The 55774-nt window shown below is 71.8% G+C and carries 52 protein-coding genes and 1 riboswitch (2 of these 53 running past the window's edge); of the genes, 30 read left to right on the forward strand and 22 right to left on the reverse strand.

Going from position 1 to position 55774, the window contains the following annotated elements; genetic code table 11:
• Together ACZ56U_RS29720 and ACZ56U_RS29725 are read right to left on the reverse strand one after the other, a co-directional pair.
• On the reverse strand, positions 1–94 hold the 5' end (the start) of the coding sequence (locus tag ACZ56U_RS29720) for a hypothetical protein (protein ID WP_391230457.1). 98 nt of this gene lie to the left of the window's left edge; 94 of the gene's 192 nt are visible here — the first part of the coding sequence; its start codon is at positions 92–94; its stop codon lies off the left edge, out of view.
• A 36-nt stretch (positions 95–130) separates the two neighbouring features.
• Positions 131–595 carry an Asp23/Gls24 family envelope stress response protein gene (locus tag ACZ56U_RS29725; protein WP_469087043.1) on the reverse strand — a complete coding sequence of 155 codons (465 nt, stop codon included), beginning with the start codon at positions 593–595 and terminating at the stop codon, positions 131–133.
• An 87-nt stretch (positions 596–682) separates the two neighbouring features.
• Here ACZ56U_RS29725 and ACZ56U_RS29730 point away from each other — a divergent pair, with 87 nt between their 5' ends.
• Entirely contained in the window at positions 683–1381 is a 699-nt protein-coding gene (locus ACZ56U_RS29730) for a nucleopolyhedrovirus P10 family protein (RefSeq protein ID WP_469087044.1), read from the forward strand.
• A 4-nt stretch (positions 1382–1385) separates the two neighbouring features.
• Here ACZ56U_RS29730 and ACZ56U_RS29735 read toward each other — a convergent pair whose 3' ends face one another.
• From ACZ56U_RS29735 to abc-f, 3 genes are all read right to left on the reverse strand, one after another.
• Positions 1386–2180: an enoyl-CoA hydratase/isomerase family protein gene (locus ACZ56U_RS29735; RefSeq protein WP_391230452.1), complete on the reverse strand. Its 795-nt coding sequence runs from the start codon at positions 2178–2180 to the stop codon at positions 1386–1388.
• A gap of 128 nt (positions 2181–2308) precedes the next feature.
• Positions 2309–2530 carry a helix-turn-helix domain-containing protein gene (locus tag ACZ56U_RS29740; protein WP_004002281.1) on the reverse strand — a complete coding sequence of 74 codons (222 nt, stop codon included), beginning with the start codon at positions 2528–2530 and terminating at the stop codon, positions 2309–2311.
• 335 nt (positions 2531–2865) lie between these two features.
• Positions 2866–4464, reverse strand: coding sequence for a ribosomal protection-like ABC-F family protein (gene abc-f, locus ACZ56U_RS29745; protein ID WP_469087045.1), 1599 nt, complete (start codon positions 4462–4464; stop codon positions 2866–2868).
• 179 nt (positions 4465–4643) lie between these two features.
• On the opposite strand from abc-f, the gene ypfJ reads away from it, so the two are divergent.
• Together ypfJ and ACZ56U_RS29755 are read left to right on the forward strand one after the other, a co-directional pair.
• Complete coding sequence (ypfJ, locus tag ACZ56U_RS29750; RefSeq protein ID WP_469087046.1) at positions 4644–5537, forward strand: KPN_02809 family neutral zinc metallopeptidase; 894 nt, start codon at positions 4644–4646, stop codon at positions 5535–5537.
• A 105-nt stretch (positions 5538–5642) separates the two neighbouring features.
• Positions 5643–6056 carry a VOC family protein gene (locus ACZ56U_RS29755; RefSeq protein WP_469087047.1) on the forward strand — a complete coding sequence of 138 codons (414 nt, stop codon included), beginning with the start codon at positions 5643–5645 and terminating at the stop codon, positions 6054–6056.
• Positions 6057–6063: 7 nt separating this feature from the next.
• On the opposite strand, the gene ACZ56U_RS29760 is transcribed toward ACZ56U_RS29755, so the two are convergent.
• The 3 genes from ACZ56U_RS29760 to ACZ56U_RS29770 form a co-directional block, all read right to left on the reverse strand.
• Positions 6064–7461 carry a hypothetical protein gene (locus tag ACZ56U_RS29760; RefSeq protein WP_469087048.1) on the reverse strand — a complete coding sequence of 466 codons (1398 nt, stop codon included), beginning with the start codon at positions 7459–7461 and terminating at the stop codon, positions 6064–6066.
• A gap of 169 nt (positions 7462–7630) precedes the next feature.
• A complete protein-coding gene (locus ACZ56U_RS29765; RefSeq protein WP_469087049.1) occupies positions 7631–8758 on the reverse strand; it encodes an alpha/beta hydrolase family protein in 1128 nt (375 codons plus the stop codon).
• A gap of 127 nt (positions 8759–8885) precedes the next feature.
• Entirely contained in the window at positions 8886–9617 is a 732-nt protein-coding gene (locus tag ACZ56U_RS29770; protein ID WP_469087050.1) for a class II aldolase/adducin family protein, read from the reverse strand.
• 242 nt (positions 9618–9859) lie between these two features.
• Here ACZ56U_RS29770 and ACZ56U_RS29775 point away from each other — a divergent pair, with 242 nt between their 5' ends.
• The 9 genes from ACZ56U_RS29775 to cobI all read left to right on the forward strand — a co-directional run bounded on the left by ACZ56U_RS29775 (position 9860) and on the right by cobI (position 22528).
• A complete protein-coding gene (locus ACZ56U_RS29775) occupies positions 9860–11101 on the forward strand; it encodes an inorganic phosphate transporter (protein ID WP_469087051.1) in 1242 nt (413 codons plus the stop codon).
• Between the two features lie 37 nt (positions 11102–11138).
• Positions 11139–11360 carry a hypothetical protein gene (locus ACZ56U_RS29780; RefSeq protein WP_469087052.1) on the forward strand — a complete coding sequence of 74 codons (222 nt, stop codon included), beginning with the start codon at positions 11139–11141 and terminating at the stop codon, positions 11358–11360.
• Between the two features lie 132 nt (positions 11361–11492).
• Positions 11493–11633: riboswitch (cobalamin riboswitch) on the forward strand.
• Between the two features lie 101 nt (positions 11634–11734).
• Positions 11735–12676 (forward strand): cobalamin biosynthesis protein, encoded by a 942-nt coding sequence (locus ACZ56U_RS29785; protein WP_469087053.1) that lies wholly within the window; start codon positions 11735–11737, stop codon positions 12674–12676.
• Entirely contained in the window at positions 12673–14208 is a 1536-nt protein-coding gene (locus ACZ56U_RS29790; RefSeq protein WP_469087054.1) for a cobyric acid synthase, read from the forward strand. Before ACZ56U_RS29785 ends, ACZ56U_RS29790 begins: the two co-directional genes overlap by 4 nt.
• Positions 14205–17861, forward strand: coding sequence for a cobaltochelatase subunit CobN (gene cobN, locus ACZ56U_RS29795; RefSeq protein WP_469087055.1), 3657 nt, complete (start codon positions 14205–14207; stop codon positions 17859–17861). Before ACZ56U_RS29790 ends, cobN begins: the two co-directional genes overlap by 4 nt.
• Entirely contained in the window at positions 17858–19855 is a 1998-nt protein-coding gene (locus tag ACZ56U_RS29800; protein WP_469087056.1) for a putative cobaltochelatase, read from the forward strand. Before cobN ends, ACZ56U_RS29800 begins: the two co-directional genes overlap by 4 nt.
• Positions 19855–20454, forward strand: a complete 600-nt coding sequence (cobO, locus tag ACZ56U_RS29805) for a cob(I)yrinic acid a,c-diamide adenosyltransferase (protein WP_469087057.1) — start codon at positions 19855–19857, stop codon at positions 20452–20454. Before ACZ56U_RS29800 ends, cobO begins: the two co-directional genes overlap by 1 nt.
• A complete protein-coding gene (locus ACZ56U_RS29810) occupies positions 20451–21800 on the forward strand; it encodes a cobyrinate a,c-diamide synthase (protein WP_469087058.1) in 1350 nt (449 codons plus the stop codon). The genes cobO and ACZ56U_RS29810 overlap by 4 nt, the downstream gene beginning before the upstream one ends.
• Entirely contained in the window at positions 21797–22528 is a 732-nt protein-coding gene (gene cobI, locus ACZ56U_RS29815; RefSeq protein ID WP_391230424.1) for a precorrin-2 C(20)-methyltransferase, read from the forward strand. Before ACZ56U_RS29810 ends, cobI begins: the two co-directional genes overlap by 4 nt.
• 17 nt (positions 22529–22545) lie before the next feature.
• Here the strand turns inward: cobI and ACZ56U_RS29820 are convergent, their stop codons facing one another.
• On the reverse strand, positions 22546–23274 hold the full coding sequence (locus tag ACZ56U_RS29820) for a ZIP family metal transporter (protein ID WP_469087059.1): 729 nt from the start codon (positions 23272–23274) through the stop codon (positions 22546–22548).
• A gap of 89 nt (positions 23275–23363) precedes the next feature.
• On the opposite strand from ACZ56U_RS29820, the gene cobM reads away from it, so the two are divergent.
• The 6 genes from cobM to cobC are packed head-to-tail and all read left to right on the forward strand — an operon-like array spanning position 23364 to position 29684.
• Complete coding sequence (gene cobM / locus ACZ56U_RS29825) at positions 23364–24182, forward strand: precorrin-4 C(11)-methyltransferase (RefSeq protein WP_469087060.1); 819 nt, start codon at positions 23364–23366, stop codon at positions 24180–24182.
• Positions 24179–25411: a precorrin-6y C5,15-methyltransferase (decarboxylating) subunit CbiE gene (gene cbiE, locus ACZ56U_RS29830; RefSeq protein WP_469087061.1), complete on the forward strand. Its 1233-nt coding sequence runs from the start codon at positions 24179–24181 to the stop codon at positions 25409–25411. Before cobM ends, cbiE begins: the two co-directional genes overlap by 4 nt.
• Positions 25408–27108, forward strand: a complete 1701-nt coding sequence (cobJ, locus tag ACZ56U_RS29835) for a precorrin-3B C(17)-methyltransferase (RefSeq protein WP_469087062.1) — start codon at positions 25408–25410, stop codon at positions 27106–27108. The genes cbiE and cobJ overlap by 4 nt, the downstream gene beginning before the upstream one ends.
• A complete protein-coding gene (locus ACZ56U_RS29840) occupies positions 27105–27692 on the forward strand; it encodes a precorrin-8X methylmutase (protein ID WP_469087063.1) in 588 nt (195 codons plus the stop codon). The genes cobJ and ACZ56U_RS29840 overlap by 4 nt, the downstream gene beginning before the upstream one ends.
• Positions 27689–28618, forward strand: a complete 930-nt coding sequence (locus tag ACZ56U_RS29845; protein WP_469087064.1) for a sirohydrochlorin chelatase — start codon at positions 27689–27691, stop codon at positions 28616–28618. Before ACZ56U_RS29840 ends, ACZ56U_RS29845 begins: the two co-directional genes overlap by 4 nt.
• Positions 28608–29684: an Rv2231c family pyridoxal phosphate-dependent protein CobC gene (cobC, locus tag ACZ56U_RS29850; protein WP_469087065.1), complete on the forward strand. Its 1077-nt coding sequence runs from the start codon at positions 28608–28610 to the stop codon at positions 29682–29684. The genes ACZ56U_RS29845 and cobC overlap by 11 nt, the downstream gene beginning before the upstream one ends.
• An 81-nt stretch (positions 29685–29765) precedes the next feature.
• Here cobC and ACZ56U_RS29855 read toward each other — a convergent pair whose 3' ends face one another.
• The 5 genes from ACZ56U_RS29855 to ACZ56U_RS29875 all read right to left on the reverse strand — a co-directional run bounded on the left by ACZ56U_RS29855 (position 29766) and on the right by ACZ56U_RS29875 (position 34398).
• The gene (locus ACZ56U_RS29855) at positions 29766–30662 is read right to left on the reverse strand and encodes an SCO1860 family LAETG-anchored protein (RefSeq protein WP_469087066.1); all 897 of its coding nucleotides are present in this window, start codon (positions 30660–30662) and stop codon (positions 29766–29768) included.
• A 154-nt stretch (positions 30663–30816) separates the two neighbouring features.
• Entirely contained in the window at positions 30817–31908 is a 1092-nt protein-coding gene (locus ACZ56U_RS29860) for an amidohydrolase family protein (protein WP_469087067.1), read from the reverse strand.
• Positions 31909–31922: 14 nt separating this feature from the next.
• A complete protein-coding gene (locus tag ACZ56U_RS29865; RefSeq protein ID WP_469087068.1) occupies positions 31923–32714 on the reverse strand; it encodes an amino acid ABC transporter ATP-binding protein in 792 nt (263 codons plus the stop codon).
• Entirely contained in the window at positions 32711–33544 is an 834-nt protein-coding gene (locus tag ACZ56U_RS29870; protein ID WP_469087069.1) for an amino acid ABC transporter permease, read from the reverse strand. The genes ACZ56U_RS29865 and ACZ56U_RS29870 overlap by 4 nt, the downstream gene beginning before the upstream one ends.
• A complete protein-coding gene (locus ACZ56U_RS29875; protein WP_469087070.1) occupies positions 33541–34398 on the reverse strand; it encodes a transporter substrate-binding domain-containing protein in 858 nt (285 codons plus the stop codon). Before ACZ56U_RS29875 ends, ACZ56U_RS29870 begins: the two co-directional genes overlap by 4 nt.
• A 190-nt stretch (positions 34399–34588) precedes the next feature.
• Between ACZ56U_RS29875 and ACZ56U_RS29880 the strand changes: the two genes are divergently transcribed.
• From ACZ56U_RS29880 to thpD, 6 genes are all read left to right on the forward strand, one after another.
• The gene (locus ACZ56U_RS29880; RefSeq protein ID WP_469087071.1) at positions 34589–35689 is read left to right on the forward strand and encodes a pyridoxal-phosphate-dependent aminotransferase family protein; all 1101 of its coding nucleotides are present in this window, start codon (positions 34589–34591) and stop codon (positions 35687–35689) included.
• Positions 35690–35870: 181 nt separating this feature from the next.
• Positions 35871–36398 carry a DinB family protein gene (locus tag ACZ56U_RS29885; protein ID WP_469087072.1) on the forward strand — a complete coding sequence of 176 codons (528 nt, stop codon included), beginning with the start codon at positions 35871–35873 and terminating at the stop codon, positions 36396–36398.
• 305 nt (positions 36399–36703) lie between these two features.
• Complete coding sequence (gene ectA / locus ACZ56U_RS29890) at positions 36704–37222, forward strand: diaminobutyrate acetyltransferase (protein WP_469087073.1); 519 nt, start codon at positions 36704–36706, stop codon at positions 37220–37222.
• Positions 37223–37295: 73 nt separating this feature from the next.
• Positions 37296–38567 (forward strand): diaminobutyrate--2-oxoglutarate transaminase, encoded by a 1272-nt coding sequence (gene ectB, locus ACZ56U_RS29895; protein ID WP_469087074.1) that lies wholly within the window; start codon positions 37296–37298, stop codon positions 38565–38567.
• 40 nt (positions 38568–38607) lie between these two features.
• Positions 38608–39006, forward strand: coding sequence for an ectoine synthase (locus ACZ56U_RS29900; protein WP_391230403.1), 399 nt, complete (start codon positions 38608–38610; stop codon positions 39004–39006).
• A gap of 5 nt (positions 39007–39011) precedes the next feature.
• A complete protein-coding gene (gene thpD, locus ACZ56U_RS29905; RefSeq protein WP_469087075.1) occupies positions 39012–39938 on the forward strand; it encodes an ectoine hydroxylase in 927 nt (308 codons plus the stop codon).
• A gap of 175 nt (positions 39939–40113) precedes the next feature.
• Here the strand turns inward: thpD and ACZ56U_RS29910 are convergent, their stop codons facing one another.
• The 5 genes from ACZ56U_RS29910 to ACZ56U_RS29930 form a co-directional block, all read right to left on the reverse strand.
• On the reverse strand, positions 40114–41175 hold the full coding sequence (locus ACZ56U_RS29910) for an aminotransferase class V-fold PLP-dependent enzyme (RefSeq protein WP_469087219.1): 1062 nt from the start codon (positions 41173–41175) through the stop codon (positions 40114–40116).
• A gap of 105 nt (positions 41176–41280) precedes the next feature.
• Positions 41281–42000 (reverse strand): DsbA family oxidoreductase, encoded by a 720-nt coding sequence (locus ACZ56U_RS29915; RefSeq protein WP_469087076.1) that lies wholly within the window; start codon positions 41998–42000, stop codon positions 41281–41283.
• A 74-nt stretch (positions 42001–42074) separates the two neighbouring features.
• Positions 42075–42569, reverse strand: a complete 495-nt coding sequence (locus ACZ56U_RS29920; protein ID WP_469087077.1) for a GNAT family N-acetyltransferase — start codon at positions 42567–42569, stop codon at positions 42075–42077.
• A gap of 89 nt (positions 42570–42658) precedes the next feature.
• Positions 42659–43267, reverse strand: a complete 609-nt coding sequence (locus ACZ56U_RS29925; protein ID WP_469087078.1) for a DUF1349 domain-containing protein — start codon at positions 43265–43267, stop codon at positions 42659–42661.
• A 128-nt stretch (positions 43268–43395) separates the two neighbouring features.
• The gene (locus ACZ56U_RS29930; RefSeq protein ID WP_469087079.1) at positions 43396–44925 is read right to left on the reverse strand and encodes an aldehyde dehydrogenase (NADP(+)); all 1530 of its coding nucleotides are present in this window, start codon (positions 44923–44925) and stop codon (positions 43396–43398) included.
• Between the two features lie 124 nt (positions 44926–45049).
• Between ACZ56U_RS29930 and ACZ56U_RS29935 the strand changes: the two genes are divergently transcribed.
• The 3 genes from ACZ56U_RS29935 (at position 45050) to ACZ56U_RS29945 (ending at position 47829) form a co-directional block, all read left to right on the forward strand.
• On the forward strand, positions 45050–45823 hold the full coding sequence (locus ACZ56U_RS29935; RefSeq protein ID WP_469087080.1) for an IclR family transcriptional regulator: 774 nt from the start codon (positions 45050–45052) through the stop codon (positions 45821–45823).
• Positions 45824–45827: 4 nt separating this feature from the next.
• Positions 45828–46298: a GNAT family N-acetyltransferase gene (locus ACZ56U_RS29940; protein ID WP_469087081.1), complete on the forward strand. Its 471-nt coding sequence runs from the start codon at positions 45828–45830 to the stop codon at positions 46296–46298.
• Between the two features lie 79 nt (positions 46299–46377).
• Entirely contained in the window at positions 46378–47829 is a 1452-nt protein-coding gene (locus ACZ56U_RS29945; protein ID WP_469087082.1) for a peptidoglycan D,D-transpeptidase FtsI family protein, read from the forward strand.
• A gap of 39 nt (positions 47830–47868) precedes the next feature.
• Here ACZ56U_RS29945 and ACZ56U_RS29950 read toward each other — a convergent pair whose 3' ends face one another.
• A complete protein-coding gene (locus tag ACZ56U_RS29950) occupies positions 47869–49326 on the reverse strand; it encodes an NCS2 family permease (protein WP_469087083.1) in 1458 nt (485 codons plus the stop codon).
• A 233-nt stretch (positions 49327–49559) separates the two neighbouring features.
• Between ACZ56U_RS29950 and ACZ56U_RS29955 the strand changes: the two genes are divergently transcribed.
• On the forward strand, positions 49560–50126 hold the full coding sequence (locus ACZ56U_RS29955) for a SigE family RNA polymerase sigma factor (protein WP_469087084.1): 567 nt from the start codon (positions 49560–49562) through the stop codon (positions 50124–50126).
• Positions 50123–50983 (forward strand): hypothetical protein, encoded by an 861-nt coding sequence (locus tag ACZ56U_RS29960; protein ID WP_469087085.1) that lies wholly within the window; start codon positions 50123–50125, stop codon positions 50981–50983. The genes ACZ56U_RS29955 and ACZ56U_RS29960 overlap by 4 nt, the downstream gene beginning before the upstream one ends.
• 480 nt (positions 50984–51463) lie before the next feature.
• On the opposite strand, the gene ACZ56U_RS29965 is transcribed toward ACZ56U_RS29960, so the two are convergent.
• Positions 51464–52618, reverse strand: coding sequence for a right-handed parallel beta-helix repeat-containing protein (locus ACZ56U_RS29965; protein ID WP_469087086.1), 1155 nt, complete (start codon positions 52616–52618; stop codon positions 51464–51466).
• A gap of 223 nt (positions 52619–52841) precedes the next feature.
• On the opposite strand from ACZ56U_RS29965, the gene ACZ56U_RS29970 reads away from it, so the two are divergent.
• On the forward strand, positions 52842–55049 hold the full coding sequence (locus ACZ56U_RS29970; protein ID WP_469087087.1) for a glycoside hydrolase family 43 protein: 2208 nt from the start codon (positions 52842–52844) through the stop codon (positions 55047–55049).
• Positions 55050–55055: 6 nt separating this feature from the next.
• On the opposite strand, the gene ACZ56U_RS29975 is transcribed toward ACZ56U_RS29970, so the two are convergent.
• Positions 55056–55774 carry the 3' portion of an HAD family acid phosphatase gene (locus ACZ56U_RS29975; protein ID WP_469087088.1) on the reverse strand. It continues 82 nt past the right edge of the window, so only the last 719 of its 801 coding nucleotides appear in the window; its start codon lies off the right edge, out of view — the gene reads right to left on this strand; its stop codon occupies positions 55056–55058.

Raw genomic sequence — 55774 nt, forward strand, 5'->3', positions numbered from 1 at the left:
GGGCAGCCACCAGCAGGAAGGCCCCGAACCCGCCGAAGTACCCGGCGAAGCCCAGCGCCATACCGGCGATCAAGCCGACCACGGCCATGCTCATGGTGCGCTCCCCTCAGCCCTCACGGTCCTCACGTCCTCACTGGATCCGGGGCTCCGGCTCCTCTTCCTCTTCGTCGGGCAGCTTCACATCGCTCACGGCGATGTTGACCTCGACGACCTCCAGTCCGGTCATCCGCTCCACCGCCGCGATCACGTTCTCCCGGACGGCGTGGGCGACGTCGGAGATCGACACGCCGTAGTCGACGACGATCTCCAGGTCGAGCGCGGTCTGCACCTCGCCGACCTCGGCCTTCACGCCCCGGGTCACGGACTTCGAACCGCCCGGCACCCGGTCCCGTACGGCTCCGAAGGTGCGGGAGAGGCCGCTGCCCATGGCGTGGACGCCGACGACGTCCCGGGCGGCCAGCCCGGCGATCTTCTCCACGACGCCGTCCGCGATGGTGGTCCGTCCCCGGGTCGCCGGGTCGCCGCCGCCGCGCATGGTGGGCTTGCGTGTCTGCACGCCCGTCTCCGCCTCAGGGGTCTGCGTCATATCGGTCATCGCCGTACGTCCTCCCTTGTGGTCCTCCTTCGACCACCGTAAGCGGGGTTGCGCCCTCGCGCGCCGTCGATGCGGCAGGCTGGGGCAATGACAGCGGACCGGTGGACGCAGGCGGTACGGCATCAGCTGGGTCTCGGCAGGCTGCTGCCGTTGGGGGGCGCGCAGGACGGCGCCTGGATCACGGAGAGGGCGGCCGAGGCGGTACTGCGGCGCGCGGCACGGGAAGTGCGCGGCGTACGGCTGGACGGGCTACGGATCGCCCTCGCCGATCCCGAGGACGTGCGCGAGCCGGTCGTACCGCCGCCGCCCAGCGCGCTGCCGCCGGGCCCGCTGCGCGTGACGGGCGACTTCGCGGCGACGGCGGACGAGCCGCTGCCCGCGGCGGCGGCCCTGCTGCGCGCCACGCTGGCGACCGCGGCGACCGAACGGCTCGGTCTGACGGTGACCGAGGTGGACCTGCGGGCGACGACGCTGCTGGACGAGGTGCCGCAGGCCGCTGAGGTACGGCGGCCCGAGCCGCCGCCGGAGCAGGCGGCCGACGGTCCCGCGGCCGTCGCGGCGCTGTCGGTGCCCGGGGTGACCGGGCTGACGGCGGCGCTCGGGCGGGGGGTGCAGGTCGAGGAGCGGCAGGACGGGACGGCCCTGCCGCGGGGCCACGTCCGGGTGGAGGTGGCGGTGGCCGCGGAGCGCCGGGCGGTGGAGGTCGCCCGGGCGGTCCGTGCGGAATTGGGGAAGGCGCTCCCCGGTCACCCGACCGTGGCGGTGCTGGTCACCCTCGTCGGGTGAGAGGTCACTCGCCGACGCCGGCCAGGTCCCGCAGCCGTCGTGCCTGGGCCGCGCGCTCGGCGGCACGCTGCTCGTCGTAGGTGCGGTCCTGGGCGCCGCGCAGCAGGGCCTTGGTCTCGATGACGGCGTCCCTGGGGGCGGCGAGAAGCGCAGCGGCGAGGTCCCGCACCGCGCCGTCGAGCTGGTCCAGGGGCACGGCGAGGTTGGCGAGGCCGGTGTTCACCGCCTCCTCGGCCGTCACGAAGCGCCCGGTGGCGCAGATCTCCAGCGCCCGGGCGTAGCCGACCAGCGAGACGAGGGGGTGCGTGCCGGTGAGGTCGGGGACCAGTCCGAGGCTGGTCTCGCGCATGGCGAACTGCACGTCGTCGGCGACGACGCGCAGGTCACAGGCGAGTGCGAGCTGGAAGCCCGCCCCGATGGCATGCCCCTGGACGGCGGCGATGGACACGACGTCGCTGCGCCGCCACCAGGTGAAGCCCTCCTGGAACTCCGCGATGGCGGCGTCGAGTTCGGCGTCGCCACTGCGGGCGAGGTCGATGAACGACGGCTCGCCCTCGATCCCCTCCGGCGTGAACATCTGCCGGTCGAGCCCCGCGGAGAAGGACTTGCCCTCACCGCGCAGCACGACGACACGGACGGATCCGGGCACGAGCCGACCGGCCTCGGCGAGCGTGCGCCACAGAGCGGGGCTCTGCGCGTTGCGCTTGGCGGGGTTGGTCAGCGTCACCGTGGCGAGCGCGTCGTCGACGGTGAGCCGTACGCCGTCCTTGTCGAGCAGGGGAACGAGTTCCTGGCCCATGGGGCGCCTCCGATGAGTGCGGTCATCCGCCGTGCCACACGGCACGACTAAGTGACTGCACAGTAACCACCCGACCGGTCAGCAGACCGACCGGGTGGCCACCATCGAAGCCGAGGGGCCGCGCGGGATCAGGACGACGCGGCCTTCTTGCCGCGGGTCGCGCCGCCACGCCCACGGAGCGTGACGCCGGACTCGCTGAGCATCCGGTGGACGAAGCCATACGAGCGGCCGGTCTCTTCGGCCAGCGCCCGAATGCTCGCACCGGAGTCGTACTTCTTCTTCAGGTCTGCCGCGAGCTTGTCGCGCGCGGCGCCGGTTACCCGGCTGCCCTTCTTCAGAGTCTCGGCCACCCGTGCCTCCTCGTGGGAAGTGCGCTCTGGTCTCCTCATGATCACCCCTCCGGGGCTTCCTGGCCACCCATTCGGCAAGGTCCGTAAGACAAGCTTGTGACGACAGGAGCGCGTCCCCACATGCGGAGTCCGTAATTCCGTAGCGGGTTGTTCGTACCGCCGAACGAGTTCCCTTGTGAAATCCCAGGTCAGAGACGTGGAGCGGCCGAGCCTCCGTCGATGGGGGGCTCGGCCGCGAAAAAGATGTAGGACACACCTCGGTACGAGGAGATCTCACACAGATGATGGATCACCGGTAGGCCGAATGATCCCTACGCAGTTGATCAACCGTTCGATCAAGCGAGGGCGACGAGGTCCGCGTAGTCGGAACCCCACAGATCCTCGACCCCGTCGGGCAGCAGGATGATCCGCTCCGGCTGGAGCGCCTCGACGGCACCCTCGTCATGGGTGACCAGCACGACCGCGCCCTTGTAGGTGCGCAGCGCGCCGAGGATCTCCTCACGGCTGGCCGGGTCGAGGTTGTTGGTGGGCTCGTCCAGAAGCAGCACGTTCGCCGAGGAGACGACCAGGGTGGCGAGGGCCAGCCGGGTCTTCTCACCGCCGGAGAGGACCCCGGCGGGCTTGTCGACGTCGTCGCCGGAGAACAGGAACGAGCCGAGCGTCTTGCGCACCTCGACGAGGTCGAGGTCGGGGGCCGCCGAGCGCATGTTCTCCAGGACCGTGCGCTCGGGGTCGAGGGTCTCGTGCTCCTGGGCGTAGTAGCCGAGCTTGAGTCCGTGGCCGGGCACGACCGCGCCGGTGTCCGGCTGCTCGGTCCCGGCGAGCAGGCGCAGCAGGGTCGTCTTGCCCGCGCCGTTGAGGCCCAGGATGACCACGCGGGAGCCCTTGTCGATGGCCAGGTCGACGTCGGTGAAGATCTCCAGCGAGCCGTACGACTTCGACAGGCCCTCCGCCATCAGCGGGGTCTTGCCGCAGGGCGCGGGCTCGGGGAAGCGCAGCTTGGCGACCTTGTCCTGCTGGCGCACCGCCTCGAGGCCGGAGAGGAGCTTGTCGGCACGCTTGGCCATGTTCTGCGCGGCGACCGTCTTGGTGGCCTTGGCGCGCATCTTGTCGGCCTGCGAGTGCAGGGCCGCGGCCTTCTTCTCGGCGTTCTGCCGCTCGCGCTTGCGGCGCTTCTCGTCCGCCTCGCGCTGCTGCTGGTAGAGCTTCCAGCCCATGTTGTAGACGTCGATCTGGGCGCGGTTGGCGTCCAGGTAGAAGACCTTGTTCACGACCGTCTCGACCAGGTCGACGTCGTGGGAGATCACGATGAAGCCGCCGCGGTAGGTCTTGAGGTAGTCGCGCAGCCAGACGATCGAGTCGGCGTCGAGGTGGTTGGTGGGCTCGTCGAGCAGCAGGGTGTCCGCGTCCGAGAACAGGATCCGGGCCAGTTCGATACGGCGGCGCTGACCACCGGAGAGCGTGTGCAGCGGCTGCCCCAGCACCCGGTCGGGCAGGTTCAGCGCGGCGGCGATGGTGGCGGCCTCGGCCTCGGCGGAGTACCCGCCCTTGGTGAGGAACTCCGTCTCCTGACGCTCGTACTGCCGCAGCGCCTTCTCCCGGGTCCCGCCCTGGCCATTGGCGATCCGCTGCTCGTTCTCGCGCATCTTGCGCATCAGGACGTCGAGACCGCGCGCGGAGAGGATGCGGTCGCGGGCGAGGATGTCGAGGTCGCCGGTGCGGGGGTCCTGCGGGAGGTAGCCGACCTCGCCGGAGCGGGTGACCTGGCCCGCGGCGGGGATGCCCTCGCCGGCCAGGACCTTGGTCAGGGTGGTCTTCCCGGCGCCGTTGCGGCCGACCAGGCCGATGCGGTCGCCCTTGGCGACACGGAAGGTGGCGGACTCGATGAGGACTCGGGCGCCGGCGCGCAGCTCGATACCGGTGGCGGAGATCACGGACAGACTCCAGGGCAGATTCGGTTGGCAGGTGGGCGGCTGAGGACGTTCCCGCCGTCTAGTGCGCGAGGAGAATGGCCATGGGCCAAGTCTAACGGGGGCGTGCAAGCACTTTTTCGGTGCGGGTGTTTCCGGCCGTTCGGGGTGCGTGGGCCGCGGCCGTGGACCACGATGTCGGCATGCAGTTCGACGACGACGCCAGACTGGACACCTCCGAGGTCCAGGACGTGCGCGGCAGCCGCATCCCCGGGGGCAGGGCGACCGTCGGCGGCGGCATCGCCGGGCTGATCGCGCTGCTGCTGGGGCTCTTCCTGGGCGTGGGACCGGACCAGCTCGGGCTCACCGACGAGGGCGGCGGTCAGCCCGCCGCCACGGCGTCGAGCCTGGCCGAGGTCCAGCAGTCCTGCCACACCGGGCAGGACGCGAACACCAGGGACGACTGCCGCATGGTGGCCGTCGTCAACAGCGTGCAGGACTTCTGGGACCAGGAGTTCCAGCGGCGCAGCGGGACGTACTCCCGCTCCCTCACGGTCCTCTTCAGCGAACGGGTCGGCACCGCGTGCGGGGCGGCGACCTCGGCGGTCGGGCCGTTCTACTGCCCCGGCGACCGCAAGGTCTATCTGGACCTGGGCTTCTTCGACGAACTGCGCTCGACCTTCGGTGCGAGCGGGGGCACCTTCGCCGAGGCCTATGTGATCGCGCACGAGTACGGGCACCACGTGCAGGACCTCATGGGCACGCTGGGCCGCTCCCAGGACGGGCGCACGGGCGAGAACAGCAACGCGGTGAAGGTGGAGCTCCAGGCGGACTGCTACGCGGGCGTGTGGGCGCACCACGCGACCACGACCAAGGACGAGTCGACCGGGCGGCCGCTGATCACCAGCCTCACCGAGGCCGACATCGCCGACGGTCTGGACGCCGCCGCGGCCGTGGGCGACGACCGGATCCAGGAGCGGTTCCAGGGGAGGGTGACGCCGGAGTCGTGGACGCACGGGTCGGCGGCGCAGCGCCAGCAGTGGTTCCACCAGGGGTTCGAGACCGGCGACATGGCCCGGTGCGACACCTTCCGCTGACGCCCTCTGCCGTGTTCTCGCTGGCCGGAGGCTGTTGTCAGTGGGCGCTGCCAGACTGGGCGACACAACGGATGCGCGGCATTTGATCACGAGGGAGTGGTCGGCATGGCAGGCACGAGCGGCGGACGCCCCAGCATCTACCCGACGCTGTTGTACTCGGACGCCAAGGCGGCCATCAGGCAGCTCACGGAGGCCTTCGGCTTCACCGAGCTGGCGGTGTACGAGGGGGAGGACGGCCTGGTGCAGCACGCCGAGCTGGTCCAGGGCAACGGCGCGATCATGCTGGGGTCCAAGGGGCGCGGCGGCCTCTTCGACGCGGCGATGAAGGACGCCGGCACCACCGGGGTGTACGTCGTCGTGGACGACGTCGACGCACACCACCGGCGCGCGGTGGAGAAGGGCGCGGAGATCCTGATGCCCCCGACGGACCAGGACTACGGCTCGCGGGACTACATCGCCCGGGACATCGAGGGCAACGTCTGGAGCTTCGGCACGTACGCGCCCGAGATCGAGGGCTGAGCGGCTGTCAGCTGCTCCCCGTGTGCACCTGGAAGGCCGCCCTGCGGACCGCCTTGGCGAGCGCGGGGTCGGGGTGGGCGGCGGCGAGCGCGACCAGGACCTGCACCGTGCGGGGGTGGCCGACGGCGCGCACCTCGTCGAGCAGCATGGGGACGGTGGGCTGCACCGCGGACTCCAGGTGCCGCACCAGCAGCGGGGCCTCGCCGTGGTCGGCGACGGCGGCCGCGGTGTCGACCCACAGCCAGGTGGCCTCCTCGCGGGTGAGCACCTCGTGGGCGTCCTCGGGGTCCACGCCGTCGTGCTCGGCGAGCCAGAGCAGGGCGTAGGGCCGCAGCACGGGCTCCTCGGTCACCGCGCGCACATCGGGCTCGGCGGGGGCGCCGACGACGCGCAGCGCCTCGAAGGCGAGACCGCGCAGCAGGGCGTCCTCGCCGCGGGCGGCGGAGAGCAGCTCGGTGACGGCGCTGCCGACCGGGCGGGCGGCGAGCCAGGCTCGGTATTCGTCGCGGGCCGCCTTGGGACGGAGCTGGGCACAGCCGCGCAGCATCTCCTCGGCGACGGCCTCGATGTTGCCGGCGGGGCTCTGCGCGGCGACGCAGATCTGCTCCAGCTTGACCCAGACCGCCCAGTTGCCGAGCGGGGTGAGCGTGGCCTGCGCGTCGCCGTAGGTGAGGGCGCCGACGGAGGCGAGGGCGCGCAGGGCCCAGTCGAGGAGGGGTTCGAGGGGGGTGTCCTCGGCCCGCTCCCGCTCGGGGTCGGGCTGCGGGCCGTAGGGGATCTCGCAGCGTTCGGTGCGCAGTTCGGTGACCCGCTGCCCCAGGAGGTCCAGCAGCTGTGCCACGGGCACGGGGCCGGCGGAGAGCTGGAGGAAGGAGAGCACCTGCGGCATGGCCGAGACGACCTCGGCGACGGTGGCGGCCTCGTGCTCGGCCGGTTCCGGGTGGGCGAGCGACCAGGCGTCGAAGAGGGCCACCCAGCCGCGCAGCACGGCGCTGTCGTCGCGGTGCCAGGCGCGCAGCCGCCAGCCGGGGCGGGCGCTGCCGCCGTGCACCTCGACGAGACCGGCGAGCCGTGCGGTGTCCCAGTCGGCGCGGATCTGATCCGCGGTCAGCCCCAGGTCCGCGGCGGCCCGTTCGGCGCTGCTGTCGGAGAGGGTGGCCTTGCCGTCGGCCTGTCCGGCGTCCCGGCCCGGGCCCAGCGCGGCGTCGGCCCAGTGGGCGACGCGGGCCGCGCCGGCCAGCTGCGAGCGGGCCATTCTGGCCAGCTCGGCCTGGGCCGGGGTGCCCTGCGGGGGGCGGGGTGCGGGGCGGCGCGAGGGCCGCTGGGTCATCGCTCGGGGGGCGGCGGCCAGGGGTCGCGGTCGGACGAGTCGAAGCCTGGAGTCGCGCGGGATACGGGACGTCACGGGTGCAGTCTTCCGGTTGACGGTCCGAAATCCCAAACGGAATGTAACGGCGGGCGATGGAGAGGGCCAAGGCAGGGCGTCCGGCGGGCGCTCGGGGGACACGAACCGGCCAGTGGTACGGCCTTAAACGGAATCCGTGGGCCGGGCTCCCGGGCAGGCCGGGGCGGCGTTACATCAGCGGGGTGAGGAAGCGTCGGAGCACCTCTTCGTAACCGGCGGGGTCGGCGTTCCACATGGCGCCGTGCGGGGCGTGCGGGACGGTGTGGAGGGCGATCCGGTCCGGGCGGGCGGCGGCGAGGCGACGCGAGTGGGTCCAGGGGGCGATGGTGTCGTCGGGGCCGTGCACGATCAGCGTCGGCACCCTGAGGAGGTCCGGGTCGGCCGCCTCGGCGGCGGCGTCGGCATGCAGCCCGGTGCGGCCCTGTGCGGCGCGCACGGCGAGCGGGAGCAGGGCGCCCGGGGTGCGGCGGGCGGTGGCGAGGGCGCGCAGGGTGGTCTCCCAGCTGAGCACCGGGGAGTCGAGGACCAGGCCGGAGACGCGGTCCCGGACCCCGGAGTGGGCGGCGGCGCGCAGGGCCATGGTGGCGCCGGTGGACCAGCCGTGCAGGACGACCTTCCGGGCGCCGTTGCGAACGGCGAAGCGGATCGCCGCGTCCAGGTCGCGCCACTCGGTCTCGCCGAGGTGGTTCAGGCCGTCCGGCGGGCGGGGCGCGCCGAGGTCGCCGCGGTAGCCGAGGGCGAGGACGGGGAAGCGGCTGGCGGCGAGGAACTCCAGGACGTTCAGGGAGAGTTCGCGGGTGGTGCCGAGGCCGTGCACGGAGATGACCCAGGTGGCCCGGATGCCGGGGACGAACCACGCGGGCAGGGCGCCGAGTTCGCCCGGGACGTCGACCTCCTGATAGGTGAGGCCGAGGGCGGAGACGGGGTCGCCGACGTGGACGTTGGGGGTGAACCACACGGTGTCGCCGGGGCGCAGGGTGCCGTGCGTGACCCGCTCCAGCCGGCGTACGACGGTGTCGGCGGTGTGGGCGGCGGTGTCGAGGACGGGGCCGACGACCGCGTGGGCGGCATCCCCGGCGAGGCCGTAGGTGCCGGGGCGCAGGGCGGCCAGGTCCCGGGTGAGGGCGACCTGGCCCGCGGCCGTGGCGTGCACGGTGAGCCGGGGCTCGGTGGGCAACGGCCCGCCCGGGGGCGCCTTGAGGGCGGCGTCGCTGGCGAGTCGGCCGACGGCGACGCTCGCGGCGCCGGCGGCCAGGGCCACGGTGACGGCGGCGGCCGTCGCTTTGACAGTGCGCACGCGTCCAGTGTCCTGGTGGACCCGGTCACAGGCCAGTGGGAGGACGGATCGGGGTGAATCGCCGTGCCGCGCGGTGAGTCGGGGTGACGCGGATCGGTGTGCGACGCGTGGGGGGCCGGGGCCCTCGTCACCCGCGCTGCCCGTACCCCCGCAGCTTCCGGCCGGCCTCCGCCACCTGGTCCTCCGACAGGAGCGTCGGACTGAGGCCCGGTACCGAGGACGCCGTCAGCCACAGACGGCACATCCACTCCAGCTGGGCGGTGCGGTCGAAGGCCTGGTCGAGGGTGGCGCCGTAGGTGATCGTGCCGTGGTTGCGCAGCAGGCAGCCGGTGCGGTCGGCGAGGGCGCGGAGCATGTGCGCGGCCAACTCCTCGGTGCCGTACGTCGCATACGGGGCGACCCGGACGGCGCCGCCGAGCGCGCCGGACATGTAGTGGATCGCCGGGAGCTCCGGGACGAGCGTCGAGACGGCCGTCGCGTGGACGGCGTGGGTGTGGACGACGGCGCCGGCGTCACCGCTGCGGTAGATCGCGAGGTGCATGGGGAGTTCGCTGGTGGGGACGAGCCGGCCGAGGACCTGGCGGCCGTCGAGGTCGACGCCGGTCACGTCGTCGGGCGTCAGCCGGTCGTAGGGCACTCCCGAGGGGGTGACCAGCACGGTGTCCTCGACACGGACCGAGACGTTGCCGGAGGTGCCGACGACGAGCCCGTCGGAGACGGTGCGCCGGGCGGTCGCCACGAGCTCCTCCCAGGCGTGCGCCTCCTCGGCGCGCACGCTCCGCCGCCACGGCTGCGGCGCATCCTGTGCGCCCTGCCCGGCACCTTGCCCGTCCCGCTGCTCGCGTCGCTGCTCGCCCATGCGGCGATCCTGTCAGGTGGGGGCGTACGACGGGACCGGGCCGGGGCACTTCGGGGCGGGGTCCGGGCGGCCTGCTGGACGGCTTCCGGGGGCGTGACTCGGGCGGCGCTCGGGCCGCGCGGGAGGATCGGAGGGGAAACCCTCGATTCCAGTCACCGTGCGGCCCGCCTCAGTTCACCTTCCGTTCATCCTGGTTGCTTACGTTCAACGAGCCAATGACGCTCGAACGATTGCCTGGGTAAATGGAAAACTTTTCGCTGATCCTCGCGATTGTGGTCGTAACCGCACTCGCGTTCGATTTCACGAACGGTTTTCACGACACCGCGAACGCGATGGCCACCACCATCTCGACCGGTGCGCTCAAGCCCAAGGTCGCGGTGGCCATGTCCGCCGTGCTGAACCTTGTGGGCGCCTTTCTCTCCGTGGAGGTCGCCAACACGATCTCCAAGGGTCTCGTCGACGAGAGCGGCATACGTCCCGAGGTCATCTTCGCCGCCCTGGTCGGCGCGATCCTCTGGAACCTGCTGACCTGGCTGGTCGGGCTTCCCTCCAGCTCCTCCCACGCCCTCATGGGCGGTCTGATCGGCGCCACCATCGCCTCGGCCGGCACGGGTGCCGTCCACGGCGACGTGCTCGTCACCAAGGTTCTGATCCCGGCGATCGCGGCCCCCCTGGTCGCGGGCATCGCCGCGCTGCTCGCCACCCGGCTGATGTACTCGCTCGGGAAGAAGTCCGCGGGCAGCAAGTCCTCCGAGAAGGGCTACCGCGCGGGCCAGATCGCCTCGGCCGGCCTGGTCTCCCTCGCCCACGGCACGAACGACGCGCAGAAGACCATGGGCATCATCACGCTCGCCCTGGTCGCCGGCGGCGCCGTCGCCCCCGACTCCGACCCGCCGATGTGGGTCATCCTCTCCGCGGGTCTCGCCATCGCGCTCGGCACCTACCTCGGCGGCTGGCGCATCATCCGCACCATGGGCAAGGGCCTGACCGACCTCCAGCCGCAGCAGGGCTTCGCCGCCCAGACCTCCGCGGCCACGGTCATCCTCGCCTCCTCGCACCTCGGCTTCTCCCTCTCCACCACCCACTCGGTCTCGGGTTCGGTGATGGGCGCGGGTCTCGGCCGCAAGGGCGGCGTGGTGCGCTGGTCGACCGCGACCCGGATGTTCGTGGCGTGGGGCCTGACGCTCCCGGCCGCGGCACTCGTGGGCGCGATCGCCGAGTCCGTCTGCGACCTCGGCAGCTGGGGCACGGCCCTGGTGGCGGTCTTCCTCGTCGGCTCCAGCGCGGCGATCTGGAAGATCTCGCGCCGCGAGGTCGTCGACCACACGAACGTCAACGAGAGCGAGGAGCCGGCCGGCGTCGTCACCACGGCGATCGCCGCGGTCACCCCGCCCCCCACCGGCACGGTGACCGAGGACCTCACGGCCACCATCCCCGCCCCGATCGCCGCGACGGCGGAGCCGGCCCCGCCGGCCGCCGTCTGAGCCCCACGCACCCCACGTCAACGAAGGAATCACCGGCATGAAGATCGACTGGGAAGCGCTGGGCTCCGTCTTCGGCGTCAGCCTCGTGGTCACCGTGGCTCTCGTGGCCCTCTTCACCCTCGGCATCAAGGGCCTGACCCGCCAGGAACAGGCCTCGGCCCAGGGTGGCTCCGCCGCCCTCGCGGTCACCGCCGCGTACGCCTGCTTCGCCGCCTGCGCGGCGGCGGTGGCGTACGGGATCTATCTGATCGTCGCCTGAGGCGACGCGCACGGCCCCCGTGGGGTGCGGGACGGTTCGCCGTCCCGCACCCCACGTTTTCGTGACACCCGCGACCGCCCGTATGTGGGCCTCGGCACACTCCCCCACCCCAGGTCAACGGCAAGTTGACGGCCCTTCGGAGCCCGTGGTGGACTGCCGTGGCCATGTACGACGGCATGGAGAGGAAGCCGGTGCGAGTCCGGCGCGGTCCCGCCACTGTCACCGGGGTAGGTAGCCCCGGGAGCCAGGAACTCTCGTCGTCGGTCTCGTCGAACCAGGGCGTGGACACCCTGAGTGAGGACATATCACCATGCTCGCCTGCCGTCTGAGGTACCGCTCCAGGTCGCTGCCCGACCCCACGGCCGGCTGAGCCGATGCGTGCCGATCGCGTCTTCGCGTACGGCGCCGCCGCCGGACTTCTCGGGGACCTGCTGCTCGGTGATCCACGCCGGGGGCATCCGGTCGCCGCGTTCGGACAGGCCGCGGGCGCCGTGGAGCGGATGCTGTGGCGGGACCACCGGGGCTGGGGGGCGCTGCACACCGCGGTGTGCGCCGGAAGCGTCGTGGCGCTCGGTGCCGTGGCGCAGCACGTCCTACGCCCCTCCCGTACCGCCTCCGTCGCGCTGACCGGCGCCGCCACCTGGGCCGTCGTCGGGGGCACCTCGCTCGCGCGTGAGGCCCGGGTCATCGGGCGGGCCCTGGCCGCCGGGGACGTCGAGGCGGCCCGGGAGCGGCTGCCGCATCTGTGCGGGCGGGATCCGCAGGCCCTCGACGCCGACGGGATCGCCCGGGCCGTCGTGGAGTCCGTCGCCGAGAACACCTCCGACGCCGTCGTCGGGGCGCTGGTGTGGGGAGCCGTCGCCGGGGTGCCGGGACTGCTGGGCTTCCGGGCCGTCAACACGCTGGACGCCATGGTCGGGCACAAGTCCCCCCGCTACCGGCGGTACGGGTGGGCCTCGGCCCGGCTGGACGACGTGGCGGGTTGGCCCGGGGCGCGGCTGACCGCCGTACTCGCGACGGTGGCCGGCGGCGATCCGCGCGGTGCCGTGCGGGCCTGGCGTGCCGACGCGCGCCGGCATCCGAGTCCCAACGCCGGGCCCGTGGAGGCCTCGTTCGCGGGGGCGCTCGGGGTACGGCTGGGCGGGACGTTGTCGTACGCGGGGCGGGTGGAGCACCGGCCCGTGCTGAATGGGGAGGGGCGATCCGTGGAGGTCACGGACATCGAGCGGGCCGTACGGCTGTCGCGCCGGGTCGGGCTGCTGGCGCTCGGCGTGGGTGTCGCCGCGCGGGCCGTCGTGAAGGGGCGCAGGTCATGAGCGGCGGGGGGCTTCTCGTCGCCGGGACCACCTCCGACGCCGGCAAGAGCGTTGTCACCGCCGGGATCTGCCGGTGGCTGGTGCGCCAGGGGGTCAAGGTCGCGCCGTTCAAGGCGCAGAACATGTCCCTCAACTCGTTCGTGACGCGGGAGGGTGCCGAGATCGGGCGGGCGCAGGCCATGCAGGCCCAGGCCTGCCGCGTCGAGCCGACCGCGTCGATGAACCCCGTGCTGCTCAAGCCCGGTGGCGAGCAGAGCAGCCAGGTCGTCCTGCTCGGCAAGCCGGTGGGCGAGATGAGCGCACGCGGGTACCACGGCGGGCGCCAACAGCGGCTGCTCGGCACCGTGCTGGACTGTCTCGCCGAACTGCGGGGCACGTATGACGCGGTGATCTGTGAGGGCGCGGGCAGTCCGGCCGAGATCAACCTCCGGCGCACCGACATCGTGAACATGGGCATCGCCCGCAATGCCGGGCTGCCCGTGCTCGTCGTCGGTGACATCGACCGCGGTGGGGTCTTCGCCTCCTTCTTCGGGACCGTCGCCCTGCTGTCCGAGGCGGACCAGAGGCTCGTCGCCGGGTTCCTCGTGAACAAGTTCCGGGGGGACGTGTCCCTCCTCGAACCCGGGCTCGACATGCTGCACGGCCTCACCGGGCGGCGCACCTACGGCGTGCTGCCCTTCCGGCACGGGCTCGGCATCGACGAGGAGGACGGGCTCCGGGTGTCCCTGCGCGGGACCGTCCGGGAGTCCAACACCGCCCCGCCCGTGGGCGAGGACATCCTGCGCGTCGCCGTCTGCGCGGTCCCGCTCATGTCCAACTTCACCGACGTCGACGCCCTGGCCGCCGAACCGGGTGTCGTGGTGCGGTTCGTGGACCGGGCGGAGGAACTGGCCGACGCCGACCTCGTCGTCATCCCCGGCACCCGGGGAACCGTCCGGGCCCTTGAGTGGCTGCGGGAGCGCGGCCTGGCCGACGCCCTCACCGCACGGGCCGCACAGGGGCGCCCGATCCTCGGCGTCTGCGGCGGGTTCCAGATCCTCGGCGAGCACATCGAGGACGAGGTCGAGTCGCGCGCCGGCGCGGTCGACGGCCTCGGAGTGCTTCCCGTACGGGTGCGGTTCGCCCGCGAGAAGACCCTCACCCGGCCGGAAGGCGAGGCCCTCGGCGAGCACGTCGCCGGGTACGAGATCCATCACGGGGTCGCCGACGTCAGCGGCGGGGAGGCGTTCATCTGTGATGACAAGGGACACAGCCTGGACGGCTGCCGGGTCGGACAGACCTGGGGCACGCACTGGCACGGGTCGCTGGAGTCGGACGGGTTCCGGCGGGCGTTCCTGCGCGAGGTGGCGGCCGCCGCGGGCCGCCGCTTCGTGCCGGCGCCCGACACCTCGTTCGCCGCGCTGCGCGAGGAGCAGCTCGACCGGCTCGGCGACCTGATCGAACAGCACGCGGACACAGACGCGCTGTGGCGGCTCATCGAGTCCGGCGCGCCGCAAGGACTGCCTTTCATTCCACCGGGAGCGCCCGCATGAGCACAGTGTTGTTGTTGTCGACCGCCGACACGGACCTGCTGGCGGCCCGCGCCGCTTCCGGTGCCGACTACCGGATCGGCAACCCGACCCGCGTGGACGTGGCGCAGGAGCTGCCCGCGCTCGTCGAGGGCGCGGACATCGCCGTCGTACGGCTGCTCGGCGGCAAGCGTGCCTGGGAGGACGGGCTGGCCGCGCTGAAGGCCGCCGGGATCCCGACCGTGCTGCTGGGCGGGGAGTCCGTCCCGGACGCGGAGTTGATGGCCGAGTCGTCCGTGCCGGCCGGTGTGGTGGCGGAGGCGCTGAAGTACCTCGTCGAGGGCGGCCCCGACAACCTCACCGAACTCGCCCGGTTCCTCTCCGACACCGTGCTGCTGACCGGTGAGGGGTTCGTCGAGCCGCAGAAGATGCCGGAGTTCGGCGTCCACGGCTCGTACGCCCGCGAGGAGGGCCGCCCGACCGTCGGCGTGCTCTTCTACCGGGCCCATGAACTCAGCGGCAACACCGCCTTCGTGGACACCCTCTGCGAGGCCGTCGAGGCACGCGGCGCCAACGCCCTTCCCGTGTACTGCGGTTCGCTGCGCGGGGCCGACGCCGCGCTGTACGAGATCCTCGGCCAGGCCGACACCCTCGTCGCCACCGTCCTCGCCGCCGGCGGCGCCCACGCCTCGCATGCCTCCGCCGGCGGTGACGAGGAGGCCTGGGACATCGGGGCGCTCGCCGACCTCGACGTGCCGGTGCTGCAAGGGCTCTGCCTCACGTCGTCCCGGGCGGCCTGGGACGCGTCCGACGCCGCCCTGTCCCCCATGGACGCGGCGATGCAGGTCGCGATCCCGGAGTTCGACGGACGCCTCATCACCGTCCCGTTCTCCTTCAAGGAGCAGGGCCCGGACGACGTCCCGGTGTACGTGGCCGACCCCGAGCGGGCCGCGCGCGTCGCCGGGATCGCCGTGCGGCACGCCCGGTTGAAGCACAAGGCGAACAGGGACAAGAAGCTCGCGCTCGTCTTCACCGCCTACCCGACCAAGCACTCACGTGTCGGCAACGCGGTGGGCCTGGACACCCCGGCCTCGGCGGTGCGGGTGCTGGACGCGCTGCGGGACGCCGGCTACTTCGTCGAGGGGCACCCGGACAACGGGGACGAGCTGATCCACCGGCTCATCAACGCCGGTGGCCACGATGTCGAGTGGCTCACCGAGGAGCAACTGGCCGCCGCGCCCGCGCGGGTGCCGCTCGCGGACTACCGGGCGTGGTTCGACAGGCTCGATCCGGAGCTGCGGGACGCCATGCTGGAGGCATGGGGTGAGCCGCCCGGCTCGCTGTACGTCGACGGGGACGACATCGTGCTCGCCTCCCTCCAGTTCGGCAACGTCGTCGTGATGATCCAGCCGCCGCGCGGCTTCGGCGAGAACCCGATCGCGATCTACCACGACCCGGACATGCCGCCGTCGCACCACTACATGGCCGCGTACCGGTGGCTGGAGAACTCTTTTGGCGCCGACGCCGTCGTGCACATGGGCAAGCACGGCACGATGGAGTGGCTGCCCGGCAAGGGGCTCGGGCTCAGCGGCGGCTGCGCGCCGGACGCCGTGCTCGGTGAACTCCCGCTGATCTACCCGTTCATCGTCAACGACCCCGGCGAGGGCACCCAGGCCAAGCGGCGCGGACACGCCACGGTCGTCGACCACCTCGTGCCGCCGATGGCCCGCGCCGACACCTACGGCGACCTGGCCAAGCTGGAGCAGTTGCTCGACGAGTACGCGCTCGTCTCCGACCTGGACCCGGTGAAGGCGCCGGCCGTGCGGGCGCAGATCTGGACGCTGGTGAAGGCGGCCGAACTCCACCACGACCTGCATGTCGAGGACCAGCCGGACGACGACGCCTTCGACGAGTTCGTCATGCACATCGACGGCTATCTGTGCGAGATCAAGGACGTGCAGATCCGGGACGGACTGCACATCCTGGGCGGCGGCCCGGTCGACGAGGCGCGGGTCAACCTGGTGCTCGCCGTGCTGCGGGCCTCGCAGGTGTGGGGCGGACAGGCGAACGCGCTGCCCGGCCTCAGGGCGTCCTTCGCGGCCCATTTCGGGCTGGTGGAGAAGGAGTTGCTGGCCGAGCCGGGCGCGCCGGTGAAGGTGCCGGTGGAGCTGACGGAGCTCGTCGACGGGCCGTCCCGTTCGGCCGCCGACGCGATCGACCTGCTGGAGCAGCTGTGCCGACGGGTCGCGGAGGGCATGGAGGCACGCGACTGGGACGTCACGCTCGTCCCGGCTCTCGTCCGTGACGTGCTCGGCACCGAACTCCCCGAAGCGGTCGCCGTGTTGGAGTTCGCCTGCACCGAGGTCGTACCGCGTCTGGCGAGGACCACCGACGAGATCGACCACATCCTCAAGGCGCTCGACGGCGGTTACGTCCCCGCCGGTCCGTCCGGCTCCCCCACCCGCGGCCTGGTCAACGTGCTCCCGACCGGCCGCAACTTCTACTCCGTCGACCCCAAGGCCATTCCGTCCCGGCTGAGTTGGGAGGTCGGCCAGTCGCTCGCCGACTCGCTGGTCCAGCGCTACCTCCAGGACACCGGCGAGTACCCGAAGTCCGTCGGGCTGACGGTCTGGGGTACCTCCGCGATGCGCACCCAGGGCGACGACATCGCGGAGATCCTCGCGCTGCTGGGCTGCCGCCCGGTGTGGGACGAGGCGTCGAGGCGGGTGACCGGCTTCGAGATCATCGGCCTGGAGGAGCTCGGCCGTCCCCGTGTCGACGTCACCGTCCGTATCTCCGGGTTCTTCCGGGACGCGTTCCCGCACGTGGTCGGGCTGATCGACGACGCCGTGCGCACGGTGGCCGAGCTGGACGAGCCCGCCGACCGGAACTTCGTCAAGGCGCACGCCGACGAGGACACCGCCGAGCACGGTGACCGGCGGCGCGCTACGGCCCGGATCTTCGGCTCCAAGCCGGGCGCGTACGGCGCCGGTCTGCTGCCGCTGATCGACGCGCGGAACTGGCGCTCGGACGCGGACCTCGCCGAGGTGTACGCGGTGTGGGGCGGTTACGCCTACGGGCGCGGGCTCGACGGGCGGGCGGCGCGCGGGGACATGGAGACGGCGTTCAAGCGGATCAACGTGGCGGCGAAGAACGTCGACACGCGGGAGCACGATCTCGTGGACGCCGACGACTACTTCCAGTACCACGGCGGCATGGTCGCCATGGTCCGCCACCTCACGGGCGCCAACCCCGAGGCGTACGTGGGCGATTCGGCCACCCCCGACCAGGTGAAGACCCGCACCCTCGGCGAGGAGACCCACCGGGTCTTCCGGGCCCGGGTGGTCAACCCGCGCTGGATGGCGGCCATGCGGCGGCACGGCTACAAGGGCGCCTTCGAGATGGCGGCGACCGTCGACTACCTCTTCGGCTACGACGCCACGGCGGGCGTGGTCGACGACTGGATGTACGAGAAGCTCAGCGCGGAGTACGTCTTCGACGCGGAGAACCGGGACTTCATGAAGAAGTCCAACCCGTGGGCGCTGCGCGGCATCACCGAGCGCCTGCTGGAGGCGGCGGACCGCGGGCTGTGGGCGGAGCCGGACGCGGACACGCTGGAGCGGCTGCGCGCCACCTACCTGGAGCTCGAAGGCGATCTGGAGGGCGACGAGAAGTGAGTACCCCGTTTCCGTTCACGGCCGTGGTCGGTCAGGACGACCTGCGGCTGGCGCTGCTGCTGAACGCCGTGTCACCGGCGGTCGGCGGTGTGCTGGTGCGCGGCGAGAAGGGCACCGCCAAGTCGACGGCCGTGCGGGCGCTCTCGGCACTGCTGCCGGAGGTGCCGGTCGTCGCCGGGTGCCGTTTCTCCTGTGATCCGGTCACGCCGGACCCCGCGTGCCCGGACGGGCCGCACGAGGCCGGCAACGGCGTCGCGCGCCCCGCCCGCATGGTCGAACTCCCCGTCGGCGCCTCCGAGGACCGGCTCGTCGGCGCCCTCGACATCGAGCGGGCGCTCGCGGAGGGCGTGAAGGCCTTCGAGCCGGGGCTGCTCGCGGACGCGCACCGCGGGATCCTCTACGTCGACGAGGTCAACCTGCTCCATGACCACCTGGTCGACCTGCTGCTCGACGCGGCCGCCATGGGCGCCTCCTACGTGGAGCGGGAGGGCGTCTCCGTGCGGCACGCCTCGAAGTTCCTGCTCGTCGGCACCATGAACCCCGAAGAGGGCGAGCTGCGGCCGCAGTTGCTCGACCGGTTCGGGCTGACCGTCGAGGTCGCGGCCTCGCGGGAGCCGGACCAGCGGGTGGAGGTCGTCCGGCGCCGGCTGGCGTACGACGACGACCCGGCCGGGTTCACGGCGCGTTGGGCCGACGAGGAGGCGGCGGTGCGGCAACGGATCGTCGCCGCGCGGGAGTTGCTGCCGTCGGTGCGGCTCGGTGACGGGGCGCTGCGGCAGATCGCGGCGACCTGCGCCGCGTTCGAGGTGGACGGGATGCGGGCCGACATCGTGATGGCGCGGACGGCCACCGCGCTGGCGGCCTGGGCGGGGCGGACCGAGGTGCTGGCGGAGGACGTGCGGCAGGCCGCGCTGCTCGCGCTGCCGCATCGGCGTCGGCGTAATCCCTTTGACGCGCCGGGACTTGACGAGGACAAGCTCGACGAGACGCTGGAGGAGTTCTCCGGCGACAGCGAGGGCGACGAGGATCCCGATCCGGACGGCCCCGGTGGGGGCGGCGGCGGGCAGCCGTCGCCGGACTCCGGTCCGCAGGGCGGCGACGAGGGTGCGCGCCCCGAGGAGGGCGAGGGCGGCGAGCCGCAGCCCGCCGGTGCCGGTGCGGGCGAGCAGTCCGCCGTACGGGCCGCAGAGCCCTTCCGTACCAAGGTGCTCAGCGTGCCGGGGCTCGGGGAGGGGGCGGCCGGGCGGCGTTCGCGGGCGCGGACCGAGCAGGGGCGGACCACGGGTGCGCGACGGCCGCGGGGGGCGTTGACCAAGCTGCATCTGGCGGCCACCGTGCAGGCCGCCGCCCCGCATCAGCGGGCGCGCGGGCGGTCCGGGCCCGGCCTCGTGGTGCGCCGGGACGATCTGCGGCAGGCGACGCGGGAGGGGCGCGAGGGGAACCTCGTGCTGTTCGTCGTGGACGCCTCCGGGTCGATGGCGGCGCGGCAGCGGATGGGCGCGGTGAAGGGGGCTGTGCTGTCGCTGCTGCTGGACGCCTATCAGCGGCGGGACAAGGTGGGGCTGGTGACGTTCCGGGGGGCGGCCGCCGAGGTGGCGTTGCCTCCGACGTCGTCCGTGGACGCCGCGGCGGCCCGGCTGGAGACGTTGCCCACCGGTGGGCGTACGCCGCTCGCCGCGGGGCTGTTGAGGGCGCACGAGGTGCTTCGGGTCGAGCGGTTGCGGGATCCGGCTCGGCGGGCGCTGGTGGTCGTGGTGACGGACGGGCGGGCCACGGGTGGGCCCGAGCCGGTCGCGCTCGCGGGGCGGGCGGCGCGGCTGTTCGCGGCCGACGGCGTCGCCTGCGTCGTCGTCGACTGCGAGTCGGGGCCCGTGCGGCTCGGGCTCGCCGGGCAGCTCGCCGGTGAACTGGGCGGCACCGCCGTGACATTGGACGAGCTGCGGGCGGACTCCATCGCCGGGCTCGTGAAGGACGTACAGAGGAGGGCCGCGTAATGCCGCAGGGACAGCCGAGTGTGGTGCCGGACGACGGTCTGACGACCCGTCAGCGTCGTAACCGGCCGCTGGTGGTCGTGCACACGGGCATCGGCAAGGGGAAGTCGACGGCCGCCTTCGGGCTGGCGCTGCGGGCCTGGAACCAGGGGTGGCCCATCGGGGTGTTCCAGTTCGTCAAGTCGGCGAAGTGGAAGGTCGGCGAGGAGAACGCGCTGCGGGTGCTGGGGGCGTCCGGGGAGGGCGGGTCCGTCGACTGGCACAAGATGGGCGAGGGCTGGTCCTGGGTGCAGCGCGATCAGCAGATGGACAACGAGGAGAAGGCCCGCGAGGGCTGGGAGCAGGTCAAGCGGGACCTGGCCGCCGAGACGTACCAGCTCTACGTGCTCGACGAGTTCGCCTATCCCCTGCACTGGGGGTGGGTGGACACGGACGAGGTCATCGACGTGCTCAGAAACCGGCCGGGCACGCAGCATGTGGTGATCACGGGGCGCAACGCGCCGGAGAAGCTGGTCGACTTCGCCGATCTCGTGACCGACATGTCCAAGGTCAAGCATCCGATGGACGCCGGGCAGAAGGGCCAGAGGGGCATCGAGTGGTGAGTGCTTCCGTCCCTCGGCTGGTCATCGCCGCGCCGTCCTCCGGCAGCGGCAAGACCACCGTTGCCACGGGGTTGATGGCCGCGTTCGCCGCGCGGGGGCTTGCCGTGTCCCCGCACAAGGTCGGGCCGGACTACATCGATCCCGGGTACCACGCGCTCGCGAGCGGGCGGGTGGGGCGGAACCTCGACGCGTATCTGTGCGGGCCGGAGTTGATCGGGCCGTTGTTCGCGCACGGGGCGCGCGGGTGTGACATCGCCGTCGTCGAGGGGGTGATGGGGATGTTCGACGGGGCCGCCGGGGAGGGTGAACTGGCCTCCACCGCTCATGTGGCGAAGCTGCTTCGGGCGCCGGTGGTGCTGGTCGTGGACGCCTCGTCGCAGTCCCGGTCGGTGGCGGCGCTGGTGCACGGCTTCGCCTCCTGGGACCCCGAGGTGCGGGTCGGGGGCGTGATCCTGAACAAGGTCGCGTCCGACCGGCATGAGGAGTTGCTGCGGGAGGCGTTGGACTCGGCCGGGATGCCGGTGTGGGGTGTGCTGCGGCGGACGGTCCAGGTGGACACGCCGTCGCGGCATCTGGGGTTGGTGCCGGTCGCCGAGCGGCGTGCCGCCGCCGTGGAGGCGGTGGCGGCGATGGCGGCTCAGGTCGAGCGCGGGTGCGACCTGGAAGGGCTGCTGTCGCTGGCCCGGAGCGCGGGGGCGTGGTCGGGCGCGGCCTGGGAGGCCCCCGAGCACAGCACCGACAGGCATGCGGTGGTCGCCGTCGCCGGTGGGCCCGCCTTCACGTTCTCCTATGCCGAGCACGCCGAGCTGCTCACCGCCGCCGGAGCCGAGGTCGTCACGTTCGATCCGCTGCGGGACGAGCAACTGCCGGACGGTACCCGCGGGTTGGTGATCGGCGGTGGTTTCCCCGAGGTGTACGCGGCCGAGCTGTCCGCCAACGAGCCGCTCCGGAGGGCCGTCACCGCCCTCGCGGAGAGCGGTGCTCCCCTCGCCGCCGAGTGCGCCGGGCTGCTCTACCTCTGCCGTGAGCTGGACGGGCGGCCCATGTGCGGGGTGCTCGACGCGTCCGCGCGGATGACCGAGCGGCTCACGCTCGGGTACCGGGACGCCGTGGCCGTCGGTGACAGCGTGCTCGCCGTCGCCGGCACGCGGATGCGGGGGCACGAGTTCCATCGGACCGTCGTCGAGCCGGGCTCGGGGGCGGCCCCCGCCTGGGGTGTGCGCACCCCTCCCCGGCGGGTCGAGGGTTTTGTACAGCGAGGTGTGCACGCGAGTTATCTGCACACGCACTGGGCGTCGCAGCCCGGTGTCGCCCGTAGGTTCGTCGAGAGGTGCCGGACGTCATGAGCAGCAAGCTGATCGGAGTCGGGGTCGGCCCCGGCGATCCCGAGCTGGTGACCGTCAAGGGCGTCAACGCTCTGCGGGCCGCCGATGTCGTCGTGGTCCCCGTCATGGACACTGGGGAGCGGGGGCGGGCCGAGGCGACCGTGCTGCACTACGTGCCCGCCGAGAAGGTCCTGCGGGTCGTGTTCGCGCTCAACGAGCGGACCGACCGGGGGCGTCGGGAGGCCGCCTGGGACGCCGCCGGGGAGCGGGTGGCCCAGCTGCTCGGCGAGCATTCCGCCGTCGCCTTCGCCACCATCGGCGATCCGAACGTGTACTCCACCTTCACCTATCTCGCCCACACCATCGGCGCGCTCGTGCCGGGGACCGTCGTGGAGACCGTGCCCGGCATCACCGCCATGCAGGATCTCGCCGCCCGTTCCGGTGCCGTGCTCACCGAGGGGACCGAGCCGCTGACGCTGGTGCCGGTGACCGCGGGGGCCGCCGCGCTCAAGGAGGCCCTGGCCGGGCCGGGGACCGTGGTGGCGTACAAGTTCGGTCGGCAGGCGCGGGAGGTCGTCGAGGCGCTGCGGGAGACCGGGCGGATCGACGACGCGGTGTGGGGGTCCGCGCTCGGGCTGCCCGAGGAGTCCGTGCGGGCCGCGCGCGAGCTGGACGGCGAGCCGCTGCCCTATCTCTCCACGCTCATCGCGCCCGCCCCGCGCGACGGCGGCCGGGGCGGCAAGCTGTGATCTCCGCGAGAGCGGGCTCAGTCGGCGATGCCGACCACGAGCCAGATGAACGCCGCGCCCGCGACCGTGCACAACAGGGTCGAGCGGGCGGGGTGTTCGTGGTGCGCCTCGGGGAGGATCTCGGCGGCCGCCAGATAGAGGAGCGCGCCGCCGAAGAAGCCCAGATACGCGCCGAGCAGCTGCTCCGGGATCGTGAAGAGCAGGGTGGACGCCGCTCCCAGAACCGGGGCCGCCGCGTCCGCGAACAGCATCGCGAGGGCTCTGCGGCGGGCGTTGCCGTACAGGGTCGTGATCGTGTACGTGTTGAAGCCGTCCGCGAAGTCGTGGGCGATGACCGCCAGGGCCACGGCCGTGCCCATGCCGCCGCCGACCTGGAAGGCCGCGCCGATCGCCACGCCGTCCATCGCGCTGTGGCCGACCATCGCCGCCGCGGCCGTCAGGCCGACCTCGGGGACCCGGCCCTCGTGCTCCTCGGCCCCGTGCGCCGCCTGACGGGCGGCCAGCAGTCGTTCCACCAGATGGGCCAACAGGAAGCCGGCCACGAACAGCAGGAGTGCCGCCGGGACGCCGAAGACCTCCCTGCCCGCGGCCTCCAGTGCCTCCGGCAGCAGGTCCAGGCCGACCACGCCCAGCATCAGGCCGCCTGCCAGGCCCAGCACGAGGTGGCGGCGGTCCGTCACGCGTTGCGCCGTCCAGCCGCCCGCCAACGTCATCAGGAACGCGCCGAGCGCGACGAACACCGCCATGTGCCCTTCGTATCCGATGAGCCCCGGTGCGCGCACATCCAGATCCCTTGTGAATCCCCGTGAAACTTCGTTCGAGAGGACCCCGAACCATGGCCGACGCCCCCACCGGCAAGGTGACCTTCGTCGGTGCCGGCCCCGGCGCCGCCGACCTGCTGACGTTCCGTGCCGCGCGCGCGATCGCCGAGGCGGACGTCGTGATCTGGGCGGCCAGCCTGGTGCAGGAGGAGGTCCTCCAGCACGCGCGTGAGGACGCCGAGATCCTCGACTCGGCGACCATGTCCCTGGAGGACGTCGTCGCCGTCTACGAGCGGGCCGCCGCCGAGGGGCTGCGGGTCGCCCGTATCCACTCCGGTGACCCCGCCCTGTGGGGCGGCACCCAGGAGCAGCTCGACCGGTGTGCGCGGAGGGGTATCGCCACCGAGGTCGTCCCCGGCGTCTCCGCGTTCTCCGCCGTCGCCGCCCTCGCACAGCGCGAGCTGACCATTCCCGAGGTCGCCCAGTCGGTCGTCCTCACCCGGCTCGGCGGCGGCAAGACGCCGATGCCGCCCGGTGAGGAGGTACGGGAGTTCGCCAAGCACGGCACCACCATGGCGATCTTCCTGTCGGCCGCCCGCAGCGGGCAGCTCGTGCGGGAACTGCTGGAGGGCGGCTATCCGACCTCCACCCCGGTCGTCGTCGCCTACCAGGCCACCTGGCCCGAGGAGCTGGTCGTGCGGTGCACGATCGCCACGCTGGAGGAGACCGTCAAGGAGCACAAGCTCTGGAAGCACACGCTCTTCCTGGTCGGCCCGGCGCTCGGCGCCGAGGGCACGCGGTCGCACCTGTACCACCCCGGCCACTTCCACGGGTACCGCAAGGCCGACCCGGAGGCCCGCAAGGCCTTGCGTGAGCGGGGTGCGAGTACATGATCACGGTCTTCGGCACGGGGACGGGGGCACCGGTCCCCGCCGACGTGCTGGCCGGGGCCCGGCTGGTGGTGGGCGGACGGCGCCATCTGGCGTCCGCGGCCGTCCCCGGGGACGTCGAGCAGGTCGTCCTCGGGCCGCTCGCGCCCGCGCTGGACGTCATCGAGCGGCATCTGGACAAGCAGGACCGTGTGGTCGTGCTGGCCTCCGGTGATCCCGGGTTCTTCGGGATCGTCCGGGTGCTGGCCGAGCGGTTCGGCGGGCATCGGCTCGATGTCCGCGCCGGGGTCTCCTCCGTCGCCGCCGCCTTCGCGCGGGCCGGACTGCCGTGGGACGACGCCGTGGTCGTCAGCGCGCACGGGCGGGAGCTGCGGACGGCCGTCAACGTGTGCCGGGCGCGGCCGAAGGTGGCCGTGCTGACCGGGCCCGGCGCCGGGCCCGCGGAGATCGGCGCCGCCCTGAGGGCCGACCGGCGGATCCTCGTCGTGGCCTCGGCGCTCGGGTCGGCGCAGGAGCGCGTCGAGCGGGTCACGCCCGCCGAGGCCGCCGCCCGGGACTGGGGCACGTCGGTGAGCGTGGTGCTGTGCCTGGACGAGGCGCGGGCCCCGGGCGGCGTACGGACGGTCGCCGGGGCGCCCGCCGGACCTGCCCGATGGGCCCTGGACGAGGGCGAGTTCACCCACCGCGACTCGATGATCACCAAGTTCGAGGTGCGGGCGCTGGCCCTGGCCCGGCTCGGTCCCCGGCTCGGTGACCTGGTCTGGGACATCGGCGCGGGCTCCGGTTCGGTGGCCGTGGAGTGCGCGCGGCTCGGTGCCGCCGTCACCGCGGTCGAGAAGACCGGGGACGGCGTCGAGCGGATCCGCGCCAACGCCGCCGCGCACGGCGTCGACGTACGGGCCGTGCACGGGGCGGCGCCGACCGTGCTGTCCGATCTCGACGATCCGGACGCCGTGTTCGTCGGGGGTGGGGGGCGTGAGCTGCCCGCGATCGTCACCGCGTGCGCGCGGCGGGCCCGGCGGACGGTCGTCGTCGCGATGGCCGCGCTCGACCGGGTCCCGGCGGTGCGCGAGGCGCTCACCGGCGCCGGGTTCGGCTGCGACGGGGTGCTGTTGCAGTCCTCGCGGCTCGCGCCGCTGCCGGGGGACGTGACCCGGCTGGCGGCCACCAATCCTGTTTTTCTGTTGTGGGGGGTCCGAATCCCCGTCCCTGAAGAAGGAGTTGCTCTGTGATCGGCCTCATTTCCGCCACCTCGGCGGGGGCGGCTGCGCGGGACCGGCTGGCCGCTGCGTGGCCGGAGCGGACGCGTGTGTACGAGGGTCCCGTCGGGGACGCCGTACGGGCCGCGTTCGCGGAGTGCGAGCAGCTCGTGTGCTTCCTGGCGACCGGTGCCGTGGTGCGGCTGGTCGCGCCGCTGCTCGGCGACAAGACCTCCGACCCGGGCGTGGTGTGCGTCGACGAGGGCGGGCGGTTCGCCGTGTCGCTGGTCGGCGGGCATGGCGGCGGCGCCAACGAACTCGCCCGCGAGGTCGGGGAGGTGCTGGGCGCGGAGCCCGTGGTGACGACGGCCACGGACGCCGTCGGACTGCCGGGGCTGGACACGCTCGGGTTCCCGGTGGAGGGCGATGTCGCCGCCGTGTCGCGAGCGCTGCTCGACGGTGAACGGGTCGCGCTGGAGGCCGAGGTGTCCTGGCCGCTGCCCGCGCTCACCGTCGCGGAGGAGGGCGAGTACACCGTCCGGCTCACCGACCGTCTCGTCGAGGCCGCCGCGCGCGAGGTCGTGCTGCGGCCGCCGTCCCTCGTCGTCGGGGTCGGTGCCTCGAAGGGGGCGCCGGTGGACGAGGTGCTGAGCCTGGTCGAGGGGGTGCTGCGGGACGCCGGGCTGTCGGCCGCGTCGGTCGCCGAACTGGCCACCGTGGACGCCAAGTCCGAAGAGCCCGGCATCGTCGGGGCGGCGGCCCGGCTGGGCGTTCCCCTGGTCACGTACTCCGCCGAGGAGTTGGCGGCCGTCGAGGTGCCGAACCCCTCCGACGCGCCCCTCGCCGCCGTGGGCACGCCCTCGGTCGCCGAGGCCGCCGCGCTCGTCACGGGCGGCGAACTCCTCGTCCCCAAGCGGAAGTCGGAGCGTGCGGACGGCCGGCCCGCCATGGCGACCTGTGCCGTCGTACGGCGTCCCGCGCGCGGCCGGCTCGCGGTCGTCGGGCTCGGTCCCGGCGCCCGGGACCTGCTCACGCCCCGCGCGAAGGCCGAGTTGCGGCGCGCCGCCGTCCTCGTCGGGCTCGACCAGTACGTCGACCAGATCCGGGACCTGCTGCGGCCCGGCACCCGCATCCTGGAGTCGGGGCTCGGGGCCGAGGAGGAGCGGGCCCGGACCGCCGTGGCGGAGGCCCGCAAGGGTCAGGCGGTCGCGCTGATCGGCAGCGGGGACGCGGGCGTGTACGCCATGGCCTCCCCCGCGCTCGCCGAGGCCTCCGACGACATCGACGTGATCGGCGTACCGGGGGTGACCGCCGCCCTCGCGGCCGCCGCGATCCTGGGCGCCCCGCTGGGCCACGACCACGTGTCCATCAGCCTCTCCGACCTGCACACCCCGTGGGAGGTCATCGAGCGGCGGGTGCGCGCGGCGGCCGAGGCGGACATCGTGGTCACCTTCTACAACCCCCGCTCGCGCGGCCGGGACTGGCAGCTGCCGAAGGCCCTCGCGATCCTCGCCGAGCACCGGGAGCCGACCACGCCGGTCGGTGTCGTACGGAACGCGTCCCGGCCGGACGAGTCCAGTCGGCTCACGTCACTGGGCTCCCTGGATCCGGCGACGGTCGACATGATGACAGTGGTGACCGTGGGCAACACGGCGACGCGTGACATCGCGGGGCGCATGGTGACGCCGCGTGGCTACCGCTGGCAGGCCGCAGAGGAGGGTGTCCGGTGATCCGAGAGGTCCATCCGATCGAGGTGGAGTCCTACCGGCGGATGCGCGCCCGCCTGGACACCTCGCACTTCCCGCCGCTGACCCGGGCGGTGGTGGAGCGGGTCGTCCACTCCGCCGCCGACCTGGAGTACGCCGACGATCTCGTCATGGACGAGGGCGAGTTGGCGGCGGCGCACGCCGCCCTTCACGGGGGCGCGCCCGTCGTCGTGGACGTGGAGATGGTCGCGGCCGGCATCACCCGGCGCGAGACCGTCTGCCGTCTGCGCGACGCCAAGGCCGGTCCCGGGCTGACCCGTTCGGCGCACGCGATCCGGCTCGCCTACGAGCAGGTCGGGCCCGGCGCCCTCTGGGTGATCGGCAACGCGCCGACCGCGCTGGAGGAGTTGCTGACCCTGGACGCCGCACCGGCGCTCGTCATCGGCCTGCCCGTCGGGTTCGTCGGCGCCGTCGAGTCCAAGGCCGCGTTGCGTCAGAGCGGGCTGCCCGCCGTGAGCAACGTGTCCGAGAAGGGCGGGTCGGCCGTCGCCTCGGCCGCGCTCAACGCCCTGCTGTACCACCCCGTATCCACCGAGGAGACATCGTGACGACCCCGCCGCCCGCCCTGCTCATCGCCGGCCACGGCACCCGGGACGACGCCGGAGCCGAGGCGTTCCGCGACTTCGTCCGGGAGCTGGGGCGCCGCAACCCGGAGCTGCCCGTGGCGGGCGGCTTCATCGAGCTGTCCCCGCCGCCGCTGGGCGATGCCGTCACCGAACTGGTGGAGCAGGGCGTCCGGCGGTTCGCGGCCGTTCCGCTGATGCTGGTCTCGGCCGGTCACGCCAAGGGTGACATTCCGGCGGCACTGGCCCGCGAGAAGGAGCGGCACCCCGGGATCTCGTACACCTACGGCCGTCCGCTGGGCCCGCACCCGGCGCTGCTGTCGGTGCTGGAGCGCCGCCTGGACGAGGCGCTCGGGGGCGCCTCGCACTCCCCCGGTGACCGGTCCGACGTCACCGTGCTGCTGGTCGGGCGCGGTTCGACCGACCCGGACGCCAACGCCGAGGTGTACAAGGCGGCGCGGCTGCTGTGGGAGGGCCGCGGGTACGCCGGGGTGGAGACGGCGTTCGTGTCGCTGGCCGCGCCGGACGTGCCGAGCGGGCTCGACCGGTGTGTGCGGCTGGGCGCCCGGCGGATCGTGGTGCTCCCCTACTTCCTCTTCACCGGCATCCTCCCGGACCGCGTCCGGCAGCAGACCGAGGACTGGGCGGCCGCGCACCCGGAGGTGGAGGTGCGCTCGGCGGACGTCATCGGCCCGGAGCCGGAGCTGCTCGACCTGGTGATGGAGCGGTACCGGGAGGCGCTGGAGGGTGATCTGCGGATGAACTGCGACTCGTGCGTGTACCGCATCGCACTGCCCGGCTTCGAGGACAAGGTCGGCCTGCCCCAGCAGCCGCACTTCCACCCCGACGACGACGGTCACCATCACCACCACGGGCACCACCACCACGGTTCCCCCTCCCATGCGCACTGACAGAGCCGGTACCGGGGCCCACGACCTGCGCCACCACGGTGACGCCGAGGTCCGGGACGACGGTGCCGCGCTCACCGACCTCGCCGTGAACGTCCGCGCGGACACGCCTCCGGTGTGGTTGCGGGAGCGGATCGCCGCGTCGCTGACCGGGCTGGCGGCCTATCCAGACGGCCGCCGGGCGCGGGCCGCGGTGGCGGCCCGGCACGGTCTCCCGGCGGAGCGCGTCCTGCTCACGGCGGGTGCGGCGGAGGCCTTCGTGCTGCTCGCCCGCGCCCTGAGGGCGCGTCAGCCCCTGGTCGTGCACCCGCAGTTCACCGAACCGGAAGCGGCGCTGCGGGACGCGGGTCACCCGGTCGACCGGTTGCTCCTGCGGGAGGAGGACGGTTTCCGGCTGGACCCGGCGGCGGTCCCGCGGGACGCGGATCTGGTGGTGATCGGCAACCCGACCAACCCCACGTCGGTCCTGCACCCGGCCGAGGACATCGCCCGACTGGCGCGCCCCGGGCGGACGCTGGTGGTGGACGAGGCGTTCATGGACGCGGTGCCGGGCGAGCGGGAGGCCCTGGCCGGGCGCACGGACGTGCCCGGTCTGGTCGTCCTGCGCAGCCTGACCAAGACCTGGGGCCTGGCGGGCCTGCGCATCGGCTATGTCCTGGCCGCCCCGGAGATGATCGCGGACCTGGAGCGGGCCCAGCCCCTGTGGCCGGTGTCGACGCCGGCCCTCGCGGCGGCCCAGGCCTGCGTGGAGCCGCGGGCGCTGGCCGAGGCGGCCCACGCGGCCCACCGCGTCGCCGCGGACCGGGCCCATCTCGTCGCCGGGCTGCGGGAGTTCGGCCCGGACGGGCTCAAGGTCGCCGAACCCGCCGAGGGCCCCTTCGTCCTCGTACGGCATCCGAGGGCCGCTGCGGTGCGGCGGCATCTGCGTGACCTCGGTTTCGCGGTGCGGCGCGGGGACACCTTTCCCGGGCTCGACGAGAAGTGGCTGCGCCTCGCGGTGCGGGACCGGGCGACGGTCAACGCGTTCCTCCAGGCACTGGACCAGGCGATGACGCTGGCGGACTGCTGACCCGCCCGCGACGCGTAGAGGCCCGGCGGCCAACGCCCCTGGGACAGAGGGGCGGTTGACTGCCGGGCCGCGCCCGGTGGGTCAGCTCCTGCCGCGCCGCGTGTACGCGACCGCTCCCCCGCCCGCGACGACGAGCGCCAGCGCGCCGCCCGCGATGTACGGCGTCAGGGAGTTGCCGCCGGTCTCCGCCAGCCCGGCTTCGGCGGGGCCGCCCTGGGGCTTGACGTCACCGGCGGGTTCGGCCGGTTCGCGGGTCGGGACCGGGGCCTCGCAGGTGGCCCTGGCGAGGGTGAGGGTGCCCTCGACCTCGGCGACGTTGAGCTTCAACGGGTTGATGGAGACGCGGAGTTCGAGGGCCGTCGCGGCCGCCGTCCGGGTGCCCGTCTCGGTCCTGGACAGGTCGAGGCGGACCTCTCCGACGCCGGGGACCGCGACCTCGGTCGGGCCGCCGGCGGTGAGCGTGACCTTCTTGCCGAGCACGGTCACCGGGCCCAGCAGCTGGGAGGTGGCGGTCGGGGTCCTGCCTGCCTCGCAGGTGGCCTTGGAGGTGACCGTGCCGAGCTCGACGAGCGACAGCAGGGGCAGGCCGGGGACGTGGAGCCTGGCGTGGGCGAGGGTGGTGGACGCCTCGGCCCTGGTGGCGGTGACGTTCGCCTTGGCGGAGGCCACCTGCGCGTCGAGCACGCTGAAGGGCCGGCCGCCGTCGACGCCCTCCAGCGTCGCGCTCAGCGTGGTCTTCTCGGCGCTCTGCGGCGCCTGCACTTCGTTCAGGGAGACCGCGAGCGGGACGTTCACGGTCTTGTTGAGCAGCGACACGTCGAGCCCGGTGCGCAGGACGACGGCGCTCGCCCGCCCCTGGTCACCGGTCGCGTGCGCGGAGCCCGCGCCGGCCAGGACCGCGGGACCCGCGGCCAGGGCCGTGGCCGCCGCGACGGTCGCGAGACGGCGTGCGGGCATGCGGAAGTTGTTGCCGTTCAAGGTGGGGACCCCTCAGAGGAGACATGCTCGGGACCCGGCAAGAATTACGCACCCCGACCCGGCGGTCAGCGAGCTGACGCGGGTTCACTCCAAAGTGACTTTTCCGTGCGTGTCTTCGAATCCCTGGGCACGCACGTTCTCCACCGTCACTCGGTCACCCCCGCACCCGCCCGTTCAGTACCACCCGGCGGGGCGCCCCCAGTACCCGTACGTCCGCCCGCGGATCCCCCTCGTACACCACGAGGTCGGCCCGGGCGCCCTCCTCCAGGCCCGGCCGGCCGAGCCACGCGCGGGCCTTCCAGGTGGTCGCCGCGAGGGCCTCGACCGGCGGGATGCCCGCCTGGGTCAGCTCCGCGACCTCGGCCGCGACCAGGCCGTGGGGCAGGGTGCCGCCCGCGTCGGTGCCGACGTAGACCGGGATGCCGGCGTCGTAGGCGGAGCGGACGGTGTCGTAGCGGCGTTCGTGGAGGCGGCGCATGTGGGCGGACCAGCGGGGGAACTTGGACTCGCCGCCCTCGGCCAGCTTCGGGAAGGTGGCGATGTTGACCAGGGTCGGGACGATCGCCACGCCGCGGTCGGCGAAGAGGGGGATCAGCTCGTCGGTGAGGCCGGTGGCGTGTTCGACGCAGTCGATGCCGGCCTCGACGAGGTCGCGCAGGGAGGACTCGGCGAAGCAGTGGGCGGTGACCCGCGCGCCCAGCCGGTGGGCCTGCGCGATCGCCGCCTCGGCCGCCTCACGCGGCCAGCTGGGGGCCAGGTCGCCCAGGTCGCGGTCGATCCAGTCGCCGACCAGCTTCACCCAGCCGTCGCCGCGGCGGGCCTCCTGGGCGACATACGCGACCAGGTCGTCCGGTTCGATCTCGTGGGCGTAGCCGCGGAGGTAGCGGCGGGTGCGGGCGATGTGGCGGCCGGCCCGGATGATCTTCGGGAGGTCGTCGCGGGCGTCGGTCCAGCGGGTGTCGGAGGGCGAGCCGGCGTCGCGGATCAGCAGGGTGCCGGCCTCGCGGTCGGTCAGGGCCTGCTTCTCGGCGACGTCCTCGGGGACCGGGCCGTGCGGCCCCAGGCCGACGTGGCAGTGCGCGTCGACGAGGCCGGGCAGGACCCAGCCCTCGACCTTGCGGACGTCCTGGGCGCCGACGGGACGGTCGTAGGAGATCCGGCCGTCGACGACCCACAGTTCGTCGCGGACGTCCTCGGGGCCGACGAGGACCCTGCCCTTCACGTGCAGCACCGGCTGATCGCTCATGGCTGCACCCTAAGTCAGCCCTTGCCGCCCACCTGGTCCGAGGTCTCCTCCTCCACCTGCGCCATCGCCGGGTCCAGCAGCCGGGACAGGAAGTGGCGGGTCCGCTCGTGGCGCGGGCTGCCGATGACGCGGTCCGGGGTGCCGTCCTCGACGATCACCCCGCCGTCCATGAAGACGACCCGGTCGGCGACCTCGCGGGCGAAGGTCATCTCGTGCGTGACGACCATCATCGTCATGCCCTCCTGGGCGAGCATGCGCATGACCGCCAGGACATCCCCGACCAACTCCGGGTCGAGCGCCGACGTCGGCTCGTCGAAGAGCATCACCTCGGGCCCCATCGACAGCGCGCGGGCGATCGCGACGCGCTGCTGCTGGCCGCCGGAGAGCGAGGCCGGGTAGGCGTTCGCCTTCTCGGTCAGGCCCACCCGTTCCAGGTTCTGGGCGGCCACCTTCGCCGCCTCGGCCTTGTCCCGCCTGAGCACCCTGCGCTGGGGCAGCGTGAGGTTCTCGGTCACCGTCAGGTGCGGGAAGAGGTTGAACTGCTGGAAGACCATGCCGATACGGCGGCGTACGGCGTCGATGTCGACATCGGGGTCGGTGAGTTCGGTGCCGCCGACGAGGACCTGGCCCTTGGTGGGTTCCTCCAGCAGGTTCACGCACCGCAGCAGCGTGGACTTGCCCGACCCCGAGGGGCCGATGACACACACGACCTCGCCCTGGCCGATCTCCAGGTCGATGCCCTTGAGGACCTCGTTGTCGCCGAACGCCTTGTGCAGACCGCGCACTTCGATCTCGGGACGGGTCATTTCACGGCCTCCTGGGCCTTCGCCTCCATGCGGCGCACGACGAAGCCGAGCGGGATCGTCACCAGCAGGTAGCACAGCCCCGCGACGAGGATCGGGGTGGAGTTGGCGGTCGTACTGGCCAGGTCGCGGCCGTACTTGGACAGTTCGCGCTCCTCCAGGGTGACGCCGAGGAAGAGCACCAGCGAGGAGTCCTTGAAGAGCAGGACGAGTTCGTTGGTGAGCGGCGGGAGGATGATCCGGAACGCCTGCGGGAGGATGATCGAGACCATCGCCCGGGCCGGGGAGAAGCCCAGCGAACGGGCCGCCTCCAGCTGCCCCTTGGGCACCGCCTGGATGCCCGCGCGGATCGTCTCGGCCATGTACGCGGCCGCCACCAGACCGAGGGCGAGCGCGACCTTGCCGTAGGTGCCGCCGGGGATCTCGGTGCCCGGGAAGGCCAGCGGTACGGCGACCCCGATGAAGATGAAGATCAGCAGGGCCGGCAGACCGCGGAAGATCTCGATGTAGACACCGGCGAACCAGCGGTACGGCCCCACCGGCGACAGCCGCATCAGCGCGATCACCATGCCGAGGACGAGCCCGAACGCGAAGCCGGACAGCGTGTACAGCACGGTGTTCTTCAGTGCCAGCGTGATGACGTCCGGGAACATCTCCCGGGCGATGTCCCACTGGGCGAACTGGTTCTTCAGCCGGTCCCAGTCGGCCGCGGCCGCGAAGGCGATCACGGCCGCGACGAAGACGACGTACTGGGCGCCGCGCGACAGCGTGCGCTTCTGACGCCGGGTCAGGCCCTTCTTGCGAGGCTGGAGTCGTGCGTCCGCGCTCGTCATGAGGCGGACGGGGAGGCGGAGGCCGCGGACTCGTCGTAGGGGCCGATCCACTTCTCGTACAGCGTCTTGTACGTGCCGTCGGCCTTGGCGTCGGCGAGTGCCTTGTTGACCGCGGCGAGCAGCTTGGCGTTGCCCTTCTTCACCGTGAAGCCGTACTCCTCACCGGTGTTGATCTGCTCGGCGACCTGGAAGGCGTCGGCGTTGGCCTTGGTCTTCAGCCAGCCCTGGACGACCGGGTAGTCGATGACGACGGCCTTGACCTGGCCGGAGCGCAGGCCGTTGAGGACGGCGTCGGAGGACTCGAAGGAGACCGGGTCGAAGCCCTGGCTCTTGGCGTAGTCCTCGCCGGTGGTCTGGGCCTGGGCGCCGAGCGCGACCTTCTTGGACTTGACGTCGGCCAGCGAGGTGACGCCGCTGCCCTTGTCGACGAGCAGGGCCTGGGTGGCCTCGAAGTAGGGGTCCGAGAAGTCGACGTTCTTCTTGCGCTCGTCGGTGATGGTCATGCCGGCGGCGGCGAGGTCGCACTCGCCGGAGTTGAGGAAGGCGCCGGTCTTGAAGTTCTCGAACGGGGTGTCGAGGATCTCCTGCTTCACGCCGAGGTCCTTGGCGACGAGGTCGATGAGCGACACGTCGAAGCCCTGGACCTTGCCGTCGATCTCCGACTGGAAGGGCGGGTAGGGCAGGTGGGTGCAGGTGGTGAGCTGCCCCGCCTTGACGAGCTCGACACCGCCGGCTGCGGTCTTGGTGCCGCTGCCGCCGTCGTCGTCCGAGGAGCAGCCGGCCACGAGCACGAGCCCGGCCGTCGCGGTGGTGGCGGCCAGGATGCGGGTCCGACGCCCGAGGATCGTCTGCACGGGGAAGCCTCCAGTGAGGGAACTGTCTGTTCCGGATATCGGGTTCCGATTATAAGGAGAAGTTTGAGACCCTCAAATCAAACCGATGGCTATACAGCCGTCTGACCTAAGAAGTCGGTGGTGGCAGGGGGTGCCCGGGCGGCGGTTACGCTCATGGCCGACGAACCTCGTGAGTGAAAAGAGCACTTCCGTGACGCATCCCTTCCTGGACCTGGCCCCGCTCGGCGCGGCGCACTTCGCGTCGATCGAGGACCGCGTGGCGCGGCTGCTGAGCACCTCGCAGGATGTCGTGATCATGCAGGGCGAGGCGTTGCTGCCGCTGGAGGGGGCGATCCGCGCGACCGCGGGCCCGGGCACGGTGGCGCTGAACGTGATCACCGGGCCCTACGGGCAGACCTTCGGGGACTGGCTGCGGGACTGCGGGGCGACGGTGATCGATCTGGCGGTGCCGTTCCACACGGCCGTGACCGCGGAGCAGATCCGGGAGGCCTTCACCGAGCACCCCTCCATCGACTTCGTGTCGCTGGTGCACGCGGAGGCGGCCACGGGCAACACCAACCCGGTCGCGGAGATCGGCGAGGTGGTACGCGAGCACGGCGCCCTGTTCTACCTGGACGCCGTCGCCTCGGTCGGCGCCGAGCCGGTGCTGCCGGACGCGTGGGGCGTCGACCTGTGCGTGATCGGGGCGCAGAAGGCGATGGGCGGCCCGGCCGGGGTCTCTGCGGTGTCCGTCAGCGAGCGGGCCTGGGCCCGGATGGCGGCGAACCCGCAGGCGCCCCGGCGGTCGTACCTGTCGCTGCTGGACTGGAAGGAGCGGTGGGTCGACGGCGGCCGCAAGGCGCTGCTGCACGCGCCGGCCCAGTTGGAGATGCTGGCGCTGGAGGCCTGCGTCGAGCGGATCGAGTCGGTGGGCCTGGAGACGGTGATGGCCCGGCACGCCTCGGCCGCCGCGGCGACCCGGGCGGGCGCCAGGGCTCTGGGCGGCGGTCTCGAACCGTACGTCCACGAGGCCCGCGACGCGGCCCCGGTCGCCACGACCCTGCGGGCGCCGGCCGGGACGGTGGCCTCGGAACTGGTGGCCCGGGCGCTGTCCTCGGACCCCGCGCTGCCGCTGGCCGCGGGCGGCGGCGCCCTGGCCAAGGAGATGATCCGGGTCAACCACTACGGCGCGGACGCGACGCCGGGGGCGGTCCGGGCGAGCCTCGCGGCACTGGGGGCCGCGCTGGGCGAGCAGGGGCTCGCCGTGGACGTCGAGGCGGCGCTGCGGGCCGCCGAGGAGGGCTGGCGGTAGGGGCTCCGGGGCGGAGATCCGGGGGACGCGGGCCGGGGCCGGGAAACGGGGCTCCGGGGCGGGGTGCCGGGCGATGCGGGCCGGGGCCCGGAGACGCGGATCCGGGGCGGGATACCGGGGGACGCGGGCCGGGAGACACGGCTCCGGCCCCGATGCCGTACGCCCGTGCCATGCTCCCCCCATGACCACCGACTCTCCGCTCACCCTTCCCGACGGCCGGCCCGTCCCCCTCACCACCGGTGAGGAAATGCCCATGCTCCAGAGCTGGTTGGACTTCCACCGCGCCACGCTGGAGCTCAAGTGCGCGGGGCTGGACGACGAGCAGGTGCGGCGGACCGCCGCCGCGCCCTCCGCGCTGACCCTGCTCGGACTGGTGCAGCATCTCGCCGAGGTCGAGCGGAACTGGTTCCAGCGGGTGATCGGCGGGCTCGATGTGCCGCCGGTGTACGAGGAGGTGACCGGGTACGCCCTGCGCGCCGAACGAGCGCTCGACGAGGCCCTCGGGGTCTGGCGCCGCGAGATCGCGCGAGGGCGGGAGATCGTCGCCGGGCGGTCGCTCGACTCCGTCGGACGGGTCATGGAGGGACCGGTACCCGGGATGGAGGTCAGTGTGCGCTGGGTGCTCATTCACATGATTGAGGAGTACGCGCGGCACAACGGCCACGCCGATATCTTGCGGGAACGAATCGACGGGCTGACCGGCGCCTAATTCCCAGGGAATTCCGGAATTTATTCCGAAGGTAGCTTCCCGTATTCTTCTGCCCGCTTTTCCCGACCCTAAACGCAAAGATTCTGCGAACGTCAACCGGGGGAATTCGGGCAGATCTCGTGGGGGGTACATGGTTGTGACGCGTTACACAAGTGACGCGAATTGCGGCTTTTGTAGAGGGCAAAACCTCCCATAGTTCTCACCCTCACGCATCCACTCACGCTCGCGCGATAACACATGCCTCGCCGCCATGTAACCCCCCGCGGCGATGCATTTTTCTATTTCCATCGGTAAATTCAATCCGCATGACTGCCGCACAAGCAGACACGACAGCAGAACTGCAAATCGATCGTCCGTCCGTGGCCGACGGCGCCGCGCTGTGGCGGATTGCGAAGGATTCGAAGGTCCTCGACCTGAACTCGTCGTACAGCTATCTGCTGTGGTGCCGTGACTTCGCCGCCACCTCGGCCGTCGCTCGCGACGAGCACGGGAAGCCGGTCGGCTTCGTCACCGGCTACCTGCGGCCGGACCGTCCGCGCACCCTGCTCGTCTGGCAGGTGGCGGTGGACGAGGCCCAGCGTGGCCGCGGGCTCGCCGGAGCGCTGCTCGACGGCCTCGTCGCACGGGTCTCGGCCGAGCACCGGATCACCGCTGTGGAGACCACCATCACTCCCGGCAACACCGCTTCCGAGCGGCTCTTCGCCGCGTTCGCCGAGCGCCATGACGCCGGCCTGGAGCGTGAGGTGCTGTTCGACGGCGGCCTGTTCCCCGACGGGCCGCACGAACCCGAGGTGCTCTACCGCATCGGCCCTCTCTCCCTCTGACCTTCCTCCCTCCCCCTCGCACGCCCCCTCCCCTCCCCCCTCGCACTCCCCACGCACAGAGGAGCAATTCGTCGTGACCATCACCCAGCCCGACCTCAGCGTCTTCGAGACCCTCGAGTCCGAGGTGCGCAGTTACTGCCGCGGCTGGCCCACCGTCTTCGACCGTGCGCACGGCAGCCGTATGTACGACGAGGACGGCCATGAGTACCTGGACTTCTTCGCGGGCGCCGGCTCCCTCAACTACGGGCACAACAACCCGGTCCTGAAACGCGCGTTGATCGACTACCTGGAGCGGGACGGCGTCACGCACGGGCTCGACATGTCGACCACCGCCAAGCGCGCGTTCCTGGAGAGCTTCCAGAACCTGGTGCTGCGGCCGCGCGACCTGCCGTACAAGGTCATGTTCCCGGGCCCGACCGGCACCAACGCCGTCGAGTCCGCCCTGAAGCTGGCCCGGAAGGTGAAGGGGCGCGAGGCGATCGTGTCCTTCACCAACGCCTTCCACGGCATGTCCCTCGGGTCCCTCGCCGTGACCGGCAACGCCTTCAAGCGGGCCGGGGCGGGCATACCGCTGGTGCACGGCACGCCGATGCCGTTCGACAACTACTTCGACGGCACGGTCGAGGACTTCCTGTGGTTCGAGCGGCTCCTCGAGGACCAGGGGTCCGGGCTCAACAAGCCCGCCGCGGTGATCGTCGAGACCGTGCAGGGCGAGGGCGGCATCAACGTCGCGCGGATCGAGTGGCTGCGGGCGCTGGCCGAGCTGTGCGAGCGGCAGGACATGCTGCTCATCGTCGACGACATCCAGATGGGGTGCGGCCGGACCGGGGCCTTCTTCTCGTTCGAGGAGGCCGGCATCACGCCCGACATCGTCACCGTGTCGAAGTCGATCAGCGGCTACGGACTGCCCATGTCGCTGTGCCTGTTCAAGCCCGAGCTGGACATCTGGGAGCCGGGCGAGCACAACGGCACCTTCCGCGGCAACAACCCGGCGTTCGTCACCGCCACCGCCGCCCTGGAGACGTACTGGGCGGACGGGGCCGCGATGGAGAAGCAGACCCGCACGCGCGGGGAGCAGGTCGAGCAGGGGCTCATCTCCATCACCGAGGAGAACCTCGCCGACATCAAGGAGTACCGCGGTCGCGGACTCGTGTGGGGGCTGGAGTTCCACGAGAAGGCGCGTGCCGGGCGGGTCGCCAAGCGCGCCTTCGAACTCGGGCTGCTCATCGAGACGTCCGGCCCCGAGAGCGAGGTCGTCAAGCTGCTGCCGGCTCTCACCATCACCTCCGACGAGCTGGACGAGGGCCTCAGCGTCCTCGCCCGCGCCGTCCGGGAAACCGTCTGACACCGTCGGACACCGTCTATCTAGGAGGCATCGCACCACCGTGATCGTCCGTTCGTTCAAGGACATCGAAGGCACCGACCGGCATGTGAAGGCGGCATCCGGCACCTGGGAGAGCAAACGGATCGTGCTCGCCAAGGAGCGCGTCGGCTTCTCGCTGCACGAGACGATCCTGTACGCCGGTACGGAGACGTCGATGTGGTACGCCAACCACGTCGAGGCCGTCGTGTGCGTCGAGGGCGAGGCCGAACTCACCGACCACGAGACCGGGCTGAGCCACACGATCACGCCCGGGACCATGTACCTCCTCGACGGGCACGAGCGGCACACGCTGCGGGTGAAGGAGGACTTCCGCTGCCTGTGCGTCTTCAACCCGCCCGTGACCGGACGGGAGGACCACGACGAGAACGGCGTCTATCCGCTGCTGACGGAGGAGGGCTGACCCTCATGAGCACCACCACGACCCACACGACCCACACGGGCGGCGCGGCCCCGGTCACCGACCTGTACCCGAGCCGCGGGGCCGCCGAGATCGCCGTCCCGCGCCAGGACCCCGTCGTCTGGGGCGCGCCCGGCACGCCCGGGCCGGTCTCCGTCGACGAGCTCCACTCCTACGAGCGCGACGGCTTCCTCGCCATCGACGAGCTCATCGGCGAGGACGAGGTGGCGCTCTACCGCGCCGAGTTGGAGCGGCTCGTGGCCGATCCGGCGATCCGCGCGGACGAGCGGTCCATCGTCGAGCCGCAGTCCAAGGAGATCCGCTCGGTCTTCGAGGTGCACAGGATCAGCGAGGTGTTCGCGAACCTGGTGCGCGACGAGCGGGTCGTGGGCCGGGCCCGGCAGATCCTCGGCTCGGACGTCTACGTCCACCAGTCGCGAATCAACGTCAAGCCCGGTTTTGGGGCCAGCGGCTTCTACTGGCACTCCGACTTCGAGACCTGGCACGCCGAGGACGGCCTGCCGAACATGCGCACGGTGTCCGTCTCGATCGCGCTGACCGAGAACTACGACACCAACGGCGGGCTCATGATCATGCCCGGCTCGCACAAGACCTTCCTCGGGTGCGCGGGCGCCACCCCGAAGGACAACTACAAGAAGTCGTTGCAGATGCAGGACGCGGGCACGCCCTCGGACGAGGCGCTGACGGCGATGGCCTCGGAGTACGGCATCAAGCTGTTCACCGGCAAGGCCGGTTCGGCGACCTGGTTCGACTGCAACGCCATGCACGGCTCCGGTGACAACATCACGCCGTTCCCGCGCAGCAACGTCTTCATCGTGTTCAACAGCGTGGAGAACGCGGCGGTGGAGCCCTTCGCGGCCCCCATCCGCCGACCGGAGTTCATCGGCGCGAGGGACTTCACCCCGGTGAGGTGACCTCCGCTCCTGTGAGGTGCCCCCACATCTCGCGGCCACAGGCGACGCGGCCCGCTCCAGTACGTTCCGTACGGCGGCCGCGTCGCCTGTGGTTGCGCGGGGCACCTCGCACCGGCTCGGCATCGGTGCCGAGGGCCGGGCCGAAGGCTCGGCGACGACGGTCCCGAGTCGTGGTTCAGGTCGCCAGGGCGTCCAGGAGCCGGTCGACGTCGGCGGGGGTGTTGTAGAGGTGGAACGAGGCCCGCAAGTGGCCCGCGCGGTCCGAGACCTCGATGCCGGCCGCGCTCAACTCCGGCTGTCTCGCGCCGAGTCCGGGCACGGAGACGATCGCGGAGCCCGGCGCCGGGACGGGTTCGTGGCCGAGGGTGGCGAGGCCCGCGCGGAAGCGGTCGGCGAGGGCCAGGTCGTGGGTGTGGACGGCCTGGACGCCGAGTTCCTCGATGAGGGACAGGGAGGCGCGCAGACCGGCGTAGCTGAAGAGCGAATAGCCCAGGTCGAACCGGCGTGCGGAGTGGGCGAGTTCGGCGATCGGGCCGTAACAGCTGGCCCAGGGGTCCTCGCCCGCGACCCAGCCGGCCAGCAGCGGGGTCAGCCCGCCGAAGTCCGCCGCCTCCTCCGGGACCACCAGGAAGGCGGCGCCGTGCGGGCCCAGCAGCCACTTGAAGCCGGTACAGACGGTGTAGTCGTAGGACCCGGCGTCGATCGGCAGCCAGCCGCCGGCCTGGGAGAAGTCGACGTAGGTGCGGGCGCCGTGCGCGCGCGCCGCCTCCCGCACCGCGGACAGGTCGGCGACGCGGCCGTCGGCGGACTGGGCGGCGCTGACCGCGACCAGCGCGGTCCCCGGGCGGACGGAGTCCGCCAGCCGGTCCAGGGCGACCGTGCGGACCTTGAGGTCGCCACGGGCGTGGAAGGGGTGCACGACGGAGGTGAAGTCGCCCTCGGCGGTGAGGACTTCGGCGCCCGCGGGCAGCGCGGCGGCGATCAGCCCGCTGTGGACCGAGACGGAGGGGCCGGCCGCGACCCGGCTCGCCGGCACCCCGGCCAGCCGGGCGAAGGCGGCGCGGGCCGCCTCCACGTCCTCGAACAGCGGGTCCAGCGGCAGCCCCTCGGCCCGCAGGCGTGCCGCCGCGGACAGGGCGGCGACGGCACGGGCGGGCAGCAGACCGCTGGTCGCGGTGTTCAGATAGGTGTTCCTCGGGGTGAACTCGGCCCGGACGAGGCTCTCGAAGGTCTCCATGGTCTCCATGGATCCCACTGTGGAGCCGCTCGGAGCATTAGTCCATTGCCGAGTTTTACGTGACTTCCCCAAGTAATCCTTATAGCCCGGTCCCGACCTGCGCGGTCAGTGCTGCTGGGGCACCGCGCACCCGTCGGGGCCGCAGGCCTCGGCGCCGCCGTCCTCGATGAGCCGCAGCGGCGGGCGCTCGCCCCAGGCCTGGGTCAGCGCCTGGGCGAAGACCTCGGCGGGCTGGGCGCCGGAGACGCCGTACTTGCGGTCGAGGACGAAGAACGGCACGCCGTTCGCGCCGAGTTCGGCGGCCTCCCGCTCGTCGGCGCGGACGTCGTCGGCGTAGGCGGTGGGGTCGGCGAGGACCGCGCGGGCGTCGTCCGCGTCCAGGCCGGCGGCGACGGCGAGTTCCACGAGCCGCTCGTCGCCCTCGGAGAAGACGGACCGTTCCTCGGCGAAGTTGGCCCGGTAGAGGATCTGGATGAGCTCGTCCTGACGGCCCCGCGCCTTGGCGAGGTGGAGCAGGCGGTGCATATCGAAGGTGTTGCCGTGGTCGCGGTCCCGGGTGCGGTACTCCAGCCCCTCCGCGGCCGCCTGCGTGCCGAGGTTCTCCTCGCCGGCCTGGGCCTGCGCCTCGCTCATGCCGTACTTCTTGGTCAGCATCTTGATCACCGGCTGGACGTCGCCCTTGGCACGGCCCGGGTCCAGCTCGAAGGAGCGGTGCACGACCTCGACCTGCTCGCGGTGCGGGAAGGCCTCGAGCGCCTTCTCGAAGCGGGCCTTGCCCACGTAGCACCAGGGGCAGGCGATGTCGCTCCAGATCTCGACGCGCATGTCTCGGCTCTCTCCAGGTCGAACGGGTACGGAGACTCCCTCCGATTAATGGGTGAACATTCAAGGACCAGGGTTCATTCCCCGGTCGGCGCGAAGGTCATCCGCAGGTGCCGGGCCCCGGGTCCCGTCGGCTGCGCGGCCCAGCCGAGCCGGGCGTAGAACGCCTGCGCCCGCAGGTTGTCGGTCCGCACCTCCAGGACGGCCGCCCGCTTGCCGTCGGCCCGCCACTGCTCGACGCAGGCCGCGTGCAGGGACGTGCCGACGCCGGAACGCCAGCGCTCGGGGTCGACGTGGAACTGGTACAGCTTCACCGTGTCCGCCGGGGCCCCCTCCGGGGTCCGGAAGGAGGCGAGGCCGACGATCCGCCCGTCCGCCACGGCGCACAGGACGTGCCCGTCGCGCCGGGCGACGGCGGTCCGCCAGGCGGCGAGCCAGTCGGTGCCGTCCTCGGGGACGCCGCCGGGGGGGTACGTCGCCCGGGCGCGGGCGTGCAGCGCGGCGAGGGCCTCCGCCTCGGCGGGTACGGCGGTCCTGACCATCCGGGCCGCCACGACTCTGTCAGCGATCACGCAACGGAGGACGTGACCTCGGCGGCCCCGGTTCCCGGTCGACCGCGACCCGGTATCCGGGATCCGGGCGCGCGGGAGGGGGACGGTGGTCAGCTGCCGTCTCTCAGGTCCTTCGGCCACTCGGGGCGGAACTCTATGTGGTCGTACGTCACGACGCAGCCCTCCCCCATCGGTGACTGCGTCATGAAGCCCACCAGCGCGGCGTCGCTCTCCTTCTCGTCGCCGAGCGTGAACAGCCGGACGAATATCCAGTGTTCGCCGTCCCGCGAGGCGTGGAAGGCGAAGGCCCGCCCGGTCCGGCTCACCCGGAGCCAGACCGACTTGCCGTCCACCGTGCAGGAGTTGGCGTCGTCGGAGTGCCCCCGGGTGACCACCGTGCAGATGGTGGCCACGTCCGGGGAGTACTCCAGACACAGCTTGGCCCAGGCCCGCTGCCCGACGTGGACGTACAACACCCCCGCGTCGAAGGAGGCGTTGAACCCCACGGTGACGCGGGCGACGAGCTGGAAGTCCCCTTCGGGAGCGCCGAGCAGGCGGGGCGCGTCGGAAGCGGGGTCGAGCCCTTCCGCGGTGGGCGGCACGAACCGGTCCTGCCGCGGCCCGGCCCATCCGGCGAGCACACCGTCCTCGTAGGACCAGTGGCCGTCGGGCCCGTACGTGCGCAGCGGGAAGGGCAGTTCGGGAAGCTCGATGTCCATCAGCCAACTGTCTCAGGGTGGGTCGAGAAGCTCAGGGGCGCGGGGCCGCATCGATCTGCGGGTCCGCCGCGCGGGCGCGACAAGCCACGATGGGCCCGCAGCCGCAGAACTCCCGCACCCCTACGGCGCTATCGCTCCAACCGCCCGTTGAACCGCCGCGGCAGCCCCAGCGGGTTCTCGTCCCGCAGCTCCTCCGGCAGCAGCGCCGCGGGCGTCGTCTGGTACACCACCGGACGCATCCACCGCTCGATGGCCGTACCGCCCACGGACGTCGACGTGGACGTCGTGGCCGGGTAGGGCCCCCCGTGGTGCTGGGCCGAGGCCACGGCGACCCCGGTCGGCCAGCCGTTGACCAGGACACGCCCCGCCAGCGGCGTCAGCTCCGCGAGGATCTCCGTGCCGCGCCCCTTGCCCTCGGTCTCCTCCGTGGACAGGTGCACCGTCGCGGTGAGGTTGCCCGGCAGCCGGGAGAGCACCGCGCGGGCCTGCGCGTCGTCGTCGTAGCGCGCCACGACCGTCACCGGGCCGAAGCACTCCTCGAGGAGCAGGTCGTGCTCGCCCTCCGCGGCCAGCTTCTGCGCCGGCACGGTCAAAAATCCCGCGCTCACCGTGTGCTCGCCGCCCGAGCCCGGCGTGACCGGGGTCTCCACGTCGGCCAGCTTGGCACGCTCGGCCACCCCGGCGATGAAGTTGTCCCGCATGCGGTGGTCGAGCAGGACGCCCGCGTCGGTGTCGCTGACGGCGTCCGTCAGGGACTTCACCAGTCCGTCGCCCGCCTCGCCGGAGGGCACCAGCACCAGGCCCGGCTTCACGCAGAACTGGCCGACGCCCAGCGTCATGGAGCCCGCGAGCCCCGTACCGATGGCCTCGGCGCGCTCGGCGGCGGCGGCCTCGGTGACGACGACGGGGTTCAGGGAGCCCAGCTCGCCGTGGAAGGGGATCGGGACCGGGCGGGCGGCGGCCGCGTCGAAGAGGGCGCGGCCACCGCGGATGGAGCCGGTGAAGCCGGCCGCGGCGACCAGCGGGTGCTTGATCAGCTCGATGCCCGCCTCGAAGCCGTGGACGAGGCCGATGACGCCCTCGGGGATGCCGTGCTCGGCGGCGGCCCGCCGCAGGACGGCCGCGACCAGCTCGGACAGACCCGGGTGGTCGGGGTGCGCCTTGACGACGACGGGGCAGCCGGCGCCCAGCGCGCTCGCGGTGTCGCCGCCGGCGACGGAGAAGGCGAAGGGGAAGTTCGAGGCCGAGTAGACGGCGACGACACCGAGCGGCACCTTGTAGCGGCGCAGGTCCGGGATCGGCGGGGTCGCGGTGTCGTCGGGGTGGTTGATCACGACGTCGAGGAAGGCGCCCTCGTCGACGATGTCCGCGAAGGCCCGCAGCTGGTAGCAGGTGCGGGCGAGTTCCCCGGTGAGCCGGACCGGGCCAAGCGCGGTCTCCGCGTCGGCGGCCTCGACGAGCTGGTCCTTGGCCGCCGTCAGCTTGTCGGCGGCGGTCCGCAGGAACGCGGCGCGGACCGTGCGGTCGGCGAGCGAGCCGCGGGCCTCGTGGGCCGCCCGGACGGTGGCGTCCACCTCCTGGGCTGTAGCCTCCACCGCAACCTGCTCACGCGGCTTCCCGGTTCGGGGGTCGACACTCCAGACTGGTGCTGCTGCCACCGCGGGTCCCTCCACACAGTTTTTCTTGGTCATTCACCAGGGCTGTTCGATATACTGAACGCTGTCTCTGATGATGAATATGCTGTTGGAGACTATTTCCCGTCCAACGAAGGGGTCAAGGGCGATGTCGGCAGGCGAGACGGGCGGCGGGGCGCAGGTCAAGTCCGCGGTACGGACGGTTGAACTGCTCGAGTACTTCGCCGGACGCCCCGGCATGCACTCCCTCGCGGCGGTCCAGGAGGCCGTCGGCTATCCCAAGTCCAGCCTCTACATGTTGCTGCGCACCCTGGTGGAGCTGGGCTGGGTGGAGACGGACGCCACGGGCACGCGCTACGGCATCGGGGTGCGGGCGCTGCTGGTGGGCACCTCGTACATCGACGGCGACGAGGTGGTCGCGGCCGCCCGGCCGACGCTGGACCGGCTCTCGGACGACACCACCGAGACCATCCACCTCGCGCGCCTGGACGGCACCAACGTCGTCTACCTCGCCACCCGGCAGTCCCAGCACTACCTGCGCCCCTTCACCCGGGTCGGCCGCCGGCTCCCGGCCCACTCCACCTCCCTCGGCAAGGCGCTGCTGAGCACCTACAGCGACGAGCAGGTCCGCAAGATGCTCCCGGAGACGCTGCCCGCGCTGACCGAGAACACCATCACCGACCGGGAGAAGCTCATCGAGGAGCTGCACCTGGTGCGGGAGCAGGGCTTCGCCGTGGACCGCGAGGAGAACACGCTGGGCCTGCGCTGCTTCGGCGTGGCGGTCCCCTACCGCACCCCCGCGCGGGACGCGATCAGCTGCTCGGTGCCGGTGGCGCGGCTCACGCCCGCGCACGAGCAGATGGTGAAGGACGCGCTGTTCGACGCGCGGGACCGGCTGACACTGGCGACCCGTAGGCTCTGAGCCCATGAACGTCGTACTCCGCGAGGTCCACGACAGCGATCTGCCGGTGTTCTTCCGGCAGACGAACGACCCGGAGGCCGCGCGCATGGCGGCCTTCACCGCCCGGGATCCGGCCGACTGGGACGCCTTCGAGGCCCACTGGACGCGGATCCGGGCCTCCGACGCCCTGACCCGGACCGTGCTGGCCGACGGTGACGTGGTCGGCACCGCCGCGGTGTACGGGGACCCGGGCGAGCGCGAGGTGACGTACTGGATCGACCGCGCGTACTGGGGGCGCGGCATCGCCACGGCCGCCCTGCGCGAGCTGCTGGACCTGGCGCCGGAGCGTCCGCTGCACGCCCGGGCGGCGGCGGACAACGCCGGTTCGCGGCGGGTGCTGGAGAAGTGCGGGTTCCGGGTGACGGCCCACGCGCGCGGGTACGCGGGCGCCCGCGGCGAGGAGATCGACGAGATCGTGCTGACGCTGGAGGGCTGACGCCGCTCCATGAACGTCCCATGAGAAAGCCGGGGCGCGGGGAACGATCGCCTCCGTCCCGCTCGTCTACCTCGGTGGGATGAACAAGACGATCAGGCGCGCCTCGGTCTTCACGCTGCTCCTGGTGTTCGCTCTGCTGCTGCGGGCGACCTGGGTGCAGTTCTACGACGGCCAGGCGCTCGCGGACGACAGCGACAACCGGCGGAACGCGATCGAGACGTACTCGTCGCCGCTGGGGAACATCATCGTGGCCGGTGAGTCGATCACCGGTTCCGCGCAGACGAAGGGCAGCGACCTCAGGTACAAGCGCACCTACAAGCACGGCGAGCTGTACGCCGCGGTGACGGGTTACGCCTCGCAGGCGTACGCGCCGACCCAGCTCGAGGGCGTCTACGCCGACCTGCTCAACGGCACCGACAGCAGGCTGAAGTCGGTGCTGGACACGGTCACCAACGAGCGGGCCGAGCCGGGCAACGTGGTGACGACGATCGACCCCGCCGTCCAGAAGGCCGCCTATGAGGCGCTCGGCGACAAGCTGGGCGCGGCCGTCGCGATCGACCCGAGGACCGGCAAGATCCTGGCGGTCGCCTCGACGCCGTCGTACGACCCGTCCTCGCTGACCGACGCCAACACGGCAGGTGCGGCGTGGCAGAAGCTCACCAAGGACTCCGACAAGCCGCTGGTCAACCGGGCGCTGCGGCAGCCGGTGGCGCCTGGTTCGACGTTCAAGCTGGTCGTGGCGGCGGCCGCGCTGGAGGACGGGCTGTACGCGTCGGTGGACGAGAACACCGACAGCCCGGACCCCTACACGCTGCCGGGCACGGTCACCAAGCTGGAGAACGAGAACAGGTCGGCGCCGTGCGAGAACGCCTCGATCCGCACCGCGCTCCGGTACTCCTGCAACAACGTGTTCGCGAAGATGGCGTTCAACCTCGGCCAGGACAAGCTGCGGGCGATGGCGGAGAAGTTCGGCTTCAACGACGAGTCGCAGGACGTGCCCGTGCGGGCGTACACCAGCGTCTACCCCTCGGACATGGACGACTCGTCGACGGCCCAGACCGGTATCGGGCAGTTCGACGTCACCGCGACCCCGCTCCAGATGGCCATGGTGTCGGCGGCCATCGCCAACGGCGGCAAGCTGGTCTCCCCGCACATGGTGGCTCAGATCACCGACAGCGGTGGCGATGTGCTGGAGAACTACGACGACGAGACGTCCACGACCGAGGTCGTCAGCTCCGAGACCGCCGAGCAGCTCCAGTCGGCGATGCAGACGGTCGTCCAGGACGGCACCGGTACCAACGCGCGGATCGACGGGGCGACCGTCGGCGGCAAGACGGGTACCGCCCAGCGCGGCGAGAACAACAGCAAGTCGCCGTACGCCTGGTTCACCTCCTACGGCAAGGCCGACGGCAAGGAGGTCGCCGTCGCGGTCCTGGTGGAGCAGTCGGACGCGGCCCGCTCCGAGGTCAGCGGCAACGGGCTGGCGGCGCCGGTGGCGAAGGCGATGATGGAAGCGGCCCTGAAGAAGTGAGCGTCGGGGGTGGCTCCGGCCCGGGAGCCACCCCTCACCTCACTTCGCGCCGAGGAGCTGCTCGATCGGGTCGATCGCGAAGTACACCAGGAACAGCACCGAGGTCCCCCACAGCAGCCAGTGGATCTCCTTCGCCTTCCCGAGCACCGTCTTGATGACGACGTACGCGACGAACCCGGCCCCGATCCCGTTGGTGATCGAGTACGTGAACGGCATGACGGCGATGGTGAGGAACGCCGGGATGGCGATCTCGTACCTGTCCCAGTCGATGTGCTTGACCTGGGTCATCATGAGGAAGCCGACGGCGACCAGCGCGGGCGCGGCCGCCTGGAGCGGGACGATGGTGAGCAGCGGGGTCAGGAACAGGGCGAGGCCGAAGAGCCCGCCGGTGACCAGGTTCGAGAAGCCGGTGCGCGAGCCCTCGCCGACGCCCGCCGCCGACTCGATGTACGAGGTGGCCGAGGACGCCGACGCCGCGCCGCCCGCGACCGCTGCGGCACCGTCGATGAGCAGCACCCGGCCGAGGTTCGGGACCTTGCCCTCCTCGTCGAGCAGTCCGGCCTCGGCGCTGATGCCGACGACCGTGCCCATGGTGTCGAAGAAGTCGGACAGGATCAGCGTGAAGATCAGCAGGACGACGGTGATGACACCGACGTCGGACGCGCTGAACGCGCCGAAGAGGCTGAACTGGCCGAGCAGTCCGAAGTCCGGGGCGTCGACGACCTTGTCGGGCCAGGCGGGCGTGGTCAGGCCCCAGCTCTTGATGTCGGCCGCCGAGTTGATGATCATCGCGAGGACCGTCATGGTCACGATGCTGATCAGGATCGCGCCCTTGACCTTGCGGGCGAGCAGTCCGATGGTCAGCAGCACGCCGAGACAGAAGACGAGAATCGGCCACCCGGAGAGGGTGCCGGTCCCGCCGAGTTGTACCGGTACGGTGGTGTTCGCGGCGTCCGGGATGCGGCTGACGAAGCCGGCGTCGACGAAGCCGATGAAGGCGATGAACAGGCCGATGCCGACGCTGATCGCCTGCTTGAGCGGCTGCGGGATGGCGTGCATGACGGCCTCGCGCAGCCCGGTCACCACCAGCACGCAGATCAGCAGTCCTTCGAGGACCACCAGACCCATCGCGTCGTCCCAGCTCATCAGCGGGGCGATCTGGAAGGCGACCACCGCGTTCAGGCCGAGTCCGGCGGCGAGCGCGAGTGGGAGGTTGCCGCCGACACCCATGATGATCGTCATCACCGCGGCCACCAGGGCGGTGGCGGTGGTGAGTTGGACCGGGTCGAGGGTGTCGCCGAACTTGTCCTTGGCGCTGCCCAGGATGATGGGGTTCAGGACAAGGATGTAGGCCATCGTGAAGAACGTGGCGAGGCCGCCGCGTATCTCCCGGGCGAAGGTGGAGCCTCGTTCGGAGATTCCGAAGAACCGGTCGACGCTGTTCGTGGCGGGTGGCGCGGTGCCTGGCCGGTCTTCCGTCTTCTCGGTCGCGGGCATGGTGACGCTCCTCGGGGCCTGATGGATCAGTGTGCGGATGCTGGCTGGATTGTTCCCCTGTTGAACGCGTTTCAGGTTTTCTCCGTGTTACGGAATCGGGGTCGGGGGATCAGACTGTGTTCGAAGCCCCGTACGAACCACACGGATGATCACTGCTACGCTTCCGGATCTCATCCGGCCGCCTCCGGATGATCACATGTCATTCACATGACAGGCACAGGGAGGTTTCGCCCGTGGGCACGGTCGTCGACGACGCAGCCTCCGTGGAATTCCATGCCTTCTTCGAGCGGCACTACGCCGAACTGTCCCGGCTCGCGTATCTGTTGACCGGTGAGTCGGACGCCGCCGACGATCTCGCGGCGGACGCGCTGCTCGCGCTGTGGAACCGCTGGGACCGGGTGCGCGCGGCCGATCATCCGGCCGCGTACGCCCGTGGCGTCGTCGCCAACCTGGCCCGCACCCGGATCCGCAGCGCGGTCCGGGAGCGCCGGCGGATCGCCCTGTTCTGGTCGCAGCGCGAGGAGAAGGTCGAGAACCCGGACATCGCGGGGGTCGTCGACGTCCAGGACGCGTTGCGCAGGCTGCCGTTCCGCAAGCGGGCGTGCGTGGTGCTGCGGCACGCGTTCGACCTGTCGGAGAAGGACACCGCTCTCGCCCTCGGTGTTTCCGTGGGTACGGTTAAGTCCCAGACGTCCAAGGGGATGGCCGAACTCCAGCGGTTGCTCGGCTCCCAGGGCGTTCCCCAGAGGATGGCGGCGGCCATGGCGCGTGGCGGCGAGAGCGGAGGACGGACCCGATGAGGCAGCAGGACGTGCACGACGAGCTGCGCGCCCGACTGCACGAGGCGGCCGGACAGCACGAACCGGACCGCGCGCGCATCCTGGCCCGGATCGAGCGCGGCATGGCCGAGGAGAGGCGCCCCGACCACCGGGCCGTCCGCCCGCCGGTGTTCGGCTGGGTGCGGGTGGCCGGCGCCACGGCGGCGGTCGCGTGCGTGCTCGGCATCGGCGGCTACGCGGTGGCCTCGGCCGTGAAGGACGACGCCCCGCAGCAGACCGTGGCGACCACGGCGACGCCCGAGCCCTCGCCGGACGCGACGAGCCGGGCGCCGATCGACCCGGCCGACCCGTCGCCGGGCGAGACCCCGCGGACGAGGGAACCCAGCGGCACGCCCTCGTCGCAGCGCCCCTCGGCGACCCCCACCGCCCAGCCCCCCGTCACCGCCGTCGGCGAGGAGGACGGACCGCTCTGGTCGGACGGCTCGGTCGACCCGCACAGCAACGACTTCTGGGCGCAGAGCGACGTCACCCTGAAGACCTCCGAGAAACTGACCGCCCTCACCGTGCAGTTGAGGATCGCGCAGACCGGCGGGGTGACCTCGACCGGCGCGTGGCGTTCGTTGCCGGAGGACGACTTCACGCTGACGACCGAGGAGCGGGACGGCTTCGTCGTCTACACCTGGACCCTCAAGGAGGGCCGCAAGGTCGCCAAGGGCGAGTGGGTGTTCGCGGGGCAGTACGACCATGAGCGCGGCGGCCGGGACGCGGCCGACGACAGCTACGCGGCGACCGGTACGGCGGGCGGCGAACGGCTCGCGGTGAGGGGCGACTTCGCGGCCCACTCCGACGACGACGCCTCCTCCGAAGGGGACTCGTAGAACCCTCCGAAGGGGACGCGCGAGACCCCTCCGACGGCACTCGTGAAAAACTTTTGGATGGGCGGCAACCCTTTCCCCGCCCGTGGCGACCAGGAGGCGCAAGGTTCTTCTCCCACGCAGGGAACGGGCATGACCGCACGAGCCGAACAGCGCGTCCGCCACCGCCGCCGGGTCACCAGGCGCCGTGCGGTGATCGCCGGTGCCTCGGCCCCCGGTATCACGGGGGCGGCGGCCGTCACGACGATCGACGGGTCCCGCACGCCCCAACCGCCGTTCTCGTCACACAAGTTCGCGGGTGGGGAACAACCTTTCGGTCACCTTCGACGTCACTAGTAGTGAGTGACGTCGAAGACCTGGACCGCACAGACCTGCTGACTCGAGCCCCCCTCGGTCAGCAGCAGCCGGCTGGAGCCCCCCTCGGGCCGGAGACAAGAGCCGCCCCGCAGGTGACGACCTGCGGGGCGGCTCTTGTCTCCGGGTTCAGTTCATCGCCGAGCCGATGGCGGTGGAGCCGGTGGTGAGGAAGGTCGTGGCCGGAAGCGAGCCGTCGGCCTTCCGGGCGCCGTACGCCGTCGTCGCGTCCTTCGACCTGAAGGCGGGCGTGGTGACCCCGCTGTCCCAGTTGTTGGCGGCCGACACCGTCGACGAACCCAGCTTGGACAGCCCGCCCTTGTCGCCCACCGCGAGGTTGCGGGCGAGGCGGGCCTTGCCGGTGGCGAAGTAGAAGCCCGCCTCGGCGTTGGAGTAGGACGTGTTGCGGTTCAGGACGATCGCGCCCCGGTTGGAGTTCTCGGTGAACCCGTTGAGCGTGTTGTCCCAGGCCGCGTTGTTGTTCACCAGGTGCGCGACGGTGACGCCCCCACCGCCCAGCTTGTAGCCGTTGCCGTTGCCCTCGAAGGCGGAGTCGTTCCAGCGGTTCTTGCCGTTGCCGAAGGCCCAGGAGTGCTCGATGGTGACGGGCGAGGAGTACTGCCACAGGTCAAGCCCGTCATCAGAGTTGTTGTACAGGCGGGCGCCGGTGATCCGGTTGCCGGTGCCGGAGCCGAACTTGACGGCGATCCCGTCGGCGTTCTGCCCGTGGCCGGCCGGGTCGTAGTTGCCGTGGCTGTCGAGGTTCTGCACCAGGTTGTTCGTCGTGCCGTCGCCGCGCAGGGTGAACCCGGAGTCGCCGTTGTTCGCGGTGACGAGGTTCTTGAAGACGCCCCCCACGGACGAGGTCACGACGAAGCCCTGGGCCGGGGAGTTCTGGAAGGTGAGGTTCTGCACGGTCCAGTAGTCGCCGTAGATGCCGACCAGCCAGGAGCCGTCGGGCAGCTTGGACCCGTCGATCCTCACCTTCTCGCTGCCGTACGCCTTGAGCGTGATGCGCGCCGAACTCGTGCCGTTCGCCGTGGACTTGAGGGTGGAGGTCGGATAGTACGTGCCGGCGCGCAGCTGGATGGTGGTACCAGCCGCCGCGTTCCTCACCGCCGACTCGAGCTCCGCGGCGTTCGTCACGGTCACCGTGGCGGACGCGGCCTGGGCGCCGTCGTTCGACAGTCCGAGGTAGACGCCGCCCGCCCCCGAGGCGACGGCCACCGCGGCGGCGATGGAGAGCGTGCGGGTCCTGCGGTGGCGTCCGGTGCTCTGACGCACGGGGCGTTCCTTTCCTAGGCAAATGGAGTGAAACGGGCCGGAGGGGCCGCCCCGGCCCGTTTCTGACACCAGGTCGCCACCGACGCGGACAAAGGTTGCCGGGCCCTGAAGGGCAGCCGAAAGTTTCGGTCCCGCCCCTCCCCCCACCCACCGATTGACGCACCCCGCCACACCGATGACACTCCGATCGAACACAACCCCCCACACTCACACAGGATGTGTCATGCGCCCCCGCACCGTCCGCACGCTCCTGATACCCCTCCTCGCCCTCCTCCTCGGCCTGCTGTCGGCCCCGCCCAGTACCGCGAACCCCGGAGCGCCACCCGTGCACAAGCCCCAGTACGCCGGTTATCTCTTCGCCTACTTCACCGGCGAGGGCACCGCGGACGGCGAGCAGATCCGCTACGCCCTCAGCCGCGGCAACGACCCGCTGCACTGGCGTGAGCTGAACCAGGGCAAGCCCGTCCTCAGCTCCACCATCGGGGAGAAGGGGCTGCGCGACCCGTTCGTGATCCGCTCCCCCGAGGGCGACAGGTTCTACATGATCGCCACCGACCTGCGCATGTACCAGAGCAGCAGCGGCAGTTGGGACGAGGTCCAGCGGCAGGGCAGCAAGTCGATCATGGTCTGGGAGTCCACCGACCTGGTCCACTGGACCGAGCAGCGCCTGGCGCGGGTCGCTCCCGACAACGCCGGCAACACCTGGGCGCCGGAGGCCTACTGGGACGACACCCTGGGCGAGTTCGTCGTCTTCTGGGCGTCGAAGCTGTACGCCGACGACGACCCCGGCCACACGGGATCGACGTACAACAAGATGCTCTACGCCACCACGAAGGACTTCCGCACCTTCAGCGAGCCGAAGGTCTGGCACGACCCCGGCTACTCGGTCATCGACTCGACGGTGGTGGAGCACCGGGGCACCTACTACCGCTACACCAAGGACGAGCGGGACCCCAGCTCCGCCAGCCCCTGCTCGAAGTTCATCACCGCGGAGAAGTCGACGTCCCTGACCTCGACCGACTACGACTTCGTGGCGGACTGCGTCGGCAGCGGCGCGATGGAGCGCGGCGAGGGCCCGACGGTGTTCAAGTCCAACACCGAGGAGAAGTGGTACCTGTTCATCGACGAGTACGGCGGTCGCGGGTACGTGCCCTTCGAGACCACCGACCTGGACTCGGGCAGGTGGACACCGTCCGCGAACTACCAGCTTCCGGCAAGTCCCCGGCACGGCACGGTACTTCCCGTGACGCAGGCCGAGTATGACCGGCTGCTCGCGGCCTACCCGGCGACCCCCACCTCGGTCGTGGACGTGACCGCGAAGGACCAGAAGGGGTACGCCGTCGTCACGGAGGCCTCCTCGAAGGTCGTCCTGCCGATGCGGCCGGGCACGGACCTTGCGCGGCTGGCCCCTCAGGTGCGGGTCGGTGAGGGCGCCTCGGTGAGCCCGAGGTCCGGTACCCGCCGCGACTTCCGCACGCCGCAGACGTACACCGTGAGGGCCGCCGACGGCACGAGGCGCATCTGGACGGTGGAGGCGGTACCGACCGGAAGTCCCGTCCTGCCAGGGCTCAACGCCGACCCGGACGTGCACTTTTTGAACGGCGAGTACTGGATCTACCCGACCACGGACGGCTTCCAGGGCTGGGGCGGCACCCGCTTCAAGGCGTACTCGTCGAAGGACCTCGTCCACTGGAAGGACCACGGCGTCATCCTGGACCTCGGTCCGGACGTCACCTGGGCGGACAAGTACGCCTGGGCACCGGCCATCGCCGAGCGGGACGGCAGGTACTACTTCTACTTCTGCGCCGAGCAGCAGATCGGCGTCGCGGTGGCCGACTCCCCCGCCGGCCCCTTCAAGGACGCGCTGGGCAAGCCGCTGGTGGCCAAGGGCGGGACGCTCAAGGGCCAGATGATCGACCCGGCCGTCTTCACGGACGACGACGGGACGTCGTATCTGTACTGGGGCAACGGGCACGGGTACGTGGTGCCGCTGAACGACGACATGACCTCGTACGACCCGGCGAGGATCGCGGACATCACCCCGGACAACTTCCGCGAGGGGTCCTTCGTGGTCAAGCGCGAGGGCACGTACTACTTCACGTGGTCCGAGGACGACACCCGCAGCGAGAACTACCACGTCGCCTACGCGACCGGACCGTCCCCGCTCGGCCCGTGGACCAAAAAGGGGACGATCCTGTCCAAGCGTCCCGAGTACGGCATCCTCGCCACCGGTCACCACTCCGTGGTGCGGGCGCCCGGCACGGACGACTGGTACATCGTCTACCACCGGTTCGCACTGAACGGGCCGGGCAAGGCGGGCGGGGACGGCATGCACCGCGAGACGACCGTCGACCGCATGAGGTTCGCGGCCGACGGGTCGATCCTGCCGGTGGTGCCGACCCTGGAGGGGATCAGGCCCGTACGCCGGTGAGCGGACTCAGCTGACGTAGTACGTCGGGTTCGGGAGCTTGTACGTCCGGTCGGCGTACCCGCCCTCGAGGTCCGAGTACTGGTCGCCGAGGTTGGCGACGATGTCGTACCCGAGGTCCTGCTCGATGTGCTTCCGGGTGCCGGACTTGTACTGCACGGTGGTGCAGGTCCAGGTGCCCGGGGTCGCGCAGGAGCGGAGATAGGCCGGCGGGTTCGCCTTGTCCTTGAGGAACACGTGGTCGGCGTCGAGGTTCACATCGGCGCCGATCCTCTTCAGGTTCTCGACGGCGGCGGAGCGCTGCGCCTCGGAGAGACCGGAGTTGTAGAAGACCTCGACGCCCCTGGACTCGGCGTACCGGACCAGCTCGGGACTGCCGAAGACGGCCGGGCGGTCGGCCCTGTTCACGTAGTCGGCCCACGTGGCGGCGTTGTACGTGTAGTTGGTCTTCTTCTCGTAGTCGAGGCTGAGCAGCAGCGTGTCGTCGATGTCGAAGACGACCGCGGGCTTGTCGCCCTTCTTCTTCGAGGCCTTCTTGGCGGCCTTGTCGATCTGCTTCCTGGCGGCCTTGTCGATGGCCGCGAGGTCCTTGGCGTACTGGCTGTCGGCCGACGCCTGGTAGACGCCGTTCGCGTCCAGCGTCGTGCCGTAGTAGGTGTCGATGTCCTTCACCAGGAGACCGATGTTGTACGGCTCGTGGGTGCTGTTCGCGGTGGACTGGCCGGCCG

Source organism: Streptomyces sp. NPDC034103 (assembly GCF_055575395.1).

What these genes read in the sequence shown, in the direction of transcription:
- ACZ56U_RS29725 (WP_469087043.1), bottom strand. Translation starts at nt 595, where the DNA reads ATGACCGATATGACGCAGACCCCTGAGGCGGAGACGGGCGTGCAGACA.
- ACZ56U_RS29730 (WP_469087044.1), top strand. Translation starts at nt 683, where the DNA reads ATGACAGCGGACCGGTGGACGCAGGCGGTACGGCATCAGCTGGGTCTC.
- ACZ56U_RS29735 (WP_391230452.1), bottom strand. Translation starts at nt 2,180, where the DNA reads ATGGGCCAGGAACTCGTTCCCCTGCTCGACAAGGACGGCGTACGGCTC.
- ypfJ (WP_469087046.1), top strand. Translation starts at nt 4,644, where the DNA reads ATGCAGTTCGACGACGACGCCAGACTGGACACCTCCGAGGTCCAGGAC.
- ACZ56U_RS29755 (WP_469087047.1), top strand. Translation starts at nt 5,643, where the DNA reads ATGGCAGGCACGAGCGGCGGACGCCCCAGCATCTACCCGACGCTGTTG.
- ACZ56U_RS29770 (WP_469087050.1), bottom strand. Translation starts at nt 9,617, where the DNA reads ATGGGCGAGCAGCGACGCGAGCAGCGGGACGGGCAAGGTGCCGGGCAG.
- ACZ56U_RS29775 (WP_469087051.1), top strand. Translation starts at nt 9,860, where the DNA reads ATGGAAAACTTTTCGCTGATCCTCGCGATTGTGGTCGTAACCGCACTC.
- ACZ56U_RS29780 (WP_469087052.1), top strand. Translation starts at nt 11,139, where the DNA reads ATGAAGATCGACTGGGAAGCGCTGGGCTCCGTCTTCGGCGTCAGCCTC.
- ACZ56U_RS29785 (WP_469087053.1), top strand. Translation starts at nt 11,735, where the DNA reads ATGCGTGCCGATCGCGTCTTCGCGTACGGCGCCGCCGCCGGACTTCTC.
- ACZ56U_RS29790 (WP_469087054.1), top strand. Translation starts at nt 12,673, where the DNA reads ATGAGCGGCGGGGGGCTTCTCGTCGCCGGGACCACCTCCGACGCCGGC.
- cobN (WP_469087055.1), top strand. Translation starts at nt 14,205, where the DNA reads ATGAGCACAGTGTTGTTGTTGTCGACCGCCGACACGGACCTGCTGGCG.
- cobO (WP_469087057.1), top strand. Translation starts at nt 19,855, where the DNA reads ATGCCGCAGGGACAGCCGAGTGTGGTGCCGGACGACGGTCTGACGACC.
- cobI (WP_391230424.1), top strand. Translation starts at nt 21,797, where the DNA reads ATGAGCAGCAAGCTGATCGGAGTCGGGGTCGGCCCCGGCGATCCCGAG.
- ACZ56U_RS29820 (WP_469087059.1), bottom strand. Translation starts at nt 23,274, where the DNA reads ATGGCGGTGTTCGTCGCGCTCGGCGCGTTCCTGATGACGTTGGCGGGC.
- cobM (WP_469087060.1), top strand. Translation starts at nt 23,364, where the DNA reads ATGGCCGACGCCCCCACCGGCAAGGTGACCTTCGTCGGTGCCGGCCCC.
- cbiE (WP_469087061.1), top strand. Translation starts at nt 24,179, where the DNA reads ATGATCACGGTCTTCGGCACGGGGACGGGGGCACCGGTCCCCGCCGAC.
- cobC (WP_469087065.1), top strand. Translation starts at nt 28,608, where the DNA reads ATGCGCACTGACAGAGCCGGTACCGGGGCCCACGACCTGCGCCACCAC.
- ACZ56U_RS29860 (WP_469087067.1), bottom strand. Translation starts at nt 31,908, where the DNA reads ATGAGCGATCAGCCGGTGCTGCACGTGAAGGGCAGGGTCCTCGTCGGC.
- ACZ56U_RS29865 (WP_469087068.1), bottom strand. Translation starts at nt 32,714, where the DNA reads ATGACCCGTCCCGAGATCGAAGTGCGCGGTCTGCACAAGGCGTTCGGC.
- ACZ56U_RS29870 (WP_469087069.1), bottom strand. Translation starts at nt 33,544, where the DNA reads ATGACGAGCGCGGACGCACGACTCCAGCCTCGCAAGAAGGGCCTGACC.
- ACZ56U_RS29885 (WP_469087072.1), top strand. Translation starts at nt 35,871, where the DNA reads ATGACCACCGACTCTCCGCTCACCCTTCCCGACGGCCGGCCCGTCCCC.
- ectA (WP_469087073.1), top strand. Translation starts at nt 36,704, where the DNA reads ATGACTGCCGCACAAGCAGACACGACAGCAGAACTGCAAATCGATCGT.
- thpD (WP_469087075.1), top strand. Translation starts at nt 39,012, where the DNA reads ATGAGCACCACCACGACCCACACGACCCACACGGGCGGCGCGGCCCCG.
- ACZ56U_RS29910 (WP_469087219.1), bottom strand. Translation starts at nt 41,175, where the DNA reads ATGGAGACCTTCGAGAGCCTCGTCCGGGCCGAGTTCACCCCGAGGAAC.
- ACZ56U_RS29915 (WP_469087076.1), bottom strand. Translation starts at nt 42,000, where the DNA reads ATGCGCGTCGAGATCTGGAGCGACATCGCCTGCCCCTGGTGCTACGTG.
- ACZ56U_RS29925 (WP_469087078.1), bottom strand. Translation starts at nt 43,267, where the DNA reads ATGGACATCGAGCTTCCCGAACTGCCCTTCCCGCTGCGCACGTACGGG.
- ACZ56U_RS29935 (WP_469087080.1), top strand. Translation starts at nt 45,050, where the DNA reads ATGTCGGCAGGCGAGACGGGCGGCGGGGCGCAGGTCAAGTCCGCGGTA.
- ACZ56U_RS29940 (WP_469087081.1), top strand. Translation starts at nt 45,828, where the DNA reads ATGAACGTCGTACTCCGCGAGGTCCACGACAGCGATCTGCCGGTGTTC.
- ACZ56U_RS29945 (WP_469087082.1), top strand. Translation starts at nt 46,378, where the DNA reads ATGAACAAGACGATCAGGCGCGCCTCGGTCTTCACGCTGCTCCTGGTG.
- ACZ56U_RS29950 (WP_469087083.1), bottom strand. Translation starts at nt 49,326, where the DNA reads ATGCCCGCGACCGAGAAGACGGAAGACCGGCCAGGCACCGCGCCACCC.
- ACZ56U_RS29960 (WP_469087085.1), top strand. Translation starts at nt 50,123, where the DNA reads ATGAGGCAGCAGGACGTGCACGACGAGCTGCGCGCCCGACTGCACGAG.
- ACZ56U_RS29970 (WP_469087087.1), top strand. Translation starts at nt 52,842, where the DNA reads ATGCGCCCCCGCACCGTCCGCACGCTCCTGATACCCCTCCTCGCCCTC.